62 protein-coding genes (2 of these 62 only partly in view) are annotated in these 57,671 nt (G+C 39.5%); 18 read left to right on the forward strand and 44 right to left on the reverse strand.

Annotated features, from left to right (window positions below):
* The 3 genes in view from ACYX4O_RS12440 to ACYX4O_RS12450 are tightly spaced (at most 14 nt apart) and all read right to left on the reverse strand, a layout consistent with a single transcriptional unit that may run on beyond the window.
* On the reverse strand, positions 1-87 hold the 5' portion of the coding sequence (locus ACYX4O_RS12440) for a hypothetical protein (RefSeq protein ID WP_476351340.1). The gene continues 486 nt to the left of window position 1, outside the view; only the first 87 of its 573 coding nucleotides appear in the window; its start codon is at positions 85-87; its stop codon lies beyond the left edge, outside the window.
* Positions 84-980, reverse strand: a complete 897-nt coding sequence (locus ACYX4O_RS12445) for a hypothetical protein (protein WP_476351342.1) — start codon at positions 978-980, stop codon at positions 84-86. Before ACYX4O_RS12445 ends, ACYX4O_RS12440 begins: the two co-directional genes overlap by 4 nt.
* Before the next feature lie 14 nt (positions 981-994).
* Positions 995-1,489, reverse strand: a complete 495-nt coding sequence (locus ACYX4O_RS12450) for a GyrI-like domain-containing protein (RefSeq protein ID WP_476351344.1) — start codon at positions 1,487-1,489, stop codon at positions 995-997.
* A 213-nt stretch (positions 1,490-1,702) separates the two neighbouring features.
* Between ACYX4O_RS12450 and ACYX4O_RS12455 the strand changes: the two genes are divergently transcribed.
* Positions 1,703-2,260 carry a hypothetical protein gene (locus ACYX4O_RS12455; RefSeq protein ID WP_476351346.1) on the forward strand — a complete coding sequence of 186 codons (558 nt, stop codon included), beginning with the start codon at positions 1,703-1,705 and terminating at the stop codon, positions 2,258-2,260.
* A 133-nt stretch (positions 2,261-2,393) separates the two neighbouring features.
* Here the strand turns inward: ACYX4O_RS12455 and ACYX4O_RS12460 are convergent, their stop codons facing one another.
* From ACYX4O_RS12460 to ACYX4O_RS12480, 5 genes are all read right to left on the reverse strand, one after another.
* Positions 2,394-3,266 carry an MraY family glycosyltransferase gene (locus ACYX4O_RS12460; RefSeq protein WP_476351348.1) on the reverse strand — a complete coding sequence of 291 codons (873 nt, stop codon included), beginning with the start codon at positions 3,264-3,266 and terminating at the stop codon, positions 2,394-2,396.
* A gap of 253 nt (positions 3,267-3,519) precedes the next feature.
* A complete protein-coding gene (locus tag ACYX4O_RS12465; RefSeq protein ID WP_476357121.1) occupies positions 3,520-4,671 on the reverse strand; it encodes an MFS transporter in 1,152 nt (383 codons plus the stop codon).
* A 222-nt stretch (positions 4,672-4,893) separates the two neighbouring features.
* Complete coding sequence (locus ACYX4O_RS12470; RefSeq protein WP_476351350.1) at positions 4,894-5,355, reverse strand: GNAT family N-acetyltransferase; 462 nt, start codon at positions 5,353-5,355, stop codon at positions 4,894-4,896.
* A 48-nt stretch (positions 5,356-5,403) separates the two neighbouring features.
* Positions 5,404-5,592, reverse strand: coding sequence for a hypothetical protein (locus ACYX4O_RS12475; RefSeq protein ID WP_476351352.1), 189 nt, complete (start codon positions 5,590-5,592; stop codon positions 5,404-5,406).
* A 604-nt stretch (positions 5,593-6,196) separates the two neighbouring features.
* Positions 6,197-6,532, reverse strand: a complete 336-nt coding sequence (locus tag ACYX4O_RS12480; RefSeq protein ID WP_476351354.1) for a hypothetical protein — start codon at positions 6,530-6,532, stop codon at positions 6,197-6,199.
* A 257-nt stretch (positions 6,533-6,789) separates the two neighbouring features.
* On the opposite strand from ACYX4O_RS12480, the gene ACYX4O_RS12485 reads away from it, so the two are divergent.
* On the forward strand, positions 6,790-8,247 hold the full coding sequence (locus ACYX4O_RS12485) for an aldehyde dehydrogenase family protein (RefSeq protein WP_476351356.1): 1,458 nt from the start codon (positions 6,790-6,792) through the stop codon (positions 8,245-8,247).
* A gap of 14 nt (positions 8,248-8,261) precedes the next feature.
* On the forward strand, positions 8,262-9,107 hold the full coding sequence (locus ACYX4O_RS12490) for a methyl-accepting chemotaxis protein (RefSeq protein ID WP_476351358.1): 846 nt from the start codon (positions 8,262-8,264) through the stop codon (positions 9,105-9,107).
* Between the two features lie 212 nt (positions 9,108-9,319).
* Here ACYX4O_RS12490 and ACYX4O_RS12495 read toward each other — a convergent pair whose 3' ends face one another.
* The 8 genes from ACYX4O_RS12495 to ACYX4O_RS12530 all read right to left on the reverse strand — a co-directional run bounded on the left by ACYX4O_RS12495 (position 9,320) and on the right by ACYX4O_RS12530 (position 18,159).
* Positions 9,320-11,305: a penicillin-binding transpeptidase domain-containing protein gene (locus ACYX4O_RS12495; protein ID WP_476351360.1), complete on the reverse strand. Its 1,986-nt coding sequence runs from the start codon at positions 11,303-11,305 to the stop codon at positions 9,320-9,322.
* A 325-nt stretch (positions 11,306-11,630) separates the two neighbouring features.
* Positions 11,631-11,981: a VOC family protein gene (locus tag ACYX4O_RS12500; protein ID WP_476351362.1), complete on the reverse strand. Its 351-nt coding sequence runs from the start codon at positions 11,979-11,981 to the stop codon at positions 11,631-11,633.
* A gap of 643 nt (positions 11,982-12,624) precedes the next feature.
* Positions 12,625-13,527, reverse strand: coding sequence for an FAD-dependent oxidoreductase (locus ACYX4O_RS12505; RefSeq protein ID WP_476351364.1), 903 nt, complete (start codon positions 13,525-13,527; stop codon positions 12,625-12,627).
* 199 nt (positions 13,528-13,726) lie between these two features.
* The gene (locus tag ACYX4O_RS12510; protein WP_476351366.1) at positions 13,727-15,109 is read right to left on the reverse strand and encodes a HAMP domain-containing sensor histidine kinase; all 1,383 of its coding nucleotides are present in this window, start codon (positions 15,107-15,109) and stop codon (positions 13,727-13,729) included.
* Positions 15,102-15,776 carry a response regulator transcription factor gene (locus tag ACYX4O_RS12515; RefSeq protein ID WP_476351368.1) on the reverse strand — a complete coding sequence of 225 codons (675 nt, stop codon included), beginning with the start codon at positions 15,774-15,776 and terminating at the stop codon, positions 15,102-15,104. Before ACYX4O_RS12515 ends, ACYX4O_RS12510 begins: the two co-directional genes overlap by 8 nt.
* Positions 15,777-15,835: 59 nt before the next feature.
* Positions 15,836-16,603, reverse strand: coding sequence for a hypothetical protein (locus tag ACYX4O_RS12520; protein ID WP_476351370.1), 768 nt, complete (start codon positions 16,601-16,603; stop codon positions 15,836-15,838).
* 12 nt (positions 16,604-16,615) lie between these two features.
* Complete coding sequence (locus ACYX4O_RS12525; protein WP_476351371.1) at positions 16,616-17,434, reverse strand: ABC transporter permease; 819 nt, start codon at positions 17,432-17,434, stop codon at positions 16,616-16,618.
* Positions 17,431-18,159 (reverse strand): ABC transporter ATP-binding protein, encoded by a 729-nt coding sequence (locus tag ACYX4O_RS12530; RefSeq protein ID WP_476357123.1) that lies wholly within the window; start codon positions 18,157-18,159, stop codon positions 17,431-17,433. Before ACYX4O_RS12530 ends, ACYX4O_RS12525 begins: the two co-directional genes overlap by 4 nt.
* A gap of 289 nt (positions 18,160-18,448) precedes the next feature.
* On the opposite strand from ACYX4O_RS12530, the gene ACYX4O_RS12535 reads away from it, so the two are divergent.
* Positions 18,449-19,531 carry an iron-containing alcohol dehydrogenase family protein gene (locus tag ACYX4O_RS12535; protein WP_476351373.1) on the forward strand — a complete coding sequence of 361 codons (1,083 nt, stop codon included), beginning with the start codon at positions 18,449-18,451 and terminating at the stop codon, positions 19,529-19,531.
* A 208-nt stretch (positions 19,532-19,739) separates the two neighbouring features.
* Here ACYX4O_RS12535 and nfsB read toward each other — a convergent pair whose 3' ends face one another.
* Positions 19,740-20,393 carry an oxygen-insensitive NAD(P)H nitroreductase gene (gene nfsB, locus ACYX4O_RS12540; protein ID WP_476351375.1) on the reverse strand — a complete coding sequence of 218 codons (654 nt, stop codon included), beginning with the start codon at positions 20,391-20,393 and terminating at the stop codon, positions 19,740-19,742.
* 538 nt (positions 20,394-20,931) lie between these two features.
* On the opposite strand from nfsB, the gene ACYX4O_RS12545 reads away from it, so the two are divergent.
* Together ACYX4O_RS12545 and ACYX4O_RS12550 are read left to right on the forward strand one after the other, a co-directional pair.
* The gene (locus tag ACYX4O_RS12545; RefSeq protein ID WP_476351376.1) at positions 20,932-21,252 is read left to right on the forward strand and encodes a winged helix-turn-helix transcriptional regulator; all 321 of its coding nucleotides are present in this window, start codon (positions 20,932-20,934) and stop codon (positions 21,250-21,252) included.
* 219 nt (positions 21,253-21,471) lie between these two features.
* The gene (locus tag ACYX4O_RS12550) at positions 21,472-21,849 is read left to right on the forward strand and encodes a GNAT family N-acetyltransferase (RefSeq protein WP_476351378.1); all 378 of its coding nucleotides are present in this window, start codon (positions 21,472-21,474) and stop codon (positions 21,847-21,849) included.
* A gap of 62 nt (positions 21,850-21,911) precedes the next feature.
* Here the strand turns inward: ACYX4O_RS12550 and amyS are convergent, their stop codons facing one another.
* Both amyS and ACYX4O_RS12560 read right to left on the reverse strand, forming a co-directional pair.
* Positions 21,912-23,447 (reverse strand): alpha-amylase, encoded by a 1,536-nt coding sequence (amyS, locus tag ACYX4O_RS12555; protein WP_476351380.1) that lies wholly within the window; start codon positions 23,445-23,447, stop codon positions 21,912-21,914.
* A gap of 297 nt (positions 23,448-23,744) precedes the next feature.
* On the reverse strand, positions 23,745-24,242 hold the full coding sequence (locus ACYX4O_RS12560; RefSeq protein WP_476351382.1) for a P-loop nucleotide/nucleoside kinase family protein: 498 nt from the start codon (positions 24,240-24,242) through the stop codon (positions 23,745-23,747).
* A gap of 403 nt (positions 24,243-24,645) precedes the next feature.
* On the opposite strand from ACYX4O_RS12560, the gene ACYX4O_RS12565 reads away from it, so the two are divergent.
* The 4 genes from ACYX4O_RS12565 to ACYX4O_RS12580 all read left to right on the forward strand — a co-directional run bounded on the left by ACYX4O_RS12565 (position 24,646) and on the right by ACYX4O_RS12580 (position 28,928).
* Positions 24,646-25,710: a CdaR family transcriptional regulator gene (locus ACYX4O_RS12565; RefSeq protein ID WP_476351384.1), complete on the forward strand. Its 1,065-nt coding sequence runs from the start codon at positions 24,646-24,648 to the stop codon at positions 25,708-25,710.
* 110 nt (positions 25,711-25,820) lie between these two features.
* Positions 25,821-26,948 (forward strand): glycerate kinase, encoded by a 1,128-nt coding sequence (locus ACYX4O_RS12570; protein ID WP_476351386.1) that lies wholly within the window; start codon positions 25,821-25,823, stop codon positions 26,946-26,948.
* On the forward strand, positions 26,949-28,307 hold the full coding sequence (locus ACYX4O_RS12575) for a GntP family permease (RefSeq protein ID WP_476351388.1): 1,359 nt from the start codon (positions 26,949-26,951) through the stop codon (positions 28,305-28,307). It abuts the gene before it with no gap.
* A gap of 285 nt (positions 28,308-28,592) precedes the next feature.
* Positions 28,593-28,928: a hypothetical protein gene (locus ACYX4O_RS12580; RefSeq protein ID WP_476351390.1), complete on the forward strand. Its 336-nt coding sequence runs from the start codon at positions 28,593-28,595 to the stop codon at positions 28,926-28,928.
* A 286-nt stretch (positions 28,929-29,214) separates the two neighbouring features.
* Here the strand turns inward: ACYX4O_RS12580 and ACYX4O_RS12585 are convergent, their stop codons facing one another.
* The gene (locus tag ACYX4O_RS12585) at positions 29,215-29,472 is read right to left on the reverse strand and encodes a YesK family protein (RefSeq protein ID WP_476351392.1); all 258 of its coding nucleotides are present in this window, start codon (positions 29,470-29,472) and stop codon (positions 29,215-29,217) included.
* Between the two features lie 536 nt (positions 29,473-30,008).
* On the opposite strand from ACYX4O_RS12585, the gene ACYX4O_RS12590 reads away from it, so the two are divergent.
* Positions 30,009-30,296: a hypothetical protein gene (locus ACYX4O_RS12590; protein WP_207527542.1), complete on the forward strand. Its 288-nt coding sequence runs from the start codon at positions 30,009-30,011 to the stop codon at positions 30,294-30,296.
* 46 nt (positions 30,297-30,342) lie between these two features.
* On the opposite strand, the gene ACYX4O_RS12595 is transcribed toward ACYX4O_RS12590, so the two are convergent.
* The 8 genes from ACYX4O_RS12595 to ACYX4O_RS12630 form a co-directional block, all read right to left on the reverse strand.
* Entirely contained in the window at positions 30,343-30,549 is a 207-nt protein-coding gene (locus ACYX4O_RS12595) for a cytochrome C oxidase subunit IV family protein (RefSeq protein WP_476351394.1), read from the reverse strand.
* A gap of 20 nt (positions 30,550-30,569) precedes the next feature.
* Positions 30,570-30,953, reverse strand: coding sequence for a cytochrome aa3 quinol oxidase subunit IV (gene qoxD, locus ACYX4O_RS12600; protein WP_476351395.1), 384 nt, complete (start codon positions 30,951-30,953; stop codon positions 30,570-30,572).
* A gap of 1 nt (position 30,954) precedes the next feature.
* Complete coding sequence (qoxC, locus tag ACYX4O_RS12605; RefSeq protein ID WP_476351397.1) at positions 30,955-31,560, reverse strand: cytochrome aa3 quinol oxidase subunit III; 606 nt, start codon at positions 31,558-31,560, stop codon at positions 30,955-30,957.
* A gap of 1 nt (position 31,561) precedes the next feature.
* Positions 31,562-33,505, reverse strand: coding sequence for a cytochrome aa3 quinol oxidase subunit I (gene qoxB, locus ACYX4O_RS12610; protein ID WP_476351398.1), 1,944 nt, complete (start codon positions 33,503-33,505; stop codon positions 31,562-31,564).
* A gap of 24 nt (positions 33,506-33,529) precedes the next feature.
* Positions 33,530-34,477, reverse strand: coding sequence for a cytochrome aa3 quinol oxidase subunit II (qoxA, locus tag ACYX4O_RS12615; RefSeq protein ID WP_476351400.1), 948 nt, complete (start codon positions 34,475-34,477; stop codon positions 33,530-33,532).
* A gap of 542 nt (positions 34,478-35,019) precedes the next feature.
* Positions 35,020-35,484, reverse strand: a complete 465-nt coding sequence (locus tag ACYX4O_RS12620) for an SRPBCC family protein (protein ID WP_476351402.1) — start codon at positions 35,482-35,484, stop codon at positions 35,020-35,022.
* Positions 35,481-35,828 (reverse strand): MerR family transcriptional regulator, encoded by a 348-nt coding sequence (locus tag ACYX4O_RS12625; RefSeq protein ID WP_476351404.1) that lies wholly within the window; start codon positions 35,826-35,828, stop codon positions 35,481-35,483. The genes ACYX4O_RS12620 and ACYX4O_RS12625 overlap by 4 nt, the downstream gene beginning before the upstream one ends.
* A gap of 272 nt (positions 35,829-36,100) precedes the next feature.
* Entirely contained in the window at positions 36,101-36,544 is a 444-nt protein-coding gene (locus ACYX4O_RS12630; RefSeq protein ID WP_476351406.1) for a MarR family winged helix-turn-helix transcriptional regulator, read from the reverse strand.
* A 158-nt stretch (positions 36,545-36,702) separates the two neighbouring features.
* On the opposite strand from ACYX4O_RS12630, the gene ACYX4O_RS12635 reads away from it, so the two are divergent.
* A complete protein-coding gene (locus ACYX4O_RS12635; RefSeq protein ID WP_476351408.1) occupies positions 36,703-37,125 on the forward strand; it encodes an organic hydroperoxide resistance protein in 423 nt (140 codons plus the stop codon).
* A 121-nt stretch (positions 37,126-37,246) separates the two neighbouring features.
* Here ACYX4O_RS12635 and ACYX4O_RS12640 read toward each other — a convergent pair whose 3' ends face one another.
* A complete protein-coding gene (locus ACYX4O_RS12640) occupies positions 37,247-38,101 on the reverse strand; it encodes an MBL fold metallo-hydrolase (RefSeq protein ID WP_476351410.1) in 855 nt (284 codons plus the stop codon).
* Positions 38,102-38,117: 16 nt separating this feature from the next.
* Positions 38,118-39,536, reverse strand: coding sequence for a Na+/H+ antiporter NhaC (gene nhaC / locus ACYX4O_RS12645; protein ID WP_476351412.1), 1,419 nt, complete (start codon positions 39,534-39,536; stop codon positions 38,118-38,120).
* Positions 39,537-40,074: 538 nt separating this feature from the next.
* On the opposite strand from nhaC, the gene ACYX4O_RS12650 reads away from it, so the two are divergent.
* From ACYX4O_RS12650 to ACYX4O_RS12660, 3 genes are all read left to right on the forward strand, one after another.
* Positions 40,075-41,028, forward strand: a complete 954-nt coding sequence (locus ACYX4O_RS12650; RefSeq protein ID WP_476351414.1) for a calcium/sodium antiporter — start codon at positions 40,075-40,077, stop codon at positions 41,026-41,028.
* Between the two features lie 202 nt (positions 41,029-41,230).
* On the forward strand, positions 41,231-41,626 hold the full coding sequence (locus tag ACYX4O_RS12655) for a VOC family protein (RefSeq protein ID WP_476351416.1): 396 nt from the start codon (positions 41,231-41,233) through the stop codon (positions 41,624-41,626).
* A 154-nt stretch (positions 41,627-41,780) separates the two neighbouring features.
* Positions 41,781-42,209, forward strand: coding sequence for a hypothetical protein (locus ACYX4O_RS12660; RefSeq protein ID WP_476351418.1), 429 nt, complete (start codon positions 41,781-41,783; stop codon positions 42,207-42,209).
* Between the two features lie 39 nt (positions 42,210-42,248).
* Here ACYX4O_RS12660 and ACYX4O_RS12665 read toward each other — a convergent pair whose 3' ends face one another.
* The 3 genes from ACYX4O_RS12665 to ACYX4O_RS12675 form a co-directional block, all read right to left on the reverse strand.
* Positions 42,249-44,390 carry a type IA DNA topoisomerase gene (locus ACYX4O_RS12665; RefSeq protein WP_476351420.1) on the reverse strand — a complete coding sequence of 714 codons (2,142 nt, stop codon included), beginning with the start codon at positions 44,388-44,390 and terminating at the stop codon, positions 42,249-42,251.
* A 395-nt stretch (positions 44,391-44,785) separates the two neighbouring features.
* The gene (locus ACYX4O_RS12670) at positions 44,786-45,928 is read right to left on the reverse strand and encodes a M20 peptidase aminoacylase family protein (RefSeq protein WP_476351422.1); all 1,143 of its coding nucleotides are present in this window, start codon (positions 45,926-45,928) and stop codon (positions 44,786-44,788) included.
* Between the two features lie 138 nt (positions 45,929-46,066).
* Complete coding sequence (locus ACYX4O_RS12675) at positions 46,067-46,453, reverse strand: DoxX family protein (protein WP_476351424.1); 387 nt, start codon at positions 46,451-46,453, stop codon at positions 46,067-46,069.
* 198 nt (positions 46,454-46,651) lie between these two features.
* On the opposite strand from ACYX4O_RS12675, the gene ACYX4O_RS12680 reads away from it, so the two are divergent.
* Positions 46,652-46,852, forward strand: coding sequence for a hypothetical protein (locus ACYX4O_RS12680; RefSeq protein WP_476351426.1), 201 nt, complete (start codon positions 46,652-46,654; stop codon positions 46,850-46,852).
* Positions 46,853-46,951: 99 nt separating this feature from the next.
* Here the strand turns inward: ACYX4O_RS12680 and ACYX4O_RS12685 are convergent, their stop codons facing one another.
* The 6 genes from ACYX4O_RS12685 to ACYX4O_RS12710 all read right to left on the reverse strand — a co-directional run bounded on the left by ACYX4O_RS12685 (position 46,952) and on the right by ACYX4O_RS12710 (position 52,789).
* A complete protein-coding gene (locus tag ACYX4O_RS12685) occupies positions 46,952-48,409 on the reverse strand; it encodes a UDP-N-acetylmuramoyl-L-alanyl-D-glutamate--2,6-diaminopimelate ligase (RefSeq protein ID WP_476351428.1) in 1,458 nt (485 codons plus the stop codon).
* A gap of 289 nt (positions 48,410-48,698) precedes the next feature.
* The gene (locus ACYX4O_RS12690) at positions 48,699-49,082 is read right to left on the reverse strand and encodes a hypothetical protein (protein WP_476351430.1); all 384 of its coding nucleotides are present in this window, start codon (positions 49,080-49,082) and stop codon (positions 48,699-48,701) included.
* A gap of 43 nt (positions 49,083-49,125) precedes the next feature.
* The gene (locus ACYX4O_RS12695; RefSeq protein WP_476351432.1) at positions 49,126-49,578 is read right to left on the reverse strand and encodes an ASCH domain-containing protein; all 453 of its coding nucleotides are present in this window, start codon (positions 49,576-49,578) and stop codon (positions 49,126-49,128) included.
* Positions 49,579-49,654: 76 nt separating this feature from the next.
* Complete coding sequence (abc-f, locus tag ACYX4O_RS12700) at positions 49,655-51,502, reverse strand: ribosomal protection-like ABC-F family protein (RefSeq protein WP_476351434.1); 1,848 nt, start codon at positions 51,500-51,502, stop codon at positions 49,655-49,657.
* A gap of 164 nt (positions 51,503-51,666) precedes the next feature.
* On the reverse strand, positions 51,667-51,783 hold the full coding sequence (locus tag ACYX4O_RS12705) for an RAxF-45 family protein (RefSeq protein WP_476357125.1): 117 nt from the start codon (positions 51,781-51,783) through the stop codon (positions 51,667-51,669).
* Positions 51,784-51,856: 73 nt separating this feature from the next.
* Positions 51,857-52,789 (reverse strand): helix-turn-helix transcriptional regulator, encoded by a 933-nt coding sequence (locus ACYX4O_RS12710; RefSeq protein ID WP_476351436.1) that lies wholly within the window; start codon positions 52,787-52,789, stop codon positions 51,857-51,859.
* Between the two features lie 103 nt (positions 52,790-52,892).
* On the opposite strand from ACYX4O_RS12710, the gene ACYX4O_RS12715 reads away from it, so the two are divergent.
* Positions 52,893-53,417: a dihydrofolate reductase family protein gene (locus ACYX4O_RS12715; protein ID WP_476351438.1), complete on the forward strand. Its 525-nt coding sequence runs from the start codon at positions 52,893-52,895 to the stop codon at positions 53,415-53,417.
* A gap of 129 nt (positions 53,418-53,546) precedes the next feature.
* Here ACYX4O_RS12715 and ACYX4O_RS12720 read toward each other — a convergent pair whose 3' ends face one another.
* The 5 genes from ACYX4O_RS12720 to ACYX4O_RS12740 all read right to left on the reverse strand — a co-directional run bounded on the left by ACYX4O_RS12720 (position 53,547) and on the right by ACYX4O_RS12740 (position 56,715).
* Positions 53,547-54,635 carry an NAD(P)-binding protein gene (locus tag ACYX4O_RS12720; RefSeq protein ID WP_476351440.1) on the reverse strand — a complete coding sequence of 363 codons (1,089 nt, stop codon included), beginning with the start codon at positions 54,633-54,635 and terminating at the stop codon, positions 53,547-53,549.
* 68 nt (positions 54,636-54,703) lie between these two features.
* Entirely contained in the window at positions 54,704-55,003 is a 300-nt protein-coding gene (locus ACYX4O_RS12725; RefSeq protein WP_476351442.1) for a DUF4306 domain-containing protein, read from the reverse strand.
* Positions 55,004-55,116: 113 nt separating this feature from the next.
* The gene (locus ACYX4O_RS12730) at positions 55,117-55,563 is read right to left on the reverse strand and encodes a hypothetical protein (protein WP_476351444.1); all 447 of its coding nucleotides are present in this window, start codon (positions 55,561-55,563) and stop codon (positions 55,117-55,119) included.
* An 85-nt stretch (positions 55,564-55,648) separates the two neighbouring features.
* A complete protein-coding gene (locus ACYX4O_RS12735; RefSeq protein ID WP_476351446.1) occupies positions 55,649-55,906 on the reverse strand; it encodes a hypothetical protein in 258 nt (85 codons plus the stop codon).
* Between the two features lie 323 nt (positions 55,907-56,229).
* Positions 56,230-56,715: a tetratricopeptide repeat protein gene (locus tag ACYX4O_RS12740; protein WP_476357127.1), complete on the reverse strand. Its 486-nt coding sequence runs from the start codon at positions 56,713-56,715 to the stop codon at positions 56,230-56,232.
* Between the two features lie 173 nt (positions 56,716-56,888).
* Here ACYX4O_RS12740 and ACYX4O_RS12745 point away from each other — a divergent pair, with 173 nt between their 5' ends.
* On the forward strand, positions 56,889-57,671 hold the 5' portion of the coding sequence (locus tag ACYX4O_RS12745; RefSeq protein WP_476351448.1) for a DUF2268 domain-containing putative Zn-dependent protease. The gene runs 54 nt beyond the window's last position; only the first 783 of its 837 coding nucleotides appear in the window; it begins with the start codon at positions 56,889-56,891; the stop codon falls past the right edge of the window.

Raw genomic sequence — 57,671 nt, forward strand, 5'->3', positions numbered from 1 at the left:
ACTATCTGCCATTAAATCAATCCCAACAGAGAAGTCAATAAATACAAATAGGTATCCCCCAAAAAGCATATGGTATGGTTTCTTCACTCTAAGTGCCTCCTTTTAAGGTAATCTTGAAGTTCATCTTCATTTAGGTAAGGTTCTACTTTAGACACGTACAATGGCTTTCGAAATTGTTCTCCATTTTCTTTTTCTCCTAACATATTTATATAGTAGGAATAAGCTTGATAGTGAGAAGACTGAGTATGTAAATGTACTTTAATCCAATTTCCTTTCTGCAAGGATATTGGGAAAAGAGACTCGTCGTATGAAACCCCTTCTACTCCTTGCCAATCCTCAGACTTATCCTCAGATAACCATCCAGGTTGCTGTGTTTCAGACAAATCTAACTCTTCTTGATTTGTTTCAAATTTGATGGATATATCCTCTTGTAGCTCTACTCTTGGGAATTCCAGGCCATTAATCGTTATATTTTCGGACGCTCTTGAGGTAACGGACTCGGTATCATTGTTGCCACTCGCATGCATTGTTCGCTCAAATACAGAAGGGTTAGCCACATTCTGTTCTTGATGATAGTTTAGAGTGCCTATATCTGTTGTAATCGTACTTCCATCTTTGAAAGATACCGTAGCCTCACCTTGGTGTTCTATGCTGTCGTATTGATTATTACTTAAATTGAATGTAGTAAATGCCATCACATAATGGGTATAGCGAGCTTTTGTTAATGGTTGTGGTCTGTTATCAAAAAAGCCATTGCTTGAATCTGTATATAATCTCTCACCGTTTTGGAGTGTGATTGACTGTATTATCTTTGGATTGTTTTTATTCGTTATGTAATAGAAAGTTGGATTTCGATACTCTTCATAATAGTGCTTAAAAAAAACAGGAGCTTCAAGTTGCTTCGATTGAAAATAAAACGCATTCCCTCCCCAACTTATTATGGTAATCACTACTAAAATCATAAACGTTTTACCTTTCATAGACTCCCCCCTCCTTACTCTTGCCCCAGTTTAATCGGTATCCATACTTCTTCTTCAGCTTCAGCATCCTCCGGGTGATAACCTTCTTGCAAACGTTCAAAATGAGGTCTGTCATCAATCACATAAGGAGACTCAGGCAGCCACATTTCATAGATGTAAGTTAATGTTTGCATAAATGTGCTGGCTGGACCTTTGTGAATAAAAACAGCGTACTTTCCTTCAGGAAGCGTGAACACTTCCATAGAAGAAGGAATATGTTTAAGTTCTGAAACCTCAACTAACGCATATTTCCTAAAATTCGTATTAGGATCTACATCGCTGAATGAGAAAAGAGACGGATACACTTGGAGTGAGTAAAAACATGAATCAACCCGGCTGTGTATTTGATTTCTTTCAGGCATAAATGAACGCCATAACTCTACAGTGCGATTCTCCTGGAACGACATAACCACGCTTTTGCCTACTAAATGTTTCTTTTTAATATCAAGTATTTTCGGTTCTATGTTCATTTCCTCCTTAGAATCATGTATATGAGACTACCTGTCTCTTGAAAACATCGGACTTCAATGAAATTGTTCCCTTAATAAGAAATTTACGATCAACTTTTATAAAAGTTCCAGTATTTTAATCATGGAGAGATTCTGATTAGCAAAATGTTTTTTATAAATTAATTGGAATTATATGTTAATATAAGATGATACAACTAAATAAGGGGTGAGAAAGTGAGATCAGGGACTGTACTTCTGTTCATAACCCTCCCATTACTGCTTAGCGCCTGTTCTTCACAATCAAGTAGCGTTACGGATTCTTTTGACGAGAAAGTAACTGAAGAAATTGGGACCGATGTATTTATACCCCAATATAAAGAGTACCCAATTACTTCAGCACAAATTGTTTCTGCCCCTACTGGTGATGCTAAAGATCTAGCTGTTGTTTACTCTAAGAACAAAGGGACATTGATGGATGAGGAATTTATTGATGATTACGAAAAAGATATGGAGTCAACCGTTGTGTATGGCTTATACGATGGAGAGCCTTGGCTATTTAGAATAACGTATCATAACGTTAAAAATACAATTAGCATTGATGAAACTGAAATGAAGAATATACATGGAGTAGACGTTCAATTTAGTGAGAGTAAGCTTAAGGATGAAGAGGTAGTGCTCATGTTTTTTAACGTAGAGGAAGGATCTTATTCCATTGAATTTGTATTGAGAGAAGGATTAACGAAAGATAAAGCATTTGAAATTGCTGAATCCATAATAAAGGAAACAACGTAAAGATCGAGCGCTCAGCTGGACATTTATAATAGAACCACAAAAAAGAGGCTAATTCCTATACGAATGGCCTCTTTTGATTATAGAATTATATTCCCGTCATTCACGAACCCTCTGTTACAAGATACGGCTTTTCTTATACTTGCTCAGGCTCTGACTCGTGAGAAAAGAATAGATAAAGAGCAGCAAGTGTTATAAAAGTGAGCAATATATATTGAATAGAAGCAATAACTAATCCTACTCCCACAAAGGTAATCAGACTGTAAGAAATTGCTCGCTTCTGACGCGCAGTGCCCGTTCGATACCCATGGATAATGGCAAGTATAGCAGTTATTGCAATTAAAGTCCCCCCTAGAATAAAGGCTCCATCTTTGTGAGTAATATCCATTACCGTAATAATCCCAATCATAAACCCTGAAATGTCAAAAGTTGAAGTACTCTCGGTACCAAACGCATAATGAGTGCTCATAATCGATAAGAATAAAAGTCCAGTAAACATCACCACATATGCGTGACCTAAGGAGACGGCAATCATTAACATGACTAACAGAACTCCAGAAATTACTTTTGTACCACTAGTTGAGATTTTAGTTGCCATATGAACCGCAGACATTACGAATAAGAACCATAAGATTGTTAACGGAATTGAAACAAATTGTAACGATAGCTCCTCATTTAATAGAGGAAAGAACATATAATCTAGTTGAATATTTCCAAATATAGATACAACTAGTATAGCTGCTATTCGCCCAAACGTTCTCCCTGCTTCACCAATCCATAAAGAATTGGACCCATAATCCGTTACAATAAGGACGAGCCCTCCTACCATAATAGGAACCGAATAAAAACCTTCCGAGCCAATAAGGAGTAACCCAATTGTAAAACTTAGCCACATCACAACACTACTCGTTACCCTCGGCGTATTCAAAAACCTACCATTATAAGAACCACTAGAAATTTGTTTACAAATAATTGGGATTAAACACCCTAATACTACCGCAAAATTCAACTCCGCACCACCTTCTCAAAAGATTTCGATTACCGATCTTCATCCTTAACTGGTACTTAATAACTATGTACCCCTATTGTAACCGGAAACCTTTTAAGAAGTCTTGTATTCTTTGTAAATTTAATTTAAATTTTCTGTTAATTTACCGATTTTTTGATGGTGGGATTGGGATGGGGGGACAGGTACGTTGTCCCTCGTAGCGACTTAATAGTTCGGAACACTAAGGGACGAGGTACCTGTCCCCTCATCCCACTCATAATGATACATGATGATTATAAAAATCGTTGTGTTCTGATGGAACAAAGACCTTGAATAGCAGTAAAAGGGCCATTAACGTTCCAACTCCCGCAAAGATTAGGCTGACTACCTGTAACGTAAACCATTGAGCAAACAATCCAAGAAGAGTCGTTAACAAAATTTGAATAACCCCTTGAATCATATTCGCCACACTTCCAAAGCGCCCCATAAGGTCAACAGGTACTGTATTTTGAAAATAGGTCGCGTATCCTGCATTCGCAAACGTCATAAAAAAGCCTAAAAAAATAAAGGCCGCCGTTGCCGTTAACATATTAAAAGAAGAGTAGAATAACACATAGCCTATAGATGAAAGTAAAATGCCACCATCCAAGTAAAGTCTTGTAGACAGTTTATTGGCAAATATAGCAGCCACACTTCCTCCCGATAATGAGCCTATTGCTGTTACACTTACAACCAAACCGTATTGTTGATCTGAGAGGTTAAGGTGTTGTTTTATGTAAGTTACTTCTTGTGAATCTAATGCAAATCCCATAAGCATAGCGCCCTGAAACAATAGATAAACCGTTATAAAGAAAGGCGCTCTACCAGCAAACCCTTTTAAAACGATCCAATCATTTATAACCCCTTTCCACGTCATTGGTTCACGAACTTTTCCTGACTGATCACCTGCATCAGGAAGAAGGTAGATGAGAAAAGCACATACGAGAAAAGTGATCGCATTAATGACAATACAGAGTTCGGTACCTACCATCATAATTAACACACCAGCTAAACCTGGTCCGATTAGGAATGCCCCTGAATTCGCCATACTCAACAACGAATTAAACCGCTTCCGTTTCGTTTGAGGCACGAGTTTCGTTATGTACACAGATGAAGCGGGACCAAAAAACGCTCCAATCATATTAATTACAAGAATTAAAGAATAGATTCCCCATAGAGATGATAGAAAAGGAATATATAAAACGAGTGCACCTCTAATGATATCAACAAACACCATAAGCTTTCTCTCATTCACCCGGTCTACGACACTCCCCGACCACACGTTCATCAATAAAACTGCGATGGGCTTCAACACATAAAGGCCAGCTACAGCAGCTGCCGAACCCGTTAGGTCTAATATCATGAGATTAATTGCAATTAAATAGATTCAGTTCCCAAGAAAAGAGATACCAACGCCTGATAGTAATAAAATCGGATTCTTCCAGGTACTCATTTTTGTACCCCCTTTACTAAAGTGCCTCTATATCTTTTGTGGGGTTGGGGGGACAGGTACGTCGTCCCACGCGGCGACCTAATAGTTCAGGACACTAAGGGACGAGGTACCTGTCCCCTCATCCCGGATTCTTGGCGCCTCACCAATAAACTTATATTAACGAGGGAAATACTCCAAAGGCTCTATACAGTGTGTGTACCCATTTTTCTCATAATAGGGAACAGAATCATCACTAGGCCATACAATGACAAATTCATAATGTTTCTCTTTAACCCATTCATGTATCGCCTTAAGCATCTTACTCCCAATCCCTTTATTCCGACCTTCTGGCACTGTATATACATTAGTCATATAAGCGAAAGGATACGTTGTTCTACCAGGCCTAGGGACCTTTTGGATTAATTCTATGTAGATATGTGAAAGAACTCTTCCGTTCTCCTCTGCCACCCAAATAAACCATTTCTCATTTTGAATTGCTTGTTCTAAAAAAACGCGGCATTCTCTTTCAAAATCATGAAAGGATGCACTTCTCTTCGTGTCATCATCTTCGATTGTAAAGTCCCATCTCATTCTTATTAATTGCTCAATATCTTTTAATTCAGCGAACCTTATGTTCACTGTGAACCCCCCTTTTTAATCCCCAAAGTACATCACATGACAGATCTATTAAATAGTCCGTTTGTCTTCACGAAATAACAATACAAAAATCCACATAAGGCCAACGACCATCATAATCATGGAGCCATAAAAGCAGATAAAACTTAACAGCCAAGTCCCTGGTATGATTGTTAGTGAAAAGATAAAAAATGCCATGCCAAAGAAAAGGTACATGTGAGGCAATATGTATTTATTCATGTCATTCGTCTTCCTTTTTTAGTTTGCTTAAAGGATCTTCTAAATTTATAGGATCACAAATGTCCACATGATTCTCATGCTTAGACCATTTCGAATACACTTCTAATGACCACCTTGTTGGTACCCTGTTATATCCTTGCTCCCCTAACCATTGGTGTAAATCATCATAAACCTTATAAATCCTTGATGTTTCTTCTGGTGTGGTTTCTGAAGCTTTAAATACGCCAATAAGCCTATTCGGCTCAACAAGATGGATTATTGCATCTTACGGCTTTCAATTTCCTCAAAGACTTTCGGTATCTCAACACCATATTCCTCTGGACCCTCACAAAGCAGACGAAATCCAACTAATTTTTTTGGTTAACAACTATAACCCCGCGCATTGAATTGCTTGCATGTACACCCATGTCCTATTCCCCCTTCAAAATCTATAAAGGTATCATTACTCACTTCTATAAAAGGATATTTTTTCCTTCATTCTTTTTGAAGAAGAGATAAGTTCTCTTCCTTTTAAGCTTACGAACAGTAGTCAAGTTTGATGGAATAAATAGCTTAATAAATAGGACACTAGGGACAGTGTACCTGTCCCTAGTGTCCTTTTTTTTTATGGTCTTGTTGTTTGTATTGCGTTTACAACTACTTGCCCAAGGACTGGTATTGCAGCTGTAGACGAGGAAACATACAGTTCTTGCAGGCTCTCCACATAAACTGTAACACTATTATCTGAATCAGCTGTGGCAATAACAGTTGTTCCTGCACTATCTGTGCTTACATTAGCTGGACCACCACTTGCATTAAAATTAACTAAAGTTACATATCCAGATGGATTTCCTGATGATTGTTGAAAAACGAGAACTGGTGTTCCTGAAATGTCTTGAGAAGTATTAAATGTATTGCACGTGCTAACCGTAACAACTTGAGGCTCAGGACAACAACTCATACTATCCCCTCCTTCCTTGCTCTCCCTATTAGTAGATGCTGAAAACCTGATATCGGTATGGACGAACGTCTTCTAAAACATATAAAACATTTACCAACTGTGTTCGCTCACTCTTGGAAACAATTTTAGATACCAGTGAAATAAACCTCTTCGTTCTAGAAAATCATATCTTTTATGTAAATAGGTTAAACTTTTGTCGAATTCTGTCCGATATAAACTCTGTTCTCACATTTTTTTCAAAATAAAGGAGTTAAGTCATGCTAACGTATTCAGATTTAAATAAACAATACATAAACGGTGAATGGATCATCGGACAAAATTCTCGTTCCTTAGAGGACCTCAATCCTTACAATGGAGAAACACTTACCTCATTTAGAATCGCTACTCAAGATGAGCTCGACGAAGCTTATAACCGTGCAGATGATGCCATGAGCGAATGGGCGAAGATAAATCCTTATAAGCGCAGAGAGGTTTTTGAGAGAGCTGTTCGCTTCATTGAAGATCATCATGAAGAGATTGTTCAATTAATTATCGAAGAGTTAGGTGGCACAAGATTAAAAGCTAACTTTGAGATCGGCCTGGTTATCGATATGATTAAGGAAGCAGGAACGTTCCCTCTTCGTATGGACGGCCACATCCTCCCATCCCCAGTAGATGGTAAAGAAAACCGCCTTTACCGTAAGCCTGCTGGGGTTGTTGGTGTAATTAGTCCCTTTAACTTTCCATTCTTCTTATCCATGAAATCTGTATCACCAGCTCTTGGTGCAGGGAATGGAGTTGTGTTAAAACCTCATGAAGAAACTCCTATAACTGGCGGGACGCTAATTGGAAAGATCTTTGAACAAGCGGGATTACCAGCTGGTTTATTAAATGTAGTTGTAACCGATATTGAAGAAATTGGCGACCGTTTCGTTGAACATCCAATACCAAACGTTATCTCCTTTACTGGCTCCACCAAAGTCGGACGACATATTGGCCAAAAAGCTGTCGGACAATTCAAGAAGCCACTTCTTGAGCTTGGTGGTAACAGTGCATTCATTGTTCTTGATGATGCTGACTTGGATTACGCTGTACATGCAGCTGTATTCAGCCGATTCACTCACCAAGGTCAGATATGCATGTCAGCTAACCGGATTCTCGTGCATTCTTCATTGTATGAAGCTTTTAAAGAGAAATTTATTGAGAAAGTACAATCACTGAAAGTCGGTAATCCAAACGAAGAAGACACTGTCATAGGTCCTGTAATGAATACAAGACAAGCCCAAACGCTTCAAAAGCTAATTGACCAGGGGATTCAAGAAGGCGCAACACTCGCATTAGAAGGTAAGATTCAAGGTACAATGGTACATCCTACTGTCTTAACGAATGTTCAGCCTCATATGTGTGTGGCTCAGGAAGAACTCTTTGGTCCAGTCGTTGTACTAGAATCGTTTGAGACAGATGAAGAGGCTATTCAATTAGCCAATGAAACAAAGTTCGGGCTTAGCGGTGCTGTTCATACCAAGAACATTGATAGAGGCGTTCGATTCTCACAAATGGTGGAAACAGGAATGATTCACGTAAATGATGTCACGATTAATGACGAACCGATTGTTGCCTTTGGCGGAGAAAAGCAATCAGGAATTGGTCGCTTAAACGGACAATGGAGCCTTGATGAATTCACAACCATGAAGTGGATCTCTGTAAACTACAGCCAACGCTCATTCCCTTATTAATCAGGAGGATTTACATGTTAAACCAGACAACACAAACCCACCATTTGCTGGAGTCATTTATTAACGTTGCTCCACTGTTAAATACGTTAATTTTAGATGATATTACAGTTGGAATATACGATAAGGAAAAATTGTTGTTAAATATTCCGGCTAAGACCTTTGCCCTTGATGTCACAGAAGGAGACCCTTTAGTAGAGGGTGATATTATTACAAACGCCATACGGGAAGGGGAAATGAAACACGATTTCGTGCCTAAAGAACTCTTCGGATTCCCACTTGTTGCTAAAGCAATACCTTTGTTCGATGAAAACGGTCAAGTCGTTGGAGGCGTTGGAATTGGGACAAGTCTTGAAAATGCGAATCAACTACACGAAGTAGCGGAAAGTTTATCTGCAGTTGTCGAGCAAACGAGTGCCACTATCCAGGATGTATCCTCTTCAGTTACTGATCTAGCAGATCGTATGAAAGGAATTACGACGCAAGTAAGTTCAGTACAGGACAGCGCTAAGGAAATTCACGGTATATCCAAAACCGTAAGAGAGATTTCAGACCAAAGTAATCTCTTAGGACTGAATGCTTCAATTGAAGCAGCTCGCGCGGGTGAAGCAGGAAGAGGATTTTCCGTAGTGGCTGACGAAGTCCGAAAGCTTGCGAGCTCCTCAAAAGAAAATGTAGGGCAAGTCAACCAGATCACGACCAATATTCAAGAAATGGTCAACAATTTACACAAGTCGTTTGACGAAGTCAACCAAATTTCCGATACTCAGGCCGCTGCCATCCAAGAAATCTCAGCCACCTTAGAGGAAATTAGTCATAACGCAGAAAAATTATCCGAAATGGCTAAAACAAGACTTGAATAAATTGGGCCAGAGGGACAGGTACCTTGTCCCTTCGCGTCTCAAAACAAATAAACTAATTAAGTGTAAATTATATTCGGATTATTAATTTTAATCCTGATATTACAAGAATAATTCAAACCAGGAACATACTAAACGGACATGAAGAGCATCTCTTCATGTCCGTTTTTTCTGACCCAGGGACAATGTACCTGTCCCTAGTGTCCCGGGATTAATTATCTAATCTGATCAAGTATATTCTTCACTTTCGGTACTACCTCATGACTGCCATCCTCTGCATCTTCAATCATCATCGATACAAGGAGATGATTAGTGTCCGTGTTCCAGGCGACGAACCACCCGTTTACCTGACCTTCTTCTTCCCCAGCCTTTTTCAACTCAGCTGATCCGGTTTTCCCAGCTATGTTCAACCCTTCTATAACTGGACTATAAGCCGTTCCTTCAGGATCTTGCACAACAGCTTTCAGCCTTTCTGTAATAAGGGATGCTGTTTCTTGATTCACCACATCCTTGTGCCAGACTTGACCTGTTTCTTCCTCCGCTAATAAAGTTGGCTTTAACAGCGTCCCACCTGTCACAAATGGCGTGTATGTCATCGCCAAGTGCAAGGAACTCATCTCCACTTCGCCTTGTCCATAACCTGTTGCTGCTAGCAATGATTCACTGCCAAGTTTGTTTTCATTGGCCAATTGCGACTTCTGAATCGAATAAGGGAAAGGAAGCTTTTCATTAAAACCAAACTGACGCGCCTGTTCTTGGAAAGAATCACCCCCTACTTCTACAATTTTACGTGCGAAGTAGATATTATCCGAACGAACAAGTGCATCGCGTAAGTCTACCTGCTTATCAACCGCAGCACTCTTAACTCTTGTTACACTGTAGCCCGCTTTAGCCTTATAAGTTTCTCCATTGATCGGCATTTCCTCATCAGGTTGAATCGTTCCTGTTTCTAAACCAATCGATGCTGTAATTGTTTTAAATGTAGAGCCTGGCGAATAGGTTTTTGTAAATTTATTGAGGGTCGGCCCTTCAGAACCCAGCCCCAAACTTAACGCATTCGGATCATAAGTAGGTGTACTCACTAGTGCCTTTACTTCACCAGTCGTTGGATTGATAGCAGACGCTGTTCCTGAATCAGCTTCCATTTCCTTGTAGACTGTTTCCTGTACGTTTTTCGCAATCGTTAACGTTAGATCTTCCCCGTTTTCAACAGCCTTTTCTGTAAGTAAGATATCCTCTATCCCATCTTTGTCCTTCGTTATAAATACTTTAAACCCAGGAGTGCCCCTCAACTTTTCTTCATAGAGCAGCTCAAGTCCTGACTTTCCAATTCGATCCGTCGAAGAATAACCTTCTTCCTTTCGATCCTCAAGCTCTTCTGCTGTAATGTTACCAACGTAACCGGTTAGATGAGCTGCCGCTTCCCCTAAAGGATAAACGCGAGCTGTTTTCCCTGTATTCACCTGGTACCCTCTCGGGAGATCCCCATTTAAAATGGCATCCAAACGCTTTTTATCCGCTTTAGGCACCATCGCTAACGGAACAAAGAGATCATCTTTCACCCATGACTGATTCAGTTTCTGATCTATTCTTTCTACAGACAGCCCCAAAATTTCAGATAATCCCTTCTTTAACTCCTCTTCGTTTTCCATAACACCTGGAACAATACCCACTTCGAGAACAGGCCCCTTCACAGCGAGCCCATCCCCGTTCACATCATATATTTCACCACGCTCAGGAGAAACGGTATCAACCTGCACCGCATCTCCTTCTTCCATCTCCGGGAAAAGCAGGGAATAAGCCCACTTCATTGCCCAACGATCCGTTTCTCCTCCTTCTTCATAGACAAGTTCAGCCTTATGACTAAAGTTAATATTTCCACCAATGGTATCCATCTTCACATCAAAATCAAAAGCAGGCGTAGATTCTTTATCGTGTTTCTGCTCTTCAGACAGTCCGTATGTAACCTCCAAATTCTCCATAGACATTTTCTCATAGCTGTTCGTATACAATTCTGTAAACTCTTCTTTCGTTATCCCTTCTTTAGTCCCCTCACTAAGAAGTTCATACATTTCTCCATATTTACCTTTCTCCCATGCATCCATATACGAGGTAAATGTATCCTCTGGCTTCGGCTGCTCAAAACAAGCTACAAGCGTCATTAAAATCAAATATAATAAGAACCCTTTCCAAGACTTCATCTTCTCTCTCCTTTTTCTGTCATCCTCAGACAAAAGAATAACCCTAAAAGATCAGGTCGCCAGCGACAAAGTACCCGTCCCTTTAGAAACTATTCAAAAAGGAGTACCATTATACATATAACGGGGCAGAGGGACAGGTACCTTGTCCCTTTTTTCTATCACATAATATATATATGTTTGCACATGCCCCTGCCTTATCTTGAAGGGATTCACTTTAAAAACCTTCATTTACAGAAAAACAAAAAAGGACATGAAGACCCTCTTCATGTCCGTAACTTTCATTCTCAAAGTCCAATTATAAACCCGATTGACAATGGACCTTTCCCTATTTCTCCCACAGCTCGATTCGTCTTCCTTCTGGATCATTAATCCAAATAAACTTCCCGTATTCGTTTACCGTCTTTTCCATCACAAGGGGCACCCCAATTTGTTGAAGATGGTTTATACTCTCATCAATATTTTCGACCTGAAAGTTCAACATGACTTGCTGATCCTCTGGAAAGTACGTGTCGCTCTTTGAAAAGAAAGAGAAGACAGTTTCATTTCCTGCTTGTGGAGTAAGGACAGTCCCATTCCAATCTTCTATTTCTATCTTTAAAACATCGCCATACCATTTCTTCACGTAATCTAAATTCTTAGTTCTCCAAAATACTCCACCAAATCCCTTGATGTTCATAATCGTCACCTACCTGGGTCATCATTTCGACATTAATCCCTAATCCCCTTCTGAAACACCGATGCTTTTGTTGTAAGATTTTTCACAATATATCGTACACTTTTCGGAGTTACTACTAAGTATAATTATAATTACGACTATACCTTTACTAATCCCTAAAAAATTCATCATCTTTGCGAGGCGCAGCGTATAAAGGTCACTGTTCTCTAGGATTAAAATCTTTACAGAAATAATAAAACAGATCAGGTGAACCCTCTCACATCAGTCCTAGACGGGACAAGGTACCTGTCCCTCCGGACCTATTTCTTATTTTGTTGTTGCTTTTTCTTCTTTTGTCCCGTATAAGTTCCGCCAAATATCGCAACGAACATACTTGCGAATAATGCAACCCAAGCCCAAGTAGCCATAATTCTCCCTCCTTAATATTAAGATGAATTTGAATTGGAAAATAATGAAGATTCTTTAAAATCCTAATTTACTAGTTCAACAACATTTTCCATTCACCTTCCAAATGGTTTGCAATTATTTAGCGACTCTATTAGTCTTGGTGTTTTTAAGAACGAAAATAGGGGGCAACCATGTATGATTGCACCCCCTAATCATTATTAAATGAAGGATCGGAAATAATGGCCTATCCCCTCTCCTACCAGTCATTCACTGCCATTTCATGATTTAAGGCAACGGCCAGTTCATATCCTTCACTGGCTGCTTTCAATAGTCCAGAAAAACCATGCCTTGAATCACCAATCACATATAGTCCTTCTACTAGGGTTTCACAGCCATCCTTCGTGTAAAACCCTCCCATTTCGGTAAATTCGATATTAAAATATTTATGAAGGGGGAAGGATTGGGTTTCACTTGTATCTAATATAAACCCACTGGAACGTTGATAGACATCACCAGATTCTGCAACTACTCTCTTCAGGTTCCCATTTTCCGACACCAGTTCACGAACGGGCTCTTCTATTAGTTTCACATTATGAATGGATAAGTCTTCTTTTTCTTCATCCGATATTTCTGCAGGTCCATTTGTGAAGACGATGAGATCCTTGCTCCAGTGATAGATCAATTTCACATAATCCAATAATCCTGGGTCGTTTCCGAAAATCGCTAACGGTTCTTCTCTGCGCTCCCATCCATCACAATAAGGACAATGGAACACCGTTGTGCCGTATACATCCTCCATGCCCTTGATGTCTGGTAACACGTCTTTCATACCTGTAGCGACAATTACACGTTCAGCTGTATAGTGGCGTTCACCACCATGAATATGGAAGAGGCCCTCTTCTTTATGAAGCGAAGTCACTTTACTCTCTATATACGTTACACTCGGATAAGCTTTAATTTCACTAATTCCCATTTCCTTAAATTCCTCTGGCTTCACACCATCGCGAGTAAGATAACCATGGGAAGCTTTCGTAACGTTATTGCGAGCCTTGTTTTCGTCCAAAACAAGTACATTCCTCTTTGATCTTCCTAAAACAAGCGCTGCATTCAATCCTGCCGCTCCTCCTCCAATAACTACTACTTCATACTGCTCACTCATGGTTTATTCTCCTTTTTCCACTTTTAAACTTGCTTTATCAGTCAATTTGTTTTTACCTTATAGAAAAACAATAATGAATTCCGACAGTATAAGCAATTGTGTACTCCTTTTCCTTTTATCATCCCAATATAAACGAAATAGTACTCCAATATGGTCGTTCTACTAGTTAACAGTTATTAGAATGGGACTTTTAACAAATTTATAATGTAATAGAAATACAAGCCCCTCCATTGTTCCATGCATTCACTTGGCCGTTATGAGCTTGGATGATGTCCTTAACAATAGTCAACCCTAACCCTTGTCCTGAAGTACTAGAATTCCCTCTGAAAAACTGTTTAAATACCTGAGGCAAATCATCAACATCAAAACCATCTCCATTGTCACATAATATAAGTTGAACAGAATCATCTGCAAAATGAAGCCGAACATGGATTATACTCCCCTCTGATGTATGCCGGATGCTATTAGAAATTAAATTCTCTATAACCTGGCGTATACGATCTGGATCGAGCCAAATACATTTCTTAACTGATCGTTCATCATTTGAATGAATTACATATTTGTTCCCATTAGATTCTATATAACTACGAAATGATTCCAATTCTTTTTCAAGGAAAATTTTAGGCTCAATTTCTTGTAATTGGATAGGGAAACACCCTCCTTCAAATGTTTGGACATTCTCCACCTCTTGCAAGAGGTTGGTTACACGATTTATCTGTTTTAAAATAGCAGAAGTGTATACCCGCTCTTTGTCATATATTTTTCTATCTAATACTTGCGCATTAGATTTCATAATTGTTAAAGGCGTTTTTAAATCATGAGTCACGGCGCTCAGAAAATCTTTTCGCTCTTGTTCAAGCTTCCATTGCTTCTCTAAAGATGTATGTAATTCAGTTTTCATGGTCTCAAAAGCTCTTGCCAAATCGCCCAACTCGTCACTACGCCTAGTGGAATATAATGCAAAATCCAAATCTTGTTCTTTAACAGAGTCAATTGCTCCCGTTATTTCTTTTATAGGGGTGAACAAGCGCCTACTTAACTTACCTCCACATAAGTAGGTGAATAGAATTATAAACAAAAAAGGCGCAAGAACAAAAAGGATCGACAGACTTTTCATGGGTTTTCCAGCCTCTAACTGATAGTTGAGTTTTACCATCCCCACTAATTCTCTTGAAGGAGACAAGATAGGTATGTACTTTTGATACGAATTATTTTTGAAATCTGTCGTATTAATCTTTTCTATTATTGGATCTCTTATATCCACCCCATTAGAAGTTCCATATACGAAGCTACCATCTTTAGTATATACGTGATAGGTCATACCACTTATAGGAACAACCTCATTTAGCCGCCGTTTGGAAACAGATGGATCATCTATTAGATCGCTCTTGGCCGTCTGAATATAAGTCTTTATTTCAGGAATTTTTTTTTCGTAATAATTAGCATGGCTTTCCTCACCGAGACGCAGCACCAATATCAAAATAATTCCACCAAGGATCAGTGTAGATAAAAAACTGTATGAAATGGTTCTAAAGATTGTCCATTGAATTTGTTTCTTTAACGATCTCCTCTTCTCACCCAATTTTATACCCTACTCCCCAAACCGTTTGTAGTATTTGAGACTGTGAATCAATACGTTTTACCTTAGCACGAATGTTACGGATATGTTCTGTAATAGTAGAAGCATCCCCATCTGCTTCTAACCCCCATACCCTTTCATACAGCTGGTCTTTCGAAAACACTTGCCCCGGAAAATCGATAAGAACACGAAGAATATCAAATTCCCTTTTGGTCAGGACGAGTTTCGTTTGTCTATAATAAGCCTCATGGGTAGAGGTGTCGATGATAAGTGACTTATAAGATTTTGTTTGAGAACTTTTCTGATAACGTTTCTCCCTTCTTAAATGAGCTTTTACGCGCGCGATAACTTGATTGTTAGAGAATGGCTTCTCAATATAATCATCTGCCCCTTCATTTAACCCCTTAATTTGATTGGGTACGCCTGACTTAGCTGTCAAAAATATTATAGGAACCGTTGAACGATAACGAACTTCACGACAAACAGTTAATCCATCTACGCCAGGCATCATCACATCCAACAATACTAGATCATATGAAGTTTCCAATATGGATTGGATGGCTTCCCTCCCATCATGAATTTGTGTCACTACATACCCTTCCTCCCCTAGAACATCAGCTAAAATCGCTGTAATGTCTGGCTCATCATCTACAATCAAAAGTTTTTCCATTTATGGGCCCCCTTCCATTTATATCCTTCTCTAGTATAATAGATCTCCATAGGCATCGACTACTTAAAATCATACCTCTCCCAGCTAGCCATCGTAATAACCCCAAATGCAAAAATAAACATAGCCATGAATCCATAAATAGAAGGGATGCCAGGTTCTGATAAAGATAAGAAAATAGATTGAGTTGGAAGGATCATAAATAAAAATGCATCTGTAAAATATATAGGTGCTCCAGATAAAATAATGTAGATTAGAAAAGCCAACATCGGGTTGGCAACCCATAAAGCTACACACGAACTGACTAAAATAGTTGCTAGTAGGATGATATAAAATACTCCATAAAACTGTAGAGTATATAAATAGCCTCCAAGAATTGTGGTAGGCTCTGATTGTTGAAAAAGAAAAATATTGTTTGGCAGGTCATACAATAGTAATCCAGCGCCAATAGAAATGATCAAAATGCCGAGAGTAATAATACCGCCTAACTTCAACAAACTGAACCACTTTGCAAGCAAAAAGGATACACGGTTGAATGGGCGAATTAAAACCATATTGTAGACATTGGTTTTCACTTCACTATTAACAGATATTATCGTCACGATTGGCATAAGAAGAAGCGTAATAAAAAATGACACTTCCCTTAATACAAACCAAGGGAAGTTCACTGCATCAAGGCTCGTATTTTGACTTGTTGTATACTGACCATTATCATAAATGGTTAAAAAATATATCGTTACGATTGTAATAACCCCCATTAGAAAAACTAAATTTTTTACAACCCTTCTAGCTAGTAAGCGCTCCCATTCACTATGAATTAGTTCTTTCATATTTATTCCCCCTCAATTAAAGTAACTTCTTCGTGTAAATAACAAATATGAACCTAGAAGAAATCCACTTACGTACACGAGTATTACACTCAAGAGCCGCATCAGATTACTTTCATTGAATAACATAAGAGCAATACCTGAGTATTGAATCTTCGTAATAGAAGAATAGATAATCGGCATAACATTACTTTGAAATACCGTCGATAATTGCAAAAGCTCAGGAACTGCAATAAGAAATACTAGCAAACTGACCCCTGTTCCAAGAAATGAATTGACAGATAGACAAAGTGTACTTACAAATAAAAACAATGATAACACCGCTGCTATTGAGAGATAAGCCAATCCATAATAAGCAATCGTATACATACCCATATCTGAATTCGAAATCAAATTAAAGCTTATAAATTGAACGGACTGCTCTGGCATTTGGAATAAGAAGACCCCTACAAGAAATGAAGATAAACCATACACCGCCAGATATAGAAAAACTGTAGCTGCCAGCACCCCCAACTTAGCGAAGAAAATTTGCTTTAATGAGTACGCTCTCTGAAGAAGCAGCCTTAGCTGCCCTTTTTGATGCTCTTCCGATATAACGAAACTCACAAGAACAAGCAGGACAAGATTAAATGTAATGAATAGATGTTCTGAAATACTTAATATAGGAAAGTTCATAACAGTGGCATAACTTACAGATCCTTGTGTTAAAGATTGGTTAAGAGACTGGTAATAGAGCCCTAATAAAACATTAAGAACAGGCATCGCTAACAGTGACACCCACACAAAAGTCCTTGACCATAACCGCTCCCATTCGCTCGTGAACAAAGCCTTCATGAGGTCATCATCTCTACAAATAAATCTTCAAGGCGTGTTTCTTTATTTTTAATTAGATCCTCTACTTTTCCTTGATAGAGAATCTCCCCTTCTCTAATTAAGATATAATTATTACAAACGAATTGGAGTTCATCTAATAGATGACTAGATATAAAAAAGGTAATGCCTTTTTCTTGATTTAACGAAATGATCAGTTCTCTAAGCTCACGCATTCCAATAGGGTCCAACCCATTTGCCGGTTCATCCAATAGAATCAATGACGGGTCTCCAAGCAGGGATTGAGCAATACCCAGACGTTGTTTCATCCCTAATGAATACGTGTGAATTTTGTCATCCCCTCGATCCTCTAATCCAACAATCTGTAGAACTTCTTCGACCTTTTTCATTCTTTCTTCTCTTGAATCAACATGTAGCCTTGCTAAGTTAAGAAGCATTTTGCGCCCTGATAAATAGTCATAGAAAAGAGGCGACTCAATCATCGCACCAGCATGTTTTAAAGCTTCTGATCTGTTCTTATTAACGTCTATTCCGTTAAGGTAGACCTTCCCATCAATGGGTTTTACTAATCCCATCATAATCCTCATTAACGTCGTCTTCCCCGATCCATTTGGTCCGAGAAATCCACAAATTGAACCAGCTTCCACCTTTACAGAAATATCTTCAAGCAACACCTTCTTTTTCACTTTTTTCGAAATCCCAACTGTTTCAATCACATTTTTCAATATGAACCCTCCTTTAAATTACGAATTCATCGTACACAGCAAATATCAAGAAAAAACCAAGATACCACTATAATTAAAAAAAACCTGGCATTTTCCCAGGCCCTTCTCAACCAAGTATGATCTATTAAAATTTAATAAATTCTATTTTTTGATTATTCTAAACTTTAATAAAAAATGGTACGATATTGTCATATCTTTAAGATAATCTACGAAATATAGAAGTAGCAATTCGATTACGAATTAATTTAGTGTGATTCAAAATAGGATTAATATATGTGAAGGAGTGTGTTGAATGGTAAACCCAGATGAAATTGTAAGAAGTGGACCGAATCAATATATTTGTGAAGAAGGCATTTTTAAAGATATTTCTACTTTTACAAAACCGTTTCATTCTCCGGTAGTCATCACAGGATATAAATCGTTCGAAGCTTTTCAAAACTACGGAGAGGTCCCTACAGGTGTGAAGGTCTACCAGCATGATGGATATTGTTCAGATGAAGCAGTCCGTTCGATCTCTGAGTTTGCTGGTGAATCTGATGTGATTATTGGAATTGGAGGTGGCGTTATACTTGATACAGCCAAATCGGTTGCAGATCATTTAGAAGTTGAAGTTATTACCGTTCCAACTGTTGCCGGAACTTGCGCAGCCGCTACTCCATTAAGTGTGATGTATGACGACACGGGTGCCTATGTGCGTGTTGATTACCACACCCGTACCATTCACGTGGCTCTAGTCGACCCTACCTTTCTACTCTCTTCCCCATTGGAATATGTCAAAAGCGGGATTAGTGATTCACTCGCAAAATGGTATGAAGCAGAACCGATTATCCACAACGATCAACACGAAGACTTGTCCATTATGGTGAAAGTAGCACTAGACCATGCATCCTACATAAAAGATATTCTGTTAGACGAAAGTCGAGCAGCCATCGAAAGTATGGAATCGTCTACAATAAGCCCATCATTTAAAAACGTAGTAGAAGCCATCATCTCATTATCCGGCACAGTTGGAGGTTATGGAGGAAAGTACGGCAGAACCGCAGGAGCTCACGCCATTCATAATGGATTGAGCTTTATTGATGAAACTCACACGGTTTTACATGGTTACAAAGTCGCTTACGGGATACTCGTCCAGCTCGTTCTAGAAGGGAAATCAGAAGAAGTGAAAGACCTTCTCCCTTTCTATCAAGACCTTGGATTTCCTTCGAATTTAAAGGGATTGAACATCGTTGAAAACAAAGAGCAAGCTATAAAAACAGTTGCTTCTCATGCCGTGAAACCGGAAGAAACGTTGCAGTTGATTTCCTCCTTCAGTGAAGAGGAGGTCGTGAAGGCAATGAAGTATTTGGAGAATGTATTAGTTAATAGATCATGAACCAAAAGAAAAGGGATTATTATTCTTAATATAAGAATCACTCCTATCAAGCTTGTGCAAATCAGTGTGGCTACTAAAAACAACTTGCGCGTTCATCTAGGTAAAAATGTGTATGAGTGAATGTACAAAGAACCCCGCTTAGCACTAGCGGGGTTCTTTAACTAAAGGAAGTAGTAGAACTTTCTACCTCTCTCTTTTATATTTGATATTACACTTTTTCAATGATTTCTGATTTATCGAGTCTTGATTTCGGCAGGGATGCATTAAAGTCTGTTGAAGCACGGTAACCTAATGACACAACCACACAAGATGTAAATCCTTTTTCACGAAGGTTAAATTCATTATCTAAAGCCTTCATATCTAATCCTTCCATAGGTACAGAGTCAATTCCCATTTCTGCTACACCAAGCAGGAAACTACCAACATTTAAATAAACTTGTTTTTCCGACCAATGTTGAAGATCTTTGAAATCGTATTTGTGAAGATCCACAAACATTTTTCGTGCAGCATGCGTACCTTGTTTAAACTTCTCTTCTGCAAACCGCCCGTCTTGATCCTCTTTATCAGCTAAATGTTGTAAGAAATCATCTGATATTTCTGTCTTTGTAGCGAAGACAACAACAGCTGATGCATCTAAGATCTTAGGCTCATTGAAACTGAAGTCTCCTTGAGCTGCACTAGCCACGCGTTTCTTTCCTTCTTCTGTTGTGGCTAAAATAAAATGCCAGGGTTGTACGTTAGTAGATGAAGGAGCTAATTGTAGCATCGTTTCAATTTTCTCTAAATCATTGCCGGAAATTTCTTTTGTCGGATCGAACTCTTTTGTTGAATATCTATAATTTAATGCACTGATTACGTCCATTTATACGATCTCCTTTTGCTCAAGAATTTTTTTGAAGACCTCCATCGATAGAAAGGGATGAACCCTTGTCCACCTTCTCCAAGTACTCTTTAGCTGGCTTTGGGCCACAAGTTTTGCTAACTTATCTTATTTAGAGTATCCCTATGGTTCCCTTATATCACCACAAAATGTTGGTAGAGACTAAATCGCACTAAACAATGAAGGCCGCTTAACTTACAGCATTAGTATATAGTCCCTTAGAAGGCGGAACAAGTACTGACATTATTAGCCGTACAGACAAAAAAGTACGAAACGAATATTGAAATCCATACACGCCCATTAACTATAAGTAATGAGTTAACTTGCACAATATTTATTTTCCCTATACTATTATAAAACGTGACAATACCGCTTATAATACACATTCGTTATAAATCAATCACGTAGGAATTCATATTTATTCTTGTCTTCTATATAAGTTTGCTTATTCAATTATTGATCTATAATAGATAAGAGGTGAAAAGAATTGATAAAGGATAGGAAGTCGTTTCACTGCAATGTGGAATTAACGCTAGATCTTATTGGAGGTAAATGGAAAACGCTTATTATGCATCATTTAGTTCGAGAAGGTACAATGCGATTCGGACAATTCAAGCGCAAAATACCTAGCATAAATGAGCGAGTTCTATCTCGACAACTTCGAGAACTAGAAGAGCGCCATTTAATCAATCGGAAAGATTACGATGAAGTGCCACCTAGAGTTGAATATAGTCTCACGGATATGGGAATTCAACTTTCTCCAATTATTACCGATTTAGCTGAATGGGGAGAAGAATATAATGCAAGATATAATTATGCTGAAGTTGAACACAGCCAATAAAAGGCTTACCCTGTTAGCACGGATATAATCAATTTAAACAGGTGACGTACTATTGCATTTACGTCAGAGGGTAAACGATATGCTAAAAAGCAGGGCCTCCCATTATTGGGAAAGCCCTGTTTTTTTGATGAGCAAATGATAGGAGTGAACCATTTGGAGCGTAATTACTATATGTACTCTTCATTACCTAATGAAAGGGTTATAACAGAATTGAACAAGTTGCATGCAAAAATATTTAACGATGATATTGATTTGACTCCGAAAATGGAAAGTAAGCCTAAGCTGTTAACCATTATTGCTATGGATACCAACGAAGAAATTGTTGGTTACAAAATGGGTTACGAGTTGAATGATGAAACCTTTTACAGTTGGTTAGGTGGGGTTAATCCTAAATATAGAAATCAAGAAATAGCATCGGAGTTACTAAATAGACAATATGAGTATGTAATGACAAAAGGATATAAAACGGTCCAAACTAAGACATTAAACAAATGGAAAGAGATGCTGATCCTTAATCTGAAAAATGGATTTGATGTGAAGAGCACTTATACGGACGAAAAAGGAATGAATACTATCATTCTGGAGAAAGAGCTATAGTGTGAATCATGGGGACGGGTCCATTGGTACATTGGCAAAGCAAGATACCCGTCCCTCTGGTTCTACTGAGTATACACAGAAACAGATCCACCATTGACATAGAAATTCCCCCAACCATCCTGATTGATTGTAACGATATCTGAACGATTGCCTGTGATGTCCCTCCATTGTTCTCCGGCGTTTTGTTTTCCAACATACATCCACTTACTCCCCCCTGATCCGTCTGTAATCAAGGTTGCAAGTCCTGAATTAGAGTGGTCACTGTTCCCTTCTCGAGTCCAACCGATTATATCCTGGTGGTTAATATAATCATGTTGTGTACCATATGCATATTCTTTCCGCGCTTCAAGAAGTGGATCGATCTCTTTCTTCAGAGAAGGGATTTCATAAGAAGTTGTCCCATTTGTTCCGTAATAGTCTCCATAAAACACTGAAGGATACCCTTGTGATCTAGTAAGAATAAAAGCATAGGCAAGAGGTTTGAACCAAGGTTGTACAACTGATTCTAATGATTGACCAGGCTGAGAGTCGTGGTTTTCTACTAATGTAACAGCTTTTGTTGGATTTGTAGAAACTAAGGTTCCATTTAAAATATTCCTCATATCAAAATATCCTCCACTACTTGAAGCCTCATGAAAGTTGTAGTGAAGAGGTGCATCGAATGCGGAATGAGTGTATTCCGTCTTTGATAAGTAATTTTGAATAGCTGTTAGGTCATTTTGCCAATACTCCGCTACAGTAAACATTTCTTCACCAGTATTCGAACGGACGCTCCTCACCCAATCTCTCAAGAAAGAATGTTTAATATGCTTAACTGCATCTAAACGAAACCCGTCGAGATTTAACTCATTCGCATACCACGTTCCCCAGGACTTCATTTCATTGACAACATCGGGATGGCCGTAATCAATATCAGCAAACATGAGGTAATCGTAATTCCCATTTTCTGAAGACACTTCCCAGTCCCAAGCTTTTCCTGATCCACGAAACTTATAAATTCGACTAAGACTCCTAGACTGATCCCAATCCGTCCCATCAAAATAGTACCATTGCCAATCAAAGCTTGAATATTGATCGTTACGGCCCGGAAAATTAAAACCTGTCCATGCTTCAATTTCATATTCCCCGGAAACCTCATTATTGCGATTACCACCATCTACTTCAACCGCTGTGACCGTTTCCGTATAATCGGCCCCGCCTTTATGATTCATGACTACGTCCCCATACACATCCACTCCATTTTGATGGAGAGAGTTAATGGCAGTTTGCAACTCTTCTTTTGTTCCATACTTAGTACGGACAGTGCCCTTTTGATCAAATTCTCCAAGATCGTATAAATCATACGCTCCGTACCCCACATCTGATTGAGAAGTCCCTTTATACGCTGGAGGAATCCACACAGCCGTAATCCCCATATCACTCAAATGAGTTGCATCGTTCTTTAGATCAGTCCAATGTGTCCCATCGTTAGGCAAGTACCATTCAAAATACTGCATCATCGTTCCATTTGTAGCAGCGCTAATTTCATTCGAACCCATTGGCGTTGCCATCACCATAAATACCAGTATAGAAATAAGTACGTTCTTAAAGACCTTCATATATATCCCCTCCCCATTTAATGCAAACGCTTACACAAAATTTTAGCATAACTATAGAAGAATATGGGGTAAAACCTGTTAATTCGTTCAATTTAACACTAGAAAAGGGACTTCCTTTACATAGTTGGTGTCCAGTAAAATTGAGAGCAGTGACCTTCACTAAAAAATCACGGGTAAAAGGTCACTGTTCACTATTCTCTCTTCCTGTCCTTAACCTTTAAGTAATAAAAAAACCGCTTCCGAATCAACCCTTTCCCTGCTGCTCAAATCCATTAGCGAGGGTACATTATTCTGTTCTTACAATCCTCCATTATACTCCACAATATTTAAGCCCTCGGATGTACTTGGCGCTTCAAAGTATTTAGTAACTTGAATAAACACCTCTTCTGTGTCAAAAGCCGCTCTTTCGGGTTGTTCGTGACGTCTTTGCGCAATTTGGCGTAAGCATTGTTCGTTGGTTAGATTTAAGTAAATGAGTTGATGATTTGCATTAACCCCTGATGCTATATCCAAGAACCACCTTCGCAGTTTTTGAGTGTTAGCTGGGAAATCCATTACTACATCTGTACCGACACTTAATATGTTTTGAACATGCTTTTTTACCAACGGTTTGATCTGCGTAGAGTATTTTAGATAATCTTCAAATGTTGCGATCTGTTCTGGATAAAGAGATGACAGCCACTCATCTTCAGACAACAATACTGCATTGTTATCAATAGCCAGTTGTTTAGATTTAGTAGATTTGCCTGCGCCCATTTTTCCACAGACAAAGAATAGCGTTCCTGATTGCTTCATATTCTCTAACCTCCATTGCTTATTTATCAGTTGAACCAAGGGGACAGGTACCTTGTCCCATCGTTAAGATGAACTCATTCTACATAAGAGATATAAGGAGCGATCGCCAACCTCGGATGTATAAAAGTTATCTTTTCTTCCTCCAAAACTTCTCTTCTAGTTTGTAATTCAATTCTAACCTTTCAAGGGGTAGAAATAAATGTTCTTAGCTACCCTTCATTTATTTTCAGATTTAATTTCTCAGCGTTATGGATGATTTCTTTTCATACATCTTTCTGCACCAATAAAAGCCTGCTTCTGAACAGACGTAATAAGCCTAGGAACGATTCTCGTCCTTCATAGTCCCCCTCCTCCCCCCATTGACCACAATGCTATACTGTAAAGAAAACCCGAGGTGACACCCATGAACCTAACCGAATCCCTAGGACAGGAAATCATTGATCGCTTATCCACCTATATTGATGTCCCTATTAATCTCATGAATCCAAAAGGCATTATTATCGCCAGTACTAATAAAAAACGCGTTCACCACCTCCACGAGGGAGCGAAACAAGTCGTCAGCACCCAGGGGCCGTGCACGATCTATCCAAATGACTTACAACACTACAAGAACACGCAAGCTGGTGTGAATCTCCCTGTCTTCCACCGTGGAAAATTAACTGGCGTTGTTGGACTAACTGGACATCCAGATGATGTGATACAGGCTGCCGGGATGACACAGGGGTCTGTTGAGATTACACTTGATCAAATTTATTTGCAACGGCAAGCGTTTTATGAAGAGCGACAATGGATTCAGTGGTTGAACAAGATCTTAGAGAATTCAGCTGAGCAAGATGAGGCGTTATTACAAGAAGCTGAGAATACGTTTCGTGTTCACTTATCCGAAACGTGGCAAGTGATTGCCTTTCAATCTACTAATCCCTATGACCAACTTGAGCGTATCAAGGAAATTGTAGAACCCTTTAACCCGCTCGTAGTGCTTCCTTATCAGTCCTATATCGTATGTATTGTTCCTTTTTCGTCTGATGGACGATTCTCCCTTGAACCTTCAGGCTATACGATCGGCGTAGGTGAACCCCAGTATAGTGTGAAAGGGATACGAACTTCTTTCCGGCAAGCAAGAGATGCAATCGCACTTGGAGATACGCCGGTATCTTATAGTGCGGATCTATATTTAGAACGACTTATACATACCATTGATAAGGAAATCTATGAACAAACCTTATCTGTGCACGGGAAACGATTAGCGACGTTAGAACCCATCTATGTAGGTACTTTACAGGAACTCTTCCGACATAACTTGCGCATGACAGAAACAGCGAAATCCTTACATATTCACCGAAACACGTTAATCTACCGCTTAGACCAAATACGGCTTAAAGTAGGGCTCGATCCGAGAAACTTTAAAGAAGCCGCACTGCTTACGATTTTGCTAGTACACGAATCATTTGTGCAGATGCACAAGTAAGCGGATTCACTTTTCTGACATTTTTGTGAACGTTGTCAATTGTGCCCTCCCCTCTTTATACGTTCTAATAGAACTAAGGCAAAAAAGAAGACACGATTGGAGGAATAGATATGAAGATTGTCATCGCACCCGATTCATACAAAGGAAGTCTCGAATCAAGCGAAGTGGCCGAGCATATCGCTCGTGCTTTTAAAGACGTGCACCCAGAGCTTACGGTTATTCAAAAGCCTATGGCAGACGGTGGCGAGGGGACGCTTGATGCGCTTCTGGCTGCGACAGATCATAAGCGTCAGTCGATTCGTTTAACTGGACCTCTCGGTGATCAAATCGACTCAAGTTACTTAATTCTTGGAGACGGTACGGTCGTAATCGAGGCAGCTAGCGTTCTTGGTCTTACCTTAGTCCCAACTGACCAACGAAACCCTGAGAGGACAACAAGTTATGGACTAGGCGAAGCGATTCTTGATGCACTAGATCATGGCTATCGCACATTCATGATTGCCCTTGGCGGAAGTTCTACCAATGACGGTGGACTTGGTATCTTGCAAGCATTAGGCCTTCACGTTCACGACAAGCAAGGAAATACGGTTGGGTCAGTTGGTAAAGATCTTTACAACGTCGACTCCGTCAATAAGAGTACGCTAGATTCTCGTCTAAGTGAGTGTACGTTCAAAATTGCATGTGACGTTTCCAACCCTCTTACAGGATCAAATGGAGCAAGTCATGTTTATGGCCCTCAAAAAGGAGCCTCAAAAAGACAAACAAACCTGTTAGATAAGGCCCTCGATAAGTGGGGACGTCTTTTAGATGAAGGCAATATGGACACACCGGGCGCTGGAGCTGCTGGAGGCCTAGGCTTTGCGTTTCTAACATTAGGTGGTGACCTTGAATCAGGAGCTAGTCTTGTGTCAGAAGCGATCGAACTTGAGGAATCCATCAAGGATGCTGACCTTCTCATTACTGGTGAAGGAAAATCTGACGAACAAACGCTCCATGGAAAAGCGCCTGCTTTTGTTGCTGATTTAGGCGCGGAGTACGGGGTACCGACGCTTCTGTTGTCTGGAAGTATTGAAGGAGATCGTGATCAACTGCGGAGCAAGTTTATGAGTAGCTTCTCCATTGTGCCAAGCATCATTAGCTTGGGCGATTGTATGACCTTTGCTTCAGATTATCTCTATAACACGAGCGTCGAAATTGCCCGACTTTGGGGGCACATAGTAGAAAGGAGTGAACGGTAAATGGACGGAATTGGACTTATATTTATTATTTTAGCTGGCGTTCTCTTTGTTATTCTGGCCACGGCCAAATTCAAGATTCACCCATTTCTTTCATTACTGGTAGCAGCCTTTGGAATTGGGCTTGCTTCTGGCATGCCGATGAATGACGTGGTGTCGGCTGTGAATGGTGGTTTTGGCGGATTGATGGGTGGAATTGGACTTGTCATTGTATTTGGAACGATTATTGGCGTTTTTCTTGAGAAGTCAGGTGGGGCTTTAAAAATGGCTGAGGTTGTCCTCAGGCTTGTAGGTGAGAAACGACCTCAACTTGCGATGAGCGCAATCGGAAGCATTGTTAGTATCCCAGTCTTTTGTGACTCAGGATACGTTATTTTATCGTCACTTAAGAAAGCGCTTGCAAATAAAACCAATGTGACCGTTGCCTCAATGGCGATTGCATTATCCACAGGCCTATTCGCCACGCACACCCTTGTTCCCCCTACTCCAGGCCCGATTGCAGCCGCAGGGAATATCGGAGCTGAGGATTATTTAGGAACAGTGATTCTGTTTGGCGTAATTGTAGCGATCCCGACGATTTTAGCTGGATATCTGTGGGCCATGAAAGCCGGTACTAAGATACACATAGAAGAAGATGAAACGGCAGCGACTGTTGAATATGATACGGTTATTGAAAGCTTCGGTAATATGCCTTCAGCAAAGAAAGCATTTGCGCCGATCTTAGTTCCGATCCTTCTTATAGGTTTTAGTTCAGTTATTACCTTCGCAGGCTGGGAAGGCGCTCTATTCTCATTCTTCCTATTCTTAGGCTCACCTATAGTAGCCCTGCTCGTTGGTACAATTCTATCATTTACCCTTGTTGATGAGTTAAGTGAAGAAACGCTTACGAAATGGGTCGGTGAAGGGATTAAAGAAGCCGCACCCATCTTACTAATTACAGGTGCAGGTGGTGCATTCGGCTCTGTCATTAAAGCTACAAGTATTGCCGATCTTATTAAAGGCGTAGCAAACAATGATCTGGCAACTGGTGCCCTATTTATCTTTGTACCGTTCGCTATTGCTGCCGCTCTAAAGAGTGCTCAAGGATCATCAACAGCAGCAATTGTTATTACATCCACGCTAATCGCTCCGCTTTTGACTGAAGTTGGTATTGAAGGCGCGGTGCCATTAGCTCTTATGGTCATGTCCGTTGGCGCTGGTGCAATGGTTGTATCACACGTGAACGACAGCTACTTCTGGGTCGTGAAAGAATTCAGTGGTCTTTCCATTACGCAAGCGTATAAAGCTCAGACAATGGGAACGTTGATTCAAGGACTAACAGCTATTGTTGTGACCTCGGTTTTGTGGTTAATATTTGTATAAAGCTTAAAAAGGAGCACATAGAATTGGAAATAGTTTAGATAAAGGAATATGAAGTAAAAAGGAAGCTTGGGTTATAAAACAACCAAGCTTCCTTTTTTAATTGTGTTATTCAACCAAACTTTAAACACACCGACTATTAAAGGGACTAGGTGAGAACATTCAAAAAAAGACAGCAACCATATAAACCTAAATTTAATACCTTTAATTAACAAACTATATTTCGGAATAAAAAAAGGATTCTCTCATATTTTAGAGTAACTATTACATTGAAGGGAGGGAAAAATTATGGGCTTTTTAGATAAAATCCTTGGTTCTTTCAATCAGAGTAATGGAGGAGATCATGAGCCTCCTGATTATTTCGAACTTAAATATGAATATGAAAATGAGTCGTATGGCGATGAGGGGATGAAAAGCTATAGAATTAATGTTACGGTCGAATTTACCTGGGATGAAACGAAAGGGGAATATGAAATAAACTCATATGCTCGTTCTCCTGATGGATTTACAGATGTGGAAATCCCAAATTATAGTGAATTTGAAAACGACGTTAATGGGGATTTGCACAATAAAGGGATTAATCCTATTTACATTCCCGATATTGATGATTGGAACTTTTACTAATTAAATTGGATGTGAAAACAAGTAATTTAAAATAAATTCCCTTCCACGATTCCATTGGTAGGGAATTTATTCAAGTTGAATTTGCCTTTATTCTTCAGAAAAATACACCCCTTTAACTCCAATAGAAAGAAGCTTCCGGCGCAATAAATTCCCTCATCACTCCTCACCACACAAGTAACAACGTTTATCATCTACAAAAGACGTAATAAACAATCGCACCTATTAGTTTATAGATGCACCTTGTTGAAAAAATGCCCCTTATGACCAAAACCATTTGTGTGGATCCTTATTTTCTTGTCAAAAAAACTAATATCCCCATAACGAGAGAAGTGATTATGGAAGCAATCAAAACTGAAAAACTTATAGCTCCTATCCCTAATCCTCCCCATCTACCCACAAGGAAACTTATCAGCAATAAAAGAAAACTTAACAGCATGAGTAGTGGTGATAGTATATATTGAATTTGTGATTTATTTTTTTTGAATAACAAAGAGGCACAAATTAAAATAACGGTAATAATAGCCGTTATTAACAAATAAGACATTTGACTCCTCCTCTAAATTGTTAAACCAACCTAAATAATAGTGAGTTTTCATAAGTACCCCCGCATAAAATTGTCAAAGCATTTATTCGTTGCGTCACTCATTCTGTTTACTTGTCACGAACAAAAATACTCTCAATATAGCCTCATTGTTTAGTACAAGTTAAACAACGCTCTTCGATTAATTCGCTCCTTTTATTTAACACCAATTATTTCAAAAACACCACAAATCTTACAATAACTTTTTTCATAAGAAAAACGCGATGTCTGATCATCGCGTTCATCAGGAACTTAAATGAAGTTCCTACAGGGCTAATTCATTGTCCCTTTGCATTACTAGTCAAGAAACATATTTGCTAGGACTAACAACTTTAAGCATTAAAAGAGTCAAAAAAACCGTTTAAACAAGCCTGAAAAAGGAAATTCTAAAATTGTTAGCCCAATTATGAACATTTTGTGTCCAAAGTATGAATTTTCTGTTACAATATAGTCAAAGAAAACGTTTACATTAATGAAACATGAATAAGGAGATGATTTTCATGGGTGCGACCGTTATGTTCTTGCTCTTGGCGACAATAGCTCCATTTCTATTCTTACAAACGAAAAAAATGGCATTTGCTGTAGCACAGTCAGTACTACTTATCGGCATGTGGTTGTACTTCTTCCAAGTGACGATGTACACAGATCCTGGATTATTCTCCATCACAGGGGCTATGTTCTACCTCGGTTTAATCGGTGCCCATGTGGCTTGGGTGATGTTCATGGTAGCGACCGTAAAATCAAGCCCTGGATACAAAGAGAGCTTAACGAAAGATCAGCTCAGGTAAATAAAAAGAAACGCGCCTTTCCTGATATCAGGAAAGACGCGTTTTTTTAATCCCGTGGTTGTAGTTTGTACAGTTGAATCATTGCCTGTGCAAAACTTAAGCCGGTCAGAATATATAAGACAAATTTAAGGTCATAGGAGGAATAGAGCGCTCCGCCTAATGAAAAAGCCGTCAACAGTATACAAAGTATAAACCCAATCAAATCTTTCCAGGGCCATCCGGCCTCCATTGGCATGTTTTGCTTTTGTTCCATCCTGATAACCCCCATTTGTTTTAGTGACCGCTATGGTCTTCTGAATGCTGCTCTTCGTGTTGTTCCATATCACCCATGTCGCCCATATCTCCATGGTCACCATGGTCATGCCCAAAGGACATTACGAAAAGGGAGCCCGCTACAAGAATTCCAGCAAGTGCAAAACCGTGGAACATCATGTTCCATGGTACATGCCCATTTCCGCTTGAAGCTTCCGTAACGTGCATGAACATGAATAATTGAACGCCTGCTTGCAACAAGGCAAGAATCATGATACCAATGATTACCCATGTGACAGGCAAGTCAGATTGAATCGCTGCCCATGCGGCAACCAGTGTCATAACAAGTGACAAGATAAAGCCAATGACGTGATTCATTGGTACGCGTTTTTTCGATTCAGCCATATTAAATCACCATCCCTATCAGATAGACACTCGTGAAGATGAAAATCCAAATGACATCAAGGAAGTGCCAGTATAAGCTGATAACAAAGAACTTACGGCTAGTCACGTTCGTTAGGCCGCGCTGCTTGATTTGGATTAAAAGCAAGATCGCCCAGCCAATACCAAGCGTCACGTGCAGTCCGTGCGTTCCGGCAAGAACAAAGAATGCTGACCAGAAAGCACTGGACTGAAGCGTTGCTCCTTCATGAGTGTAGTGAACGAATTCGTAAATCTCAAATCCAAGGAATCCAAGACCAAGTGCTAGCGTAATAGCCATCCAGAACATCAGTCCCTTGACCGATCCTCTTCTCATTTCATGAATCGCAAGTCCACACGTAAAACTACTCGTTAAAAGCAGGAAGGTCATAATAAGAACGATGCCTGGCTCAAACAATTCGCTTGGCAGTGGTGCATCAGCTGTACGACCGAACAATACAGCATACGTCGCGAAAAGGGTTGCGAAGAGGACAACTTCGGCTCCAAGGAAAATCCAGAAGCCCATGATGCCCATTTGACCTTCTTTTGTGCGGTATTCTAAAGGACCTGTTTTCAGTTCTTCCGCAGCCATATTATAACCCCCTCGCTTTTTTCTCTGTCTCTTTAATCTCTTCAACCGATACATAGTAACCATCGTCATAATCGAAGGAACGACGGATCATCATAACTACTCCACCGATTAAACCAAAGACAGCTAGATACATCCACTCAAAGATAAGACCGAAGCTGGCAAGCCCAAGTAAAGCCATAAAGATGAACGGCTGTCCTGTGTAACTAGGCATGTGGATCGGCTTCACTTCGTCTTCTTCAAACGTTGTTTTGCCTTCTTCTTTCATACGGATATATGGATCGATTTCATCAACATATGGAACCGTTGCGAAGTTGTAATAAGGAACTGGTGTCGTCGTCGCCCATTCAAGGGTACGACCGTTCCCGTTCCAAGAGTCACCTGTTGTTTCGCGCTCGCTGTAACGGAAGCTGTAGTAAACGTTGTAAACGAACACTACGAAACCAAGAGCCATCCCAGCTGCACCAACAGTTGAAATAACGTTCAACGGAAGCCACTCGGCAACGTTTGTGATGAATAAACGACGCGGCATTCCGTCAAGGCCTAGGAAATATTGTGGGAAGAAGCACACATGGAAGCCGAAGAAGAACAACCAGAATGCCCATCTACCCAAACGTTCGTTCATCTTGTGACCGAACATTTTCGGATACCAGAATACAAGACCTGCGAAGCAGGCGAATACAGTACCTGCAATCAGCACGTAGTGGAAGTGTGCGATTAGGAAGTACGAGTTATGGAACTGATAGTCCGCCGCTGCCATACCGAGCATAACACCTGTCACACCACCAAGAATGAAACTTGGGATGAAGGCCAGTGACCAAAGCATCGGTACAGTAAACTCGATTTTCGATTTATATAACGTCGCGAGCCAGTTGAATATCTTCACTCCGGTCGGTACGGCGATTAACATCGTCGAAACAGAGAAGACGGAGTTAACAAATGCGCCGGCACCCATCGTGAAGAAGTGGTGAACCCATACTAAGAAACTAAGCAATGCAATGACGATCATGGACCAAACCATTACATTGTAGCCAAACAGACGTTTTTTCGCGAATGTGGCAATAACTTCGGAGAAAATACCGAAGGCTGGAAGAATAACAATGTATACTTCCGGGTGTCCCCACATCCAGAACAGGTTCGCCCACATCATCGGCAGGCCTTCCCCTGTCAACGTAAAGAATTGAGAACCGAAAATACGGTCAATTGTAAGTAGTGCAAGAGCTACTGTTAAAATCGGGAATGCGAACACGATGATGAAACATGTAACCAATGTCGACCATGTGAAGATCGGCATATGGAACAGCTTCATGCCTGGGGCACGCATTTTCAGAATCGTCACCATCAAGTTAATACCTGTAGCAAGGGTACCGATCCCTGATAGTTGCAGTCCCATAAGATAGAAGTTCTGCCCTGGTCCTGGGCTCATCGCCGCACCGGAAAGTGGTGTATAACTTGTCCACCCTGCATCCGGTGATCCTCCGATAACGAAGGAAATGTTGAAGAGCGCCATCCCGAAAAAGAACGACCAGAAACTTAAGGCGTTTAGATATGGGAACGCGAAGTCACGTGCTCCAATTTGTAAAGGAACGATAATGTTCATGAGTCCGATCAAGAACGGCATCGCCATGAAAATAATCATGATCGTTCCGTGCGTTGTGAATATTTCGTTATAGTGCTGGGAATTTAAGAATCCCAAATCAGGAAATGCTAGTTGCACCCTCATCATCATGGCGTCTACCCCACCACGGAATAACATGAGAAGGGCACTTAAAATATACATGACACCGATTTTCTTGTGGTCAACCGATGTTAACCATTCACGCCACAGCCATTTCCATTTCTTGAAATATGTCAGAACGAAAAGGATAGCGAGCCCACCTAATGCCATGGATACCATGGCACCATAGATGATCGGTTCACCGGTGACTAGAATATCTGTTATGTGCATGTCTTCACCTGCTTTCTTTACGTACTATTGGAAGCTTTCTTGTTCTTCAATTTCGTATAAATGAAGCTTCTCTTTGAATTGTTCACGATATTTTTCGACGACATAGCCCATACCATCTCTCGTATGGTGCTTCACGTAATCCAAGTGTGTATTGGAATAGGACTGTACGTCTGTAAGCCCAGGGGCTAGCAGTTCATCATAGCGTTCTGCTGTAAGCTCTGGAGCTTCATTGCTGATTTCATCTGCCCATGCGTTGAATTCTTCTTCGCTCTCGGCATATACCTTGAACGTTTGAGCAGCGAAACCTTCACCATTGAAGTTAGAGTTACGTCCATCGTATACCCCTTCTTCATCAGCTTCTAGATACAATGTAGTCATCATACCCGCCATGTTGTACTTTTGACCGCCAAGTGCTGGAATCCATAATGCTGACATCGAATCTGCCGATGACAAGCGGAATTCAATTGGACGATCAGCCGGGATGTGTAAGTAGTTCACAGTTTCAATATCCTGTTCAGGATAACTGAAGAACCATTTCCAATCCGCTGTTGTTGCATAAACGACTAGTGGTTCCTTCTCTTCTTCACCTGCAGCAGGTTCTGGAGCTTTCTCCAAGTCGAATAATGTTGTAACGGTCGGGATGGATAAAAGAATGACAATGATAACCGGAATAATCGTCCAAATGATCTCGATGGTTGTATTACCATGCAAATTCGGGTCATAGTCACTTTCTTTTCGTCCCGGGCGGTTCTCACGGTACTTGATGATCATGTAAGTAAATAAAGCAAACACGACAACAATGATTCCAAGCATGAACCAAAGGGAGTATACAATCAGGTCATATTGACTTTGAGCGACTGGCCCTTTTGGATTGAGCACAGTCATTTCCAACTGCCCACACCCGCTTAAGAAAAGAATCAAGCTGAGCGGCAGCAAACCTAACCATCTATTACGGAGATGTTTAGCTTTCATGAATCTTAACCCTCCTATCAATCTGTTAAATTATAAGTATAAAACTCTGAAACTAGGAGCTGTTATACGTATCAGGGCTTGACTGATTATATCAGATTTTGACGAAATAGGAATGCATGTTCACAACTTTGTCATATATCGTTCACGAACTTTTAATAAATTCCCAAATGACGCACGCTTTCAAGGAAGTTGCTAACAAATTAACGAAAAATTGGATATAATAGTTCTGGCCCGTATGTCCAAGCTTTTCCCTCTTCTTAAACGGAGCGAAACATCTCCCTACGAACAGCACAATATGGAACGTCTAATTTACAGGTAAAATAATAAAAACCTGTTTCACTATTAAAGTGAAACAGGTTCCTTAAATAAATGAAACAGCTAAATAGATAACAGTTCTCCCCTTTTTCAAGATTTCTTAATTCGGGACAAAGGGACAGGTTCACTGTCCCTTCGAGTCACGAAATAGTAAGTTAGCAACAATCTATTCATCGCCCCGCCACCAAAAGTAACTTGTATACTATTAATGATCCATCATATCGAAATTATGATGACTTATTTTCGACCAAAGCTTCTTTCTCTACTCTATCCATGAAATCAACGACTACTTTTTGGTTGTTTTTTTGCCCACCTAATTTAAGCAGCGTTTTTCCTAAAAAGTTCAACCCTACGTTTTGTCCTTTATAAATAAATCTTGTTTCACTCTCACTTTGCTTTCTTAATGTGAAAGAGGCTTCTATTTCAAATGTTTTCGCTAATGTAAAACCAATTTTATTATGTTTCTTCAAAGGAGTGTTTTCATACTCCAAGTCTTCAACAATATAGGTTTCAACGCGCTTTCCTTCTTTATACTTTTGTTGATACGTCGTACCCACTACCCCTTCTTTTCTTTCTAGCACTTTGTTTTCAATTACATTCGGCATAATACGTTGAAGGTTCTCAATTTCGAACAAGTTCCAAATCACTTCAATGTTTACTGGGATGATTCGTTCTTCATGCCACTTTATCATTTCTCTTCATCTCCCTTTTCCATTTCAAAGAACTCGTCCATCTCCTTAATTGTTTTTTGCAGGCGGTGGACCTCTTGTAATAAGTTTCTTCTTTTTTCTTTAATTAAATCTTCTAAGTGTTCAAAGGATTCGTCATTCACAACGGTTAACATTTCTTGAATAGAGAAATCGAACTTTCTTAAGTAGACTAACAACCTCGCAACCAAGTATGAGCCATTGTCATAATATCTGTAGTTATTTCGCGGATCAATATAGACTGGTTCAAGAAGCTTGATCTGAGCGTAATAACGTAAGGTTTCTTTACTCAAACCAGTCATTCTACAAAACTCACCAACCCTGTACATGTCTCCCACCTCACTAAAATCATAAAGGATGTAGTGCACTACATAGTCAACCTCAACCTTTTGATTATTATAAAAAACATCGAACTGTCTGTTAAACGAACTAAACGATCGTTAGCATACATATATTCTTTCATATAATCGCCAAAAAAGAGGTTTATTTTTAGTCCATTCACCCGCGATATCTGTTAAATAGAAAGAGGAGCACCCTGATTAGGTGCTCCTTTTCATGGGCCATGGGGACAGGTCCCTCGTCCCTTCGATTTCCGAAATACTTATGACTCATTCTTCTGATGAACGCTATTCAATACCTTCATCATTGAGGCTTTAAACTGCTTCAGCTCCTCAGCATCCATATTCAACTGATCAAGCAATTGATACGGAATCGAGTCGGCCGTTTGTTCAGCCTCTTTCCCTTGCTCGGTTAAATATACAACTACACTACGTTCATCGTGCTTTGATCTCTCACGGTATAGAAGCCCTGCTGTTTCCATCCGCTTCAACATTGGCGTAAGCGTGCCAGAATCTAAATATAGACGACGCCCCATTTCCTTCACTGTAATGCAGTCTTCTTCCCACAAGACAAGAAGTGCTAAGTATTGGGGATACGTTACGTTTAGCTCCTCTAATAGGGGTTTATACAATTTCGTTACTTCTCGAGCGGTTGCATAAATCGAGAAACAGATTTGATTTTCTAATTTTAAATGATCTTCAGCCATGCAGATCTCTCCTTCTACCACTTAGTGTAGCGAATCTCCATCTCGCCGACAACAAAACAAAACAAACGCTTTATTTTTGACAACCCATATAAGTTGTTGTAAATTTAATTGTGCGCAATCAAATTATACAAAATATAAATGAAAAGGGAGATGGAATCATGGAAAAAGCTCTATACACAGCACAGGCAACAGCACAAGGTGGACGTAAAGGAACGGTAACCTCTAGTGATGGAACGATTGATTTCGAGCTATCTATGCCTAAATCACTTGGCGGACAAGAAAAAGAAGGAGCAACAAACCCAGAACAACTATTTGCAGCTGGTTATTCCGCTTGCTTCGATAGCGCTCTTCAACTTGTGGCTTCAAAAGCCAAGAAATCGATTGAATCTGCGATAACTGCGAATGTGAGTATCGGCAAAGAAGGAGATGGCTTCGGTTTAGCTGTACAATTAGATGTTAAGATCAAGGGAGTTTCCCAAGAAGAAGCAGAAGAACTAACTCACCAGGCTCATCAAGTGTGCCCCTACTCCCGTGCAACGCGAAACAACATAGAAGTAACACTAAATACGACAGCTAGATAATTTTAAAAAAAGAGCTCAGAATGAATTCTGAGCTCTTTTACTAAACTAGTTTGTATGTCTTCTATTTGGTCATCTGGTATTTGAAAAGCATGATAGAAAGTGTGAGAACCTCATATTCTTCCTATAATTGAATCGTCATTCCTTCCTCCGCAATCTTAAACCCTCTTTGAATAACCGTCTTATAGGCATCCGTATTAGGATCAAGAACAGGATTACTGTGGTTTAAATGTGTAAAATAAACCGTTAGCCCCTTCTTGTCTACTAATGGCTGAAGGCGGTCCATCGTCTCTTCCATGAAAGGATGCGGGATGGATTTCGGTTCACGTCCGAGCCCTTTCACCTCCCCTTCTGAATAAAAAGTGGCGTCAAGCAAGCAATAATCCACCTCTTTTGCCACAGAGAGAAGGTCTTCCTCCCAATCTTCCCACCTGTCAATGTCTGGGATGTATAGAAGAGAGCTCACCCTCCCTTTAATAACAAATCCAAAAGTCTCAGAGTATTCAGTTCGATGAGGGACGAGTAAAGGGATTATTGAGTAATCCCCCTGGTAATAGGTCTTTCCATGCTGTAGTGATTCAATTGAAATGTTCTTGCTCTCTACCAGTGTGCTCCATGGAAGATGATGGTGAAGAAACTCCCCTAATTCAGCACCCACATACACTGGCAATTTGTGCGTGTTCATCGCTTCTTTTCCGAGGAAAATCAGTCCAGGATAATGTCCAATGTGAGCATGTGTAAGCCAAATAGATTGAGGCTTAGGGTGTAATGCGGTTTCCAACTGCTCCATCTGTAATTTAATATCTGGAGTGGCATCCACAAGGGACCACTCCTTTGTTTGCTCGTCCACAATACCGATGCAAGCGGCATTACGACGCAGTCTAGTAGATAATTTTGCTCGTTGGCAGTTGGTACAGAAACACCCAGGCTGGGGCACTCCCCCATCCTGAGCTGTGCCCAGTACTTGTACAATTGTCATGATGAAACGACCTCTCTTATACCGTTTTAGGGTATTCCCAATTTTCTTCCTCTGAAGGTAAAGCAGGTTCTTCTTTTGTAATGGTGAAACCAGTGTATCCATAAATAACATTAATCAGTAGCACAAAGTATGCAAAGAAGATAAATGGAATAAACGAATAAGGGCTTATATCCATTAAACCACTTGCAAAAACAGCCGGTACACCCCACGGAACAAGAGTTACCCCTACTGTCCCAGCAGCTTCTACGTTACGAGATAAATTGGTTTCTGAAATCCCTCTTTCTCGGTACACACTAAGAAATGCTTTCGATGGAAGTATGATCGCTAAATACATGGCTCCACTAACGAAGCTTACAAAGAAAGTGGATAGTAGAGTGGTTGAAATTAAAGAACCTGTACTCTTCACCTTGTCAATTAGCCGATGAATTAACACATCGAACACTTGAATCCCCTCCATTATCCCTCCAAGGGAAGTAGCGAAGGTGACAAGCGCTACAGTAGAGAGCATCGAATCAATTCCTCCCTTAGAAAGAAGGCTATCAAGCGTGTCATTTCCTGTTTCAGACGCGAATCCACTTGTCATGGATTGCATAACCTCTGATACCGTGTTGCCTTGAACCATCATCGCAACAAGTCCCCCAAGTGCACTTACAACTACTAAAGCAGGAATCGCCGGAACACGACGGACCATTAACATAATCGTGACAACCGGTAATAACAAGAGCAATGGATGAATGACAAATACGTTATCCAACCCGTTTAGAATGGTCTCAATTTGATTCTTATTAAACTCACCAGTTGTTGTATTTAACCCAAGGATCCAAAAAGCAATGACAGTCAGTATAAAAGCAGGAATTGTATCCCACATCATGTGTTTCACATGATCAAACAAATTAACCTCAACCATCGCCGGGGCAATGTTCGTAGTGTCAGATAACGGGGAAAGCTTGTCTCCAAAGAAAGCACCTGAAATAATAGCCCCAGCAACATGAGCAGGTGTAAATCCTAAACTTGTCCCGATCGCCATGAAGGCCAAGCCTATTGTAGCAATAGACGTAAAAGAACTTCCTAGTGTAATCGCCACAATTCCTGATGTGATTACAACAGTTGGTAAGAAAAAGTTAGGTTGTATCAGTTCAAGTCCATAGTAAATTAATGTTGGAATGGTTCCGCTAAGGATCCACGTTCCCACAATGGTTCCAATAATAAGTAATATAAAAATAGCGGGTAATGCTTTTGAAACACCGTTTGTTAAGAATTGCTGCAGTTCATTCCAGCTATATCCAAGACGTTTCCCAACAAGGGCTGATGTCACAATTCCGATGATAAAGGGAATGTACATGCCTACCTTCCAGAAGAATATTGAACAAGCGGCTGCTCCGATTAAAGCAATCAACGGAAGCAGTGCTTGCCATATACGGGGTTCTCGTCTCATAATCTATCATCCTTTCAAATCACCATTTTACTTTAGCACTTTTATGCTTTTATGCTTTTAATTGATAAAGTATAGTAGCTATTATTCTACATGCTCAATTTAGAAATTGTCAACGGAAAGATCTGAGGCAAAATGATTACAAATAGATGGAACGTCACCCTGTAAATTCAACGCACATAAAATCTATGACCGGACCACGTGCCCCCATGTATAAAGGAAGTTCAGCAGAATAGTATAGTTATGGAGGTGACATATAAGTAAAGTTAATAAAAAAGAATGAACTCCTTTTCGGAAAATCCTACTTAAATTCTTGATAATAGAGAAGTATCATCAGTAAAGATTGTAATGGTTTATGTGCGAGATTAGGATTTGTTCATTAAAATTACTACTTATAAATTCGATATTTAAGTTACCACTCAAGATATGATGGACCCTTCTATGCTTTCACTATACAAAAAGCTGAACGAACCTTTTTAAATACAACTAAAAAGGGAAGTTGGTATATAAGTAAAAATAAAAAGGAGTTTGACGGAAAACTATGGCCTATGTCTTATTGCTTGTTGGGTTCGGTTTATTAATTAAAGGAGCCGACCTATTCGTGGATGGTTCCTCTAACATTGCCAGACTCTTACGTGTACCACCTATATTGATCGGGTTAACGATTGTAGCTTTTGGCACAAGCTCTCCTGAGGCAACTGTTAGTATTATTGCCGCATTACACGGAAATGCGGAAGTTTCACTTGGGAATGTTGTAGGTAGTAACATCTTTAATATTACGTTAGTAGTAGGGATAGCAGCCTTTTTATATCCGTTAATGGTAGAAAGTGAAACAACTAGAAAAGAAATTCCATTTATATTACTGGCTAGTGGGGCTTTACTCGTGCTTGTAAGTGATACGAGATTACAAGGGTTTAGCGGAAACTTTCTAACGCGCGGTGACGGAATCATCTTCTTATTGTTCCTATCTATATTTGTGTACTATGTCATTGAAGTGGGTATGAAAAGCCGAAATACATCGGCACAAGAGCCAATCCCCACAAATATAAAGTGGGGGAAAAACATCCTTTTAACGCTATTAGGTTTAGGAGCTATTATTTTGGGCGGAGACCTAGTAGTAGATAATGGAACAGAGATTGCTTATGCACTAGGAATGAGTGATACGTTAGTCGGTTTAACGATCATTGCGATTGGTACTTCTCTTCCTGAACTGGTAACCTCTATATCTGCAGCATTGAAGAAAGAAAGTGGAATTGCATTAGGAAATGTCGTTGGAAGCAACATTTTCAACATCCTATTTGTTCTGGGGTCTTCAGCTGTCATAACACCTTTACCTGTGAATGGGAAAATATTCGTTGATGTATTGATTATGATTGCATTTAGTTTGTTGTTGTTCCTATTCTCTAGGACTAATTACAAAATTGGAAAAACAGAAGGGTTTATCCTTCTGACTATGTATATCATTTATCTTGTTTACATTATCTTGAGAAACTAACATTCTTATCATGAAAAAGCCTACTCTAAAATTAGAGTTATGCCGGTAAGTATACCTCCCCACCTAAATAGTGTTGTATGACAGAGACACCTCCGGATAATTGTTCATTTCATTCAGTCAGAAGAAGGAAACTCGGTCAAATTTGTAGAAATTACAGTAGGGACCTGTTCACCAAACTATATAGGTTATTCAGGAGGGAAATATGGGTAGATTAGTACATTTTGAAATTCACGTTGATGACATGAATCGCGCAAAGAGTTTTTACGGTGAAGTTTTTGGATGGACATTTGAAGACTGGAGCGAATTTGCTGGTATGCCTTATTTGGGAGCTGTGACTGGCGGTGAGGATATACCAGGAATTAATGGCGCTTTAATGAAACGGCAAGGCCCAGCCCCACAACCAAATCAACCTGTAAGTGGCTTTACTTGTACTATGGGAGTAGAAGATTACAATGCTATTGAGGCAAAAATTCTCGAACATGGTGGCGAAGTAGCCCTACCGAAGTACGCCCTTCCTGGAATGGCTTGGCAGGGGTACTACAAAGATACAGAAGGAAATATCTTTGGCATTCATCAACCAGATGAAAGTGCAAAATAGAATCGTTTTATCACTAGTAAAGGCGCTTTTATAGTGCCTTTTCTTTTATTTTAAAGCTGACTTTCTGCTATTTATGTTATACTCGTTTAGAAAAATTATTACATTACATAGGTACATTTACGAAAGGCGATATTGATCTTAAAGGAGCATTAAGATGGGCATAAAACAAAAGGGAATCCTATTTAGTTTACTATTAGGTTTATTCTTTTTCATTGGATGGCAATCAAATTCTAACGAGGATACTAGTAGTCCATCGTTCGTGAACTATGAGTATCTTTCTTTAGATGACGAATATTCCGATGAAATTGATAGCTGGTTAAGGAGAGTAAGAAACAATCCTGAAAATGACTTGTTTCATCTCAGTTTAGAGGATGGAAAGGAATATATTTATGGTCAGGGATACACGCAGGCTAAAGTTTCACATACATATGAAGATTTTGACGGAAATATAAATCGTTTCGTCACGGCAACCTTGCTTAAAGAGGATAGTAGGAATGAGATACTTGTTGAGATCACATACAACTCTGATGTTGATGGATTCACGTTAAATGCGACAGACAATAAAACACAATTTTATAATTAAAAGCAGAATTCGCCGCTACTCCAAAGTAGCGGCGAACCCTTAAACCTTCTTCTCAAAATCAAACTTAATCTTATATTCTTGATCCAACTTCAGTGCCGTACTAAACGGCTTCTTCCCCTTAAACCCTTTCAACACCTTCGTCTGCTTCTTCTCACAGAGTGTTTTAATCATATTTTGCGTCAACGTCTTTCCTGCTAGCTTTTTCGGGAAGGATACTTTACACCCTTCTTTATAGGCAGAACACCCATAAAACTTATACCGATCCACAATGGATCCTGTTGGACAAGCTGGGCACTTGGCAATTGGGGTGTTGTATTTCTTTTTGTTCCCTTCACCCGTGTCACGTACTTGCACCTTCTCAATCGTGGAAGGCGTTTCTTCTATGAGCTTATGAATAAACTGATTCGTTTGTTTAATAAACGTTTGTTTAGATCCTTGGCCGTTACCGATTTTCTTTAGGTAAGATTCCCATTTAGCGGTCATGGCAGGACTAGATAGAAGCGTCCCTTCAATGGCTTCACACAAGGTGATCCCCTTCTCGGTCACGTACACAACGTTCTTCTTCACTTCGATATACTTCTGAGCTTTGATCGTTTCAATGATGCCAGAGCGAGTTGCTTCTGTACCGAGGCCTTCGACTTCTTTTAGGATCTCAACATCTTCCTCGTTATCAATAAATTTCCCGCACGTTTTCATCATGTTGATCAATTGACCTTCTGTATACGGCTTTGGTGGTTGCGTCATGCTTTCTTTAATATGAACACGGGCACCTACTTCTTCCCCGTTTTTCACTTCTGGTAATAAAGCATCTTTGTCTTGATTTGATTTAGCGGGCTTTGGAAAGAGTTCCTTCCAACCGCGCTTCACTTCCGTTCGGCCAGTTGATTTGAACACTAGACCTTTTACATCCGTCATGATCGTCGTTTCTTCATACACATAGTCTTCATGGAACATGGCAAGTGTATTGAGCATAATTTCACTATAGATGTTCTTCTCTTCCCTGCTTAGTCCATTGATTTTGTTTTGAGTTGGGACTGTTTTAGTCGGGATGATGGCATAGTGCTCCTGAACTTTGCTGCTGTCGACGTAGCGTTTGCTTGGTCTTGTTGAGGCAGGGGTAAACGATACGTTCATCGCTTCCTGATAACGTCCTAGATTCTTCACCAAGTATGAGAATTCGTTATCCGTAATGTAGTTACAGTCTGTACGTGGATAGGTAACGAGACGCTTCTCATACAGCTTTTGCATCGTTTTAAGCACCTGTGACGGGCTATACTTCCAGCGCTTGTTGGCTATACTTTGTAACGTCGACAGAGAGTGAAGCTTCGGAGATTTCTGATGCTTCGTCTTCTTATCAACGCTTTGAACGGTTCCTTGAATGTCTTCTTTCTCTTTCAGACCGTGTTGATCCATAAGCGCTTGGACTTTGGCTTTGTCTTTCTCTTTAATCTTGGCTAAGCCTTTATAGCTTCCCTTCTCCGCTTGGAAGAGTCCTTCAATTTGGTAGAAAGGTTCAGAGACAAAGTTCTCAATCTCTTTTTGCCTTTGATAGATTAAATACACGGTAGGAGACTGGACTCGTCCGATTGATAGATAACCTGAAAAGCCCTTCTTTTGAAGTAAAACGGTAAACAGGCGACTTGCATTGATCCCCACCATCCAGTCGCTAATCTGACGGGCTTTCGCTTCATCAAAGAGAAGCAGGTCCTTTTCATTCGTTTGAAGCTGATTGAACCCTTTTTGGACTTCGTCTTTTTCTAAAGAATTGATCCATAGCCGCTTAACCGGTTTCCCCTTTACACCAGTCAGGCGAAGGATACTGTAGAAAATATTTGACCCTTCACGGTCGACGTCGGCTCCGTTTATGATAACGTCCGCTTTCTGGAATAGTGACTTCACAACCTTAAACTGCTCCCACTTTCCGCTTGAGACTTTCTCATAAAATTGATCCGGAACGATGGGCAATTGATCGAGCTTCCACTTCTTCCATTCCGGCTTATAATCATGAGGTTCTTTCAATTCAACGAGGTGACCGATCCCCCATGTAATCGTGGCACCTTCTGGAAACGTGTTATCTGGTTTTAGTTCGATATATGTTTTCGTTTTTTCTTTAATTTGAAATGCATCAGCGTAGGCTTTCGCTTGAGATGGTTTCTCGGCTAAGATGACCACTCGCGTCATGGTCTCCACTCCTTTCAACGAAACACAACTGTACTATGAGATGATAGAGAAGGCAAGGGGAAGGATAGAAAGGTGGGGAATAAAGAGAAGAAGGAAGCAACAGTTAGATTGCTTCCACGATCCATTTTACCATCTTCCCGATTAATCGGGGAAGATACAAGAGTACCTCAAAGAAGACATCGAAATACAATAGAGTAGAATCCCTGTGTTCTTTCCTTTTCTTACGGCTCAACGAATCGTCACCTCCACCATTATTTTACCATGATTAGGAAGAGTTGTTTAAGAAAAGGTTACGTAAATTACGTGTTCGTTAAAATTGGTCTATATCCTTATTGACAAGCTATATCTTTAAATGTGGCTCCTTCTCCTAGAAGGAAGGTCAAATCCTTTCAAACTTAGTTAGAGAATTCTTTATTTAACCCATACACATTTAACACAGCACGCGTGAGGATCCTCGCCCCATCAATCATTCTGTCTTGATTAAATGTCATATACGGATGATGCAATCCAGGGTTCAGGTCGCACCCTAGCCCAAGCATGGTCGCTTTTAGTTCAGGCTTCTTAATGGTATAGAAGTGAAAATCGTCCCCTCCAGGAGTTACGGTCGGTTCCAACGTATAGTCAGCGCCTAACTCTGATACAATTGCCCCTCTCATCACTTCAATCGCCTCTTCATTCGTCATGGCGGCTGCAATTTGATTAATTGCGCCAACTTTAATGGTCGTACCATACTGAAATTCAATCGACTTAAAGATATGCTCTACTTGCTCTTCTAATTCAGCCATAACGGGATTCGTTTGCGCTCTTAGATCGAGTGAAAGTGAAGCCTTACCAGGAATGATGTTTGTATTCGGACCGCCAGCATGGAATTTCGTTACTTTTGCGGAATGAGGGACTCCTGGGTTCATACGAATCTGATTGATTGCGTTCACTAGTTGCGTACCTACATTCACTGCATTATGAGTCAGATGAGGTCTCGCCCCGTGAGCATCCTCTCCATCGATTTCAATTTCCATTAGCTTTGTGGCACCGTGACCAATCATAGGTGTCGCATAGCCATCCTTCACTTCTGCTTGAGGCCTCAAATGCACGCCAAATAAATAATCAACATCTTCGACCACACCAAGCTCGACCATTTTGAGCGCACCGGCAGCTTTCTCTTCAGCGGGTTGAAAGATGAATTTGACCGCTACTTGATCTTTCAAATCTTCAAGACTATGTATAAGATATAAAACTCCAAGGACCATGGCCATATGAGAATCATGACCGCAGGAGTGATTTGCACATTGTGTGCCGTTTACTTCCTGCCAAAGCGCATCAATATCTGCTCTTAAGGCTACAACAGGTACGGTCCCGTCAAAATTTCCATACTTCCCTACGACACCAGGGCAGGCGTCAAAGGTTTCTGTTTCACACCCGTAGCTCTGAAGAATCTCCTCGATATAGTTGGTCGTCTTATATTCCTGCCAGCTTATTTCTCCATTCTCATGTAAGTAATTAAAGGCTTGTCTAATTTTATCGTCGATTTGCTGTAACATGCTGCATCCCCTCTCGTTGTGCTCAATTGATTATAGAACTTGAACAGTAGTATAAAGGACAACAAGATGTCTGTAAAATATGAAAAATGCAACAATTAAGTTCGACTCAAAAAATAAGAATTCTCATACGTTCTTATTTCAGCCATGTTTATTATTTAATAAGTGTGAAACAGACAGTTTATCACTCCCCGTTACCGCCAATATAATGGACAGCCCAAGTAATGCAAGAGGAAATTCAAATCCCCCGATCAATCCCACAGGAAGCTTAACAAGTACAATCGCTCCAATCATCGTGAGTCCGAGTAAGATCGCAGATGGCACTACAAAAAGGCCAACTAGTAGAGAAAGTCCACCTACTGCTTCAATAACTGCTGTAACATAAGCTAACCACTCTGGCTGACCTAATTTACTAAACATCTGAACCGTATTCTCCATATGACCAAGCTTTTGAAATCCATGAGCCATCATGATGACACCAAGGATTACTCTTCCGACGAAGAGGCCCCACCCTATTTTCTTATCCATACAAAACACCTCACTTATCGTTGCCTAGATTAAATTGTATGGAATAAGCATGAGGAATAGACTCAACATGACTAATTCAAAAGGAACTATGAAACTTATGTAGAATTATGGAATTAGGAAATGGATTTATTTAGTTAATCTGTTAGAAAAAATGATTCGTAAAGTAAAGTATAACGAAGATCGTAAAGGTGGCTAACGATGAAGCAATTTCTTTCAAGGTATTCTCACTGGTTATTCCTGTCTATTGTAGGTATTAGCTTATTTTCATCACTATTTACTCTTAAAAATTCCACACTTGATGTTATAGCAATTATTTTCGGAGGTATTGGGCTGCTCTCTCTTGGCCTTGTTACATATATCGTAGAGAAAAATTACAAAAACCATAAAGACCGAGATTAACAAACGACCCTTAAAAAGCTTACTCTCATTTACTTTTTATTTCAAAACTTTAAAAAACAGTTCGCGGTATTCAAAGCCCCCGAACTGTTTTTATTCGTACTAATCCTTTCCTTTATTATGATAAATGGCTGCCTCTTCATCATTGGCAACGGGATAATGGTGATGTTGCTGGTACTTCTCATGACCTTTACCTGTGATTACAATCCAATCCCCCATTTCAGCCATTTTTACAGCTTCCTCAATTGCCAATGTACGATCAGTGATCACAACTCCCTTATCATTCCCATATCTTTCTTGGTAGCTGATTAATGTATCTTTCATTTCCTCAGGAGAAACGGAATTCAGGTCATCGAAGGTAAGAATATATCGATCACTCATTTCAGATGAGATCGATACCATATCCTTTCTCTTGCCCGGGTCCCTATCTCCTCTAAATCCAAAGATATGGATAAGCTTGCCCTCACTGTTTTCTCTTACAGTATTCAAGCAATTTAGTAGAGCATGAGGGGTATGAGCATAATCTACAACAAGTGTAGCCCCATTACTTAATTCAGTAAGTGCAAACCTCCCCTCAATTCCCTGAAAGTGCTGAATCGCGGAAATAGCACCTTTCGTATCTACTCCGATTTGTTTTGCAGTTCCATATGCCATAGCTATGTTATACATGTTATGTAACCCGTATAATGAAGGCCTAATTGAAATACTTTCATTATTTTCCTTTAACAATAAGCGCGGTGGGTTAGTTGTATAGCTCGCCAGTTTTACATCGCTTTTTTCATTTTCACCGATTTCTAACGTTGGAATATTTTTATCCTCAAGCTGACTCGCTAATTGCTCACCCCACAAGTCATCTGTGTTAATGATCGCTTTTCCTTTGTCTTTCAACATCTCAAAAAGTTTCCTCTTCGCCTTGAAATATTCTTCCATAGAACCGTGATAATCCAAATGATCCTGAGAAAGATTGGTGAACAAAGCATAATCGAAATAAATCCCTTCAACTCTATGCTGTGTCAAAGCATGAGACGACACTTCCATCACCACTACGTCATCTTCACTTTGGGCTAAAAGTCTATTTATTTCTAATAAGTTTGGTGTAGTATTAACCGTTGGATAACTCTTACCATTAATGATATTCTTAGTGCTACCAAACAGCGCACAAGAAAAACCATTATCATCTAATATTTGTCTTAAAAGATAGCTGGTACTGGTCTTTCCATTTGTACCTGTAACACCGATTACAATTTTTCCGTTCGTAGGATAGTTATAAAAATGATTACTTATTATGCTTAAAGCATTTCGACTGTTATCTACTTGAAAATAAGGAACGGATAAATCTGTGATCTTCTCTTCACCTATTACCCCACATGCTCCATTTTCGATTGCGTTATTAATAAAATGATGACCATCTTGATGGTATCCTTTGATTGCAATAAATAGAAAACCTTCCTGAACATCTTGAGAGTTACAGGAAATTCCTTTTATTAATGTTTTGGGATATACACTATTACTTTCAGATTCCACAGTTTTTAGGATGTTGTCTAATTCGTGAAGTTCCATGTGCGCTCTCCTTTTATAAACCTTCTTAAAAATCTTCTACTTAATTTTCACCAAAAAATAGAAAAACTTTAAAAAAGAATAAAATATCCTGAATGGCCTCCTAAGATTATTTCTATAAGAGCCTAACCTTCAGGATTCCCCGTTAAGATACTACTTAAAACAAACATTAGCAAAACGGGACATAGGGACAAGTTCATCGTCCCACTGGGTGTTGAATCCTCAAGAATTAATAACCAAAAAAACGAGCACACAAGGAATACACCTTAATGTGCTCGAAGGAAAAAATCACTCATTCAACGTTCTCTTTCAAAAAGGATCTCAACTTATCTAATACTGTCTGGTCACTATCAAAAGTAAACGTTAAAGAATGGTCATCAAACGAACCACCGATTTGCCCATTCACAATTAGGTGCCCAAATCTTGTCATAGTCATCATGATATGAGCATCAGAATCTTGATCACGAATTTCAACGCTTCCTCTTAACCCTTTTAGAACCGACTCTGTTTTTCTTAAAACTCCTGTTAAATCAACATTTGATATACAGAAATTCGAATCCCCTTTAAACCCTTGAGATTCAACTATAAACCTCATGGTATGATAACCGTCTACTTTGTATAGATATTCGATACTAAGTTTAGTCTTCTCTGCATCTACCATTGTAACTTTATTCATATTCTTATCTCCGCTCTTGAATGTTTTATCGTTAGATCTTCATTTAGCTATATAACACTTTAAACCTCTCACATACTACGGGAATCTTATGATGGAATTCTTGATTTACTTCCTCTAACTCCTTTTTGAAAAAAGACTCATGTTCCCCACGCCAGAACTTCAAGGTCCGGTCCCCTTCCCCTTCTAAATAAGCATGCTCCTCGGTCACATCATTAAAAGGGACAACTTCAACTGAAATCGTCTCAGCAATCGCTACTGCTCTCCCTTCTCCATCAAGAATAATGTTATGAAGACCAACATAAGGCAATGACTCATGTTCTTCATACGCTAAATAATTAGAAGCCGTTGCTGTTTTGGTTCCATCTAAGACCAATGCAGCCAGTTCATCTGCCATCTCCCTTGAATCACCAAACGCCCAGGCCTCATAGTCCTCCGGTGCTTGTGGGTTTTCCTTCTTAAAGTCATCCCACATTTGTTGAATTGAATTATGACTCATTTTGTTCTACCTCTTCCTATATTGTTTTGCTCGATTGATTCAAGCTAATCTTATATTGCAGATCTTTCAGAAAGACTCAGTCCCCCAACCATTCCTCATATGTCTCTTCTATTTTCTTTTCGAGAACCTGTTTTTCTTGCTGAAATTCCATTAATACTTCCAAGTCCTCTTCAGTATTCATCTTTTCTGTTAAGGAGGTAAGCTCTATCTCTAACGTTTCAATCATCCCTTCATAATCAGGTATTTCCGGCTTCTTCTCAGGAACTTTCTTTTGCTTCCTAACTCCCTTCTCAGGCTCTTTCACAACCTTCTTCTCCTCATGCTTCAATCGAGCCTCATCAAATGAACGGTTGTATCGGTACAGCTTTCCCTCCTCTAAAAATGCACATTCGCTAAAGCATCGGTTGAGGAAGAAACGATCATGGGATACAGCAAGGACCGTTCCATTAAATTGCTGAAGGGCTTCTTCTAATACTTCCTGAGATTCAATATCCAAGTGGTTTGTCGGCTCATCTAATACAAGCAGGTTGACTCCCTGATGCATAAAGATGGCGAGCTTCACACGCATTTGCTCTCCTCCGCTTAGCTGACCGATCTTTCGGAAGACCGCATATCCAAAGAACATAAATCCTGCTAAAATATGACGGGCTTCCCCTTCTGTCACAGAGATTTGTTCCCTGAAGTAGTCAATTATACGCAAGTTCCCATCTACTTCTTTCAAAGGATGTTGAGGGAGATACCCAAGGCGAACTCCAGTCCCAGTCTTAATACAACCCTCATCTGGCGTCTCTTGTTCCATTAGCAACCGAAGGAGCGTCGTCTTGCCGCTTCCGTTTCGTCCAACAATGGCAAGACGGTCCTTAAAACGGAGGTGAAGGCTAGCTCCTGCTAACACATTCTGATTTCCATACCGTTTCCATACCTCTTCAGCAATGAGTACATCATTCCCGCTCCGTTCATTGGCTTCAAGGGTTAATCCCATCTTCTTCGCATCAAGTAAAGGCTTCTCTTTCTTCTCCATCTTCTCAAGGGCCTTTTCCATGCTTTTGGCTTTTCTGAACAGCTTCTCACTTGGTGGGTTGGCTTCATTCGCCCACTGTCGCAATCGCTTAATGGCTTCTTTCATTTTCTTAATCTTCTTCTGCTGCTCCTGATAGGCTTTAAACTCCGCTAGCAGGAACTCTTCTTTCTGATTTACAAATGAGGAGAAGTTCCCTTCATACTGAAGCAGCTCTCCTTGTTCTAAATCCATAATCCTCATCACGGTATGATCTAAAAAGGTTCTATCGTGTGAAATGATCCATACCGCTCCTGTGTAACCTTGAATAAATCCTTCCAGCCACTCGATGGCTTCGAGATCAAGATGGTTTGTTGGCTCATCTAGAAGAAGCACATCCGGTTCTTGTAATAAGAGACGCGCTAACCCTACCTTTGTCTGCTCACCGCCACTTAAATTATCAAAAGAAGCATCCAATAATCCTTCAACTCCAAGCCCATGCGCTACTTTCTCAATCGTTGCTTGAAGCTCATATCCTCCTAAGCGAGCATATTGATCTTGAAGAGTGCCGTATTCCTCCATGGCTTTTTCTAATTGTTCAGGCTGCTGCATCAACGTCTCCAGTTCGATCATTCTTTTCTCTAAAGCAAGAACTTCCGTAAAGCTTTCTTTCAAATAGTCCTGAACGCTCCCATTATTAAAGTCCGGCAACTGTTCCAGATAGCCGATGGTTGCTTGTTTCCTTACAAAACGCTCTCCCTCGTCTGCTTGATCTAATCCTGAAATCAGTTTAAAGAGCGTAGACTTCCCCGTTCCGTTCCGACCCACTAGGCCTACTTTATCCCCTTCATGGATCTCAAAGTTGATCTCTTCAAATAATAAATCCCCGCTTACGAATTTCTTTATATCTTTCATCGTCACTAACATAGTGTTTTCCTCCGATTATGGTTATTATTAAACGCAAAAAGCCCTTGAGAATGGTTTCTCAAGGGTCACGCCCGCACTCCGTATATACAAAAAGAAACCACACTTATCGTGTGGTTTCCGGGTCCGTTCTATAGGTTGAATGAAGGGATTCCCACACGCTGTGCTCATATTCTGTTGCTAAAAAAGGACAGACGTGTCCCGTCAGCAACAAAACCATGAGTTTGCGCACGATGAATATATAATAATTGACTATCAATCGTGCTCTTTAAAGCGTGTACCATCTCTTCATTCACCTCCTAGCTAATTCGGTATGCTTATCTTAGCACACTCGCAATTTTCAATCAATTCTAATTTTTACTCATAGTGATGTAATAATTCTCTAGCATGGGAAGTAATCCGTTCGATTAATGAGTGAGGCTCTTTTACTTTTGCATCCTTCCCTAAACGATAGAAGAAGGGTGCAGAGTAGATCAGCGCCTGCTCATCACCTTCCATTTCAAGAATCCACGTTTCTTCATCAACTCTTTTAAGGTTATCCTGAAATAAAGGATGACCGCTGCATTGCCTGGCTCCTTCATTGGTTAAAAAAGCACGTAACGTAGTCATATAATGCGTGGGAGTGTAAGCAAAAAAATCATTTAGATTCATGTTTATTTCTTCATCTTTTCCTGCTGATTCAAGCTTTAGAATTCGGTCTGCACGGAGTAGGATAATCTTTTCTTTTTCATAAGCGTAAACAGGCACATACCACAGACCATCTTGCGCAAAGATCCCCATTGGAAATACGACGTATGATTTATCCCTATCTTTTGAACGATACGTTACCTGAATACGTTCCTTCTTCAAACTAAAATCGAGAAGATCTTGGAGGAATGGGTTTCTTACATTACGGGTTGGTGAATAAAAACGTACATGATTCTCGATTGCATCAACTTTCTTCTTCGCTTCAGGATTTAACTGATGATAAAGCTTATGTAAGGAAGTCTTAACCTCCGCTTGGAATGGGAGATCATTCATATGAACTAAAGACTGAAAGGCGAAGAATAGGGAAAGGGATTCATCTTTCGTAAAAAGAACCGGAAATGCCAGATTGTTTTGTAAGACACGGTATCCCCCACCTCTCCCTTGCTCAGAATAAAGAGGAAGCCCCATCACACTTAGGTCATCGAGATACCGACGTACAGTACGGGTAGAAAGACCGAATTCATTGGAGACTTCTTGTACAGTAAATGCTCTCCTCTTATTGATATACATCATAATCTCGAATAAACGAGAGGATTTAGACATGTTGCCACTCCTTTTTCTAAAATAGGACAAAACCTGTCACCGTTTCTTGCTATAGTATGTCTTGTAAGAGAGTAGACTTTACATGAGAAAGGATGAAAAATCAATGTCACGAAACGTCATGTTATACATTGCTACAAGTCTAGACGGGTACATTGCTGATCAAAATGGGGGTGTGGATTGGTTGCATCAATTTGAAGGGGGAAGTGATTTCGGCTATTACGAATTTATGGAAACAATTGATACAACCTTAATGGGAAGAAAAACATATGAGCATGTTTTACAACTTGCAGATGAATTCCCTTATGCGGACAAGACCAATTATGTCTTCTCCTCCACACAAACCGGGGAGAATAAGCATGTTCAATTTACCAAAGAAGCTCCTGAAGCATTCATAGAAAGAGTAAAGAAACAAAGTGGTAAGGATATCTGGATTGTGGGAGGTGCTTCCCTCTTAAAGAATTTTATAGCTCGAGATCTCATTGATGAATTTAAGATCTTTACGATGCCCATAATTCTTGGTGATGGGATTCCACTTTTCGAGAAGCCATTAGAGGAAAAGAAACTTTCATTGAACGAAGTCAAACAACACGGGGATGTTGTGGAGTCAACCTATTCAAAAATGAAGTAATAGAGGGAGCGCAGAGTGTTTAGCTAACACTCTGCGTTTTTTTGCTTGTATATATAGCTCCAACAACCTTAATTAATTTTAAACGGGTATTGCTTACCACCAACCCATCCATTGAATAGATGTTTATTGTTACTTTGATATAAAAGGCTTCAACAAGTGGCTTAGTCCTTTTAAAACACTCATGTTCGGCTGAATGACAACCTTTCTTACCATCGAATTGTGAAGAGACTTTGTCACTAAATCGAGTTGGTGGTTGTTTAAGCGTTCAATCCCTCTTCGGAGTACTAGAGAATCATCATAATCTTTCAAGAGCGGCTTACAAAGCGTTTCATAGTCGCCAAGTCCGCAAATATCATGAGCGGCATAAATTCCAGTAAGAAGAGATCCCGTCTGCCCAAAACCCAAGAATGGAGTAATGGCTCCGAAACAGTTTCCAACAAAGAACGTGTTTCCAATCCTTGGATGACGACACTTTCCTATCATATAATCAGTAATGGTAAATTCTTTTTCAATAACAATTTCCTGATTCAGTTTATGGGAGGCTTCTTTCACCATTTTGTCCCAGAACTCATCTCTTTTTTGTAACCATTCCTCTTTATATTGAGGATAGACAATCACGAGAGTGGCTTCCGTATTGGAATGCGGAATCAGGTAGCCCATACCTTTTGGAGCAAAGTCGTTATTGAACCAGGTGTGCACTTCATTTCGAACAAAATCTCCTTTCACAATCGCACCGGAAAAAGCTGAAGGGAATGCTACATCAAAGGGCTGAATTTGTTGGGTATCCTTTGGGTCGCCTGTGGCTACTACAACATGGGTGTATTCTTTTGATATGTTTTCGTAATTCGCATGGTTGTCATAATAAATTTTACTATGCTCTAACTGTTGAGCTAATTGCTTCTCGTAGGATTCCTTATAGTTACCACGCATATTGGAAAAACCTATTTTCCCTTCTACATAAGCAGACTCCTTTTCCGAATGAACATAGATCTTCTGTACATTGCTGGCCGGCTTTAAATGGATATCATAGGTTTCTGAGAAGAATTTAACAGCGTCCTTAATGGGTGCGTGAAGAATAGGAGTCATCAATTCCGCAATGTCATACTTTAAACCTAATTCCTTCCGTTGTTCAAATATATCAGCAGTATGCCCGTGTTTTTCCAAGGTCAATGCACATGAAAGACCAGCAAGCCCTGCCCCGATAATCGCTATTTTCACAAAGTCGCCCCCTTTTTCCATAGTGTTTGTAAGGAGGGTTATTTTATTCTTCTTTACTATTGCGTCTGTTAGCTAGAGGATTTCCTTCTCTGTATCTTAACGAGTAATACATAAACTAAGAAACCCACTATATAAAGTCCGGTCAATATAGAGATATAAATAATTGGGTTTGTCTTTAAGGCAATTAAAAACACATCAATTGGATAAACATCGCTACAATACTGCACATCTTGAGGTGTGAAGATGAATTGTGGCTTGCAATCTGATTGTGGCAAATAAACGATTTTACTTGATATGATCATCGAATAAATATAGGACACGATAAAAATAGGTATGCAAACCCACCACAATCCCCACCATTTGCTCACACAAATCCCCCCTATAAAATGCTTCTATTTAAACGATGCCACCTGGTAACTTATGAGCTACAGCTCTTGTTCAATAATCAAATCCGTTAGTTGAAGAGCATTCATTGAGAAAGTTATTCTTGTAATTGTTCATTTTCCCTAATAAAATTTTTGATCCAATCGACATCAATTGGGTCATTTATAACATGATAGTATTTATGTTCATTAAAAAAATGAACACGCTTTTCGTAAATGGTAGCTTCTATCGGTATCTGTTTACCTTTTGAATAGATTGAAACCATAAAACCTTCTTCTTTTGACACATCACTATCCCACTCATGGTCACCCATCCTTTTGATACGATAGTTGCTCAGGAAGTCATTAAACTCTTCTGCGTGTAGCTTTTGATCCGTTCTCCATTCAAATCGCTCTATACCTTTATTAAACAACAAAGATTCGAAGTTGGATAAATCATAGCTAATTACATCATCTAACCCTTTTTCTCTATAATCATTAAACTGCTTAACGATAAAAAAGATTATTATTACAACACTTATAATTAAAAGCCATTTATTTCTCATACTCTTGCTCCCTACCTCTTCTTCAACTCTTTTGCGCTGTTAGTTCAATAGGAACACCTATTAAAACACAGATCAAAAACATAGCTTACTGCTTTTCCGAAAAAGTCATCATTATATAATGGGTTAGGATAAGAGTAACAAGCCCTACGCCGAAAAGTATCCCTCCACAAACTATAAAGCTATTTATATAGCTTTCTACCCTAATATGAAATAAAGCAGGATCCGATCTATCCTTGCCAGCCATTAATGTGCCAAAGTTAGTACTAAAAAATAAAAGTACAAACCCTAACACAGATGTGGTAAGCCCGATAGTTACAAAACGATAATAATTATCCTTTGTCATAAAACCCCTCCGTTTCGTTTTGGTTCTCTGATATTCATTACTTAAATTGTTCAGGTAAAGAAATGACTACTCTTGCACAACAATCTCAACTGTTAGCAACACATTTGTTATTCAATCATTACAACTTATTTGGTACTCCTAAATACAGATACATTATAATCAGTTTCCTGATACTACTTATTTATTATATTTGTATATACCACAAACGATATTAATACAAAAAGGCAATACCTACTCCAAACCATAGACTTATCAAATCGTTAATTTAGCAAGACCCCTCATTTCATGAAACAGTCATGTTAGCACTTAAAACCATAAAAATACTAATCCCAAATTTCATCTAATTTATTCGAATAGAAATTAATTGCTTTTTTATAACCTAGAATTTTATCGTCCCTGGTTGTATCAATTAAGCACTTTAGTAACAACTCCATCGCTTCATTGTGCTCATTCAAATTATATAAAGTCATCGAATAAAAGGTTTGAATGGCTCTATTGTTTGGAAATAATTCAATTCCCTTCTGAAATGTCCTCTTTGACCTCTCATATTCTCCTAATGTTCTATATGTACTTCCTAATCCTAATAAGGCACCTTCCAGTTCACTTTTAGACAGCCCTAATTTAATAGCATGTTCGTATAAGGGGACTGCTTCTGATTCTTCTCCTAATAAATCAAAACTCCAAGCGCATTGATAGTTGATTGTGGGATTTTCGGGTTTCTCCTGTACCAGTTCCATAAGTAATGTGTTAGATTTTTTATGATTTCCACTCTTCCGTAATTCAATAGCCTTTGCTAAACCTTTTTCCAATCTTCTCACCTTCAATACTTAATCTATTTATTCCAATATCTCTACCTCGTTTACACAATTAGAACTTCTGAACTCATTTTAACATTAAATCCCAATTTTTATTGAAAATTCTGTAATAATATTATCTTTATTTTCTTCCTGTGTTAGGATTTAGTGAAATAGGAGGGATCATCTTGAATGAAATTAACCAGCTAACCCCTGAAAAACTATGGACGCATAAAGATACAATAGAGGAATTTTTGGAAGCCGAATTAAGACCTCTAATTGATAGCAATAGCTGGATGAAAGAATGGAAGCACATTGCTCAACGCTTTAAATTGCTTCAATTTCAGAATTTCAGTCAAGAAGAAGCTTTGGCTTTTCAATGGGATACAAGGATAGTTGAAGAAATAGTTGAAGATACCATATTACAAGTACGCCAACATATAACGTTAGATAACGTGAAAGTAACAATCGTTCCTGCTATACCTTTTCCTTGGTTTAAAAACTTTGATAGAAGCATCTGGACAAATGGCTTTACGAATAGTCCCAATAGCATTCAAATAGCAATCCCACCAAATCCAGACGAACAATTTTTAAGGTATTTGATTGCTCACGAATTACACCACGCATCTCCTAAAAACCCGATATACGAATTATCATTAGAAACCTTCACTCTAGGTGACTGGTACAAGATGGAAGGGACGGCGGAGTACTTCAGTCTAAACTTGTATGAAGATAAAAGGTGGTGGAAAAAGGATTTTTCTAGAGAACTAGAATCGGAGTATTGGGAAAAAGCAAAGCAACAGATTAACACAACCGACGACACAATTAAAAGTCTATTGTGCTTCGGGGATTCAAATAAAGGAATCCCACAAATGTTCGGATATTCATTTGCTCATAAGATGATCAAAAGCTATGTAAAAAACAATCCAATAGGTACTTACAATGACCTTTTCTTTATTGATGTTTTGGAT

The organism is Pontibacillus sp. ABV4_188 (assembly GCF_056311905.1).

Bases quoted from the DNA above. Each gene is read 5' to 3' on its own strand.
- ACYX4O_RS12445 (WP_476351342.1), bottom strand. From the start codon at position 980: ATGAAAGGTAAAACGTTTATGATTTTAGTAGTGATTACCATAATAAGT.
- ACYX4O_RS12450 (WP_476351344.1), bottom strand. From the start codon at position 1,489: ATGAACATAGAACCGAAAATACTTGATATTAAAAAGAAACATTTAGTA.
- ACYX4O_RS12475 (WP_476351352.1), bottom strand. From the start codon at position 5,592: ATGAATAAATACATATTGCCTCACATGTACCTTTTCTTTGGCATGGCA.
- ACYX4O_RS12480 (WP_476351354.1), bottom strand. From the start codon at position 6,532: ATGAGTTGTTGTCCTGAGCCTCAAGTTGTTACGGTTAGCACGTGCAAT.
- ACYX4O_RS12485 (WP_476351356.1), top strand. From the start codon at position 6,790: ATGCTAACGTATTCAGATTTAAATAAACAATACATAAACGGTGAATGG.
- ACYX4O_RS12490 (WP_476351358.1), top strand. From the start codon at position 8,262: ATGTTAAACCAGACAACACAAACCCACCATTTGCTGGAGTCATTTATT.
- ACYX4O_RS12495 (WP_476351360.1), bottom strand. From the start codon at position 11,305: ATGAAGTCTTGGAAAGGGTTCTTATTATATTTGATTTTAATGACGCTT.
- ACYX4O_RS12500 (WP_476351362.1), bottom strand. From the start codon at position 11,981: ATGAACATCAAGGGATTTGGTGGAGTATTTTGGAGAACTAAGAATTTA.
- ACYX4O_RS12505 (WP_476351364.1), bottom strand. From the start codon at position 13,527: ATGAGTGAGCAGTATGAAGTAGTAGTTATTGGAGGAGGAGCGGCAGGA.
- ACYX4O_RS12515 (WP_476351368.1), bottom strand. From the start codon at position 15,776: ATGGAAAAACTTTTGATTGTAGATGATGAGCCAGACATTACAGCGATT.
- ACYX4O_RS12520 (WP_476351370.1), bottom strand. From the start codon at position 16,603: ATGAAAGAACTAATTCATAGTGAATGGGAGCGCTTACTAGCTAGAAGG.
- ACYX4O_RS12525 (WP_476351371.1), bottom strand. From the start codon at position 17,434: ATGAAGGCTTTGTTCACGAGCGAATGGGAGCGGTTATGGTCAAGGACT.
- ACYX4O_RS12535 (WP_476351373.1), top strand. From the start codon at position 18,449: ATGGTAAACCCAGATGAAATTGTAAGAAGTGGACCGAATCAATATATT.
- nfsB (WP_476351375.1), bottom strand. From the start codon at position 20,393: ATGGACGTAATCAGTGCATTAAATTATAGATATTCAACAAAAGAGTTC.
- amyS (WP_476351380.1), bottom strand. From the start codon at position 23,447: ATGAAGGTCTTTAAGAACGTACTTATTTCTATACTGGTATTTATGGTG.
- ACYX4O_RS12560 (WP_476351382.1), bottom strand. From the start codon at position 24,242: ATGAAGCAATCAGGAACGCTATTCTTTGTCTGTGGAAAAATGGGCGCA.
- ACYX4O_RS12565 (WP_476351384.1), top strand. From the start codon at position 24,646: ATGAACCTAACCGAATCCCTAGGACAGGAAATCATTGATCGCTTATCC.
- ACYX4O_RS12570 (WP_476351386.1), top strand. From the start codon at position 25,821: ATGAAGATTGTCATCGCACCCGATTCATACAAAGGAAGTCTCGAATCA.
- ACYX4O_RS12575 (WP_476351388.1), top strand. From the start codon at position 26,949: ATGGACGGAATTGGACTTATATTTATTATTTTAGCTGGCGTTCTCTTT.
- ACYX4O_RS12580 (WP_476351390.1), top strand. From the start codon at position 28,593: ATGGGCTTTTTAGATAAAATCCTTGGTTCTTTCAATCAGAGTAATGGA.
- ACYX4O_RS12585 (WP_476351392.1), bottom strand. From the start codon at position 29,472: ATGTCTTATTTGTTAATAACGGCTATTATTACCGTTATTTTAATTTGT.
- ACYX4O_RS12590 (WP_207527542.1), top strand. From the start codon at position 30,009: ATGGGTGCGACCGTTATGTTCTTGCTCTTGGCGACAATAGCTCCATTT.
- ACYX4O_RS12595 (WP_476351394.1), bottom strand. From the start codon at position 30,549: ATGGAACAAAAGCAAAACATGCCAATGGAGGCCGGATGGCCCTGGAAA.
- qoxD (WP_476351395.1), bottom strand. From the start codon at position 30,953: ATGGCTGAATCGAAAAAACGCGTACCAATGAATCACGTCATTGGCTTT.
- qoxC (WP_476351397.1), bottom strand. From the start codon at position 31,560: ATGGCTGCGGAAGAACTGAAAACAGGTCCTTTAGAATACCGCACAAAA.
- qoxB (WP_476351398.1), bottom strand. From the start codon at position 33,505: ATGCACATAACAGATATTCTAGTCACCGGTGAACCGATCATCTATGGT.
- qoxA (WP_476351400.1), bottom strand. From the start codon at position 34,477: ATGAAAGCTAAACATCTCCGTAATAGATGGTTAGGTTTGCTGCCGCTC.
- ACYX4O_RS12620 (WP_476351402.1), bottom strand. From the start codon at position 35,484: ATGATAAAGTGGCATGAAGAACGAATCATCCCAGTAAACATTGAAGTG.
- ACYX4O_RS12625 (WP_476351404.1), bottom strand. From the start codon at position 35,828: ATGTACAGGGTTGGTGAGTTTTGTAGAATGACTGGTTTGAGTAAAGAA.
- ACYX4O_RS12630 (WP_476351406.1), bottom strand. From the start codon at position 36,544: ATGGCTGAAGATCATTTAAAATTAGAAAATCAAATCTGTTTCTCGATT.
- ACYX4O_RS12635 (WP_476351408.1), top strand. From the start codon at position 36,703: ATGGAAAAAGCTCTATACACAGCACAGGCAACAGCACAAGGTGGACGT.
- ACYX4O_RS12640 (WP_476351410.1), bottom strand. From the start codon at position 38,101: ATGACAATTGTACAAGTACTGGGCACAGCTCAGGATGGGGGAGTGCCC.
- nhaC (WP_476351412.1), bottom strand. From the start codon at position 39,536: ATGAGACGAGAACCCCGTATATGGCAAGCACTGCTTCCGTTGATTGCT.
- ACYX4O_RS12650 (WP_476351414.1), top strand. From the start codon at position 40,075: ATGGCCTATGTCTTATTGCTTGTTGGGTTCGGTTTATTAATTAAAGGA.
- ACYX4O_RS12655 (WP_476351416.1), top strand. From the start codon at position 41,231: ATGGGTAGATTAGTACATTTTGAAATTCACGTTGATGACATGAATCGC.
- ACYX4O_RS12660 (WP_476351418.1), top strand. From the start codon at position 41,781: ATGGGCATAAAACAAAAGGGAATCCTATTTAGTTTACTATTAGGTTTA.
- ACYX4O_RS12665 (WP_476351420.1), bottom strand. From the start codon at position 44,390: ATGACGCGAGTGGTCATCTTAGCCGAGAAACCATCTCAAGCGAAAGCC.
- ACYX4O_RS12670 (WP_476351422.1), bottom strand. From the start codon at position 45,928: ATGTTACAGCAAATCGACGATAAAATTAGACAAGCCTTTAATTACTTA.
- ACYX4O_RS12675 (WP_476351424.1), bottom strand. From the start codon at position 46,453: ATGGATAAGAAAATAGGGTGGGGCCTCTTCGTCGGAAGAGTAATCCTT.
- ACYX4O_RS12680 (WP_476351426.1), top strand. From the start codon at position 46,652: ATGAAGCAATTTCTTTCAAGGTATTCTCACTGGTTATTCCTGTCTATT.
- ACYX4O_RS12685 (WP_476351428.1), bottom strand. From the start codon at position 48,409: ATGGAACTTCACGAATTAGACAACATCCTAAAAACTGTGGAATCTGAA.
- ACYX4O_RS12690 (WP_476351430.1), bottom strand. From the start codon at position 49,082: ATGAATAAAGTTACAATGGTAGATGCAGAGAAGACTAAACTTAGTATC.
- ACYX4O_RS12695 (WP_476351432.1), bottom strand. From the start codon at position 49,578: ATGAGTCATAATTCAATTCAACAAATGTGGGATGACTTTAAGAAGGAA.
- abc-f (WP_476351434.1), bottom strand. From the start codon at position 51,502: ATGTTAGTGACGATGAAAGATATAAAGAAATTCGTAAGCGGGGATTTA.
- ACYX4O_RS12705 (WP_476357125.1), bottom strand. From the start codon at position 51,783: ATGGTACACGCTTTAAAGAGCACGATTGATAGTCAATTATTATATATT.
- ACYX4O_RS12710 (WP_476351436.1), bottom strand. From the start codon at position 52,789: ATGTCTAAATCCTCTCGTTTATTCGAGATTATGATGTATATCAATAAG.
- ACYX4O_RS12715 (WP_476351438.1), top strand. From the start codon at position 52,893: ATGTCACGAAACGTCATGTTATACATTGCTACAAGTCTAGACGGGTAC.
- ACYX4O_RS12730 (WP_476351444.1), bottom strand. From the start codon at position 55,563: ATGAGAAATAAATGGCTTTTAATTATAAGTGTTGTAATAATAATCTTT.
- ACYX4O_RS12735 (WP_476351446.1), bottom strand. From the start codon at position 55,906: ATGACAAAGGATAATTATTATCGTTTTGTAACTATCGGGCTTACCACA.